The 57,671-nt window shown below is 36.7% G+C and carries 60 protein-coding genes (1 of these 60 cut by a window edge); all 60 read right to left on the bottom strand.

Going from position 1 to position 57,671, the window contains the following annotated elements:
- A protein-coding gene (gene truB / locus AC6CHV_RS09840) for a tRNA pseudouridine(55) synthase TruB (RefSeq protein ID WP_498078795.1) crosses the window boundary here: on the bottom strand, window positions 1–731 show its 5' portion. The gene continues 196 nt to the left of window position 1, outside the view; only the first 731 of its 927 coding nucleotides appear in the window; it begins with the start codon at window positions 729–731; the stop codon falls past the left edge of the window.
- A gap of 100 nt (window positions 732–831) precedes the next feature.
- A complete protein-coding gene (gene rbfA, locus AC6CHV_RS09835; RefSeq protein WP_077617859.1) occupies window positions 832–1,197 on the bottom strand; it encodes a 30S ribosome-binding factor RbfA in 366 nt (121 codons plus the stop codon).
- A gap of 15 nt (window positions 1,198–1,212) precedes the next feature.
- Window positions 1,213–1,491, bottom strand: coding sequence for a DUF503 domain-containing protein (locus AC6CHV_RS09830; protein ID WP_099362979.1), 279 nt, complete (start codon window positions 1,489–1,491; stop codon window positions 1,213–1,215).
- A complete protein-coding gene (infB, locus tag AC6CHV_RS09825; protein ID WP_498078794.1) occupies window positions 1,488–3,668 on the bottom strand; it encodes a translation initiation factor IF-2 in 2,181 nt (726 codons plus the stop codon). Before infB ends, AC6CHV_RS09830 begins: the two co-directional genes overlap by 4 nt.
- Window positions 3,669–3,687: 19 nt before the next feature.
- Complete coding sequence (locus AC6CHV_RS09820) at window positions 3,688–3,990, bottom strand: YlxQ family RNA-binding protein (RefSeq protein ID WP_099352458.1); 303 nt, start codon at window positions 3,988–3,990, stop codon at window positions 3,688–3,690.
- A complete protein-coding gene (gene rnpM, locus AC6CHV_RS09815; RefSeq protein ID WP_121446611.1) occupies window positions 3,991–4,269 on the bottom strand; it encodes an RNase P modulator RnpM in 279 nt (92 codons plus the stop codon).
- An 11-nt stretch (window positions 4,270–4,280) separates the two neighbouring features.
- Window positions 4,281–5,417: a transcription termination factor NusA gene (gene nusA / locus AC6CHV_RS09810; RefSeq protein ID WP_498078793.1), complete on the bottom strand. Its 1,137-nt coding sequence runs from the start codon at window positions 5,415–5,417 to the stop codon at window positions 4,281–4,283.
- A gap of 35 nt (window positions 5,418–5,452) precedes the next feature.
- Window positions 5,453–5,926: a ribosome maturation factor RimP gene (gene rimP / locus AC6CHV_RS09805; protein WP_121446609.1), complete on the bottom strand. Its 474-nt coding sequence runs from the start codon at window positions 5,924–5,926 to the stop codon at window positions 5,453–5,455.
- Between the two features lie 663 nt (window positions 5,927–6,589).
- Window positions 6,590–10,903 carry a PolC-type DNA polymerase III gene (locus tag AC6CHV_RS09800; protein WP_341331867.1) on the bottom strand — a complete coding sequence of 1,438 codons (4,314 nt, stop codon included), beginning with the start codon at window positions 10,901–10,903 and terminating at the stop codon, window positions 6,590–6,592.
- Window positions 10,904–11,098: 195 nt separating this feature from the next.
- Window positions 11,099–12,802, bottom strand: a complete 1,704-nt coding sequence (locus AC6CHV_RS09795; protein WP_498078792.1) for a proline--tRNA ligase — start codon at window positions 12,800–12,802, stop codon at window positions 11,099–11,101.
- Between the two features lie 233 nt (window positions 12,803–13,035).
- Window positions 13,036–14,295: an RIP metalloprotease RseP gene (gene rseP / locus AC6CHV_RS09790; RefSeq protein WP_341331869.1), complete on the bottom strand. Its 1,260-nt coding sequence runs from the start codon at window positions 14,293–14,295 to the stop codon at window positions 13,036–13,038.
- A gap of 50 nt (window positions 14,296–14,345) precedes the next feature.
- Window positions 14,346–15,503 (bottom strand): 1-deoxy-D-xylulose-5-phosphate reductoisomerase, encoded by a 1,158-nt coding sequence (locus AC6CHV_RS09785; RefSeq protein WP_498078791.1) that lies wholly within the window; start codon window positions 15,501–15,503, stop codon window positions 14,346–14,348.
- Window positions 15,504–15,527: 24 nt separating this feature from the next.
- Window positions 15,528–16,322, bottom strand: coding sequence for a phosphatidate cytidylyltransferase (locus AC6CHV_RS09780; protein WP_341331871.1), 795 nt, complete (start codon window positions 16,320–16,322; stop codon window positions 15,528–15,530).
- Between the two features lie 36 nt (window positions 16,323–16,358).
- Window positions 16,359–17,120: an undecaprenyl pyrophosphate synthase gene (gene uppS / locus AC6CHV_RS09775; RefSeq protein WP_498078790.1), complete on the bottom strand. Its 762-nt coding sequence runs from the start codon at window positions 17,118–17,120 to the stop codon at window positions 16,359–16,361.
- A 150-nt stretch (window positions 17,121–17,270) separates the two neighbouring features.
- A complete protein-coding gene (gene frr / locus AC6CHV_RS09770) occupies window positions 17,271–17,828 on the bottom strand; it encodes a ribosome recycling factor (protein ID WP_121446602.1) in 558 nt (185 codons plus the stop codon).
- A gap of 4 nt (window positions 17,829–17,832) precedes the next feature.
- A complete protein-coding gene (pyrH, locus tag AC6CHV_RS09765) occupies window positions 17,833–18,555 on the bottom strand; it encodes a UMP kinase (RefSeq protein WP_341331873.1) in 723 nt (240 codons plus the stop codon).
- Between the two features lie 111 nt (window positions 18,556–18,666).
- Complete coding sequence (gene tsf / locus AC6CHV_RS09760; RefSeq protein ID WP_341331874.1) at window positions 18,667–19,548, bottom strand: translation elongation factor Ts; 882 nt, start codon at window positions 19,546–19,548, stop codon at window positions 18,667–18,669.
- A gap of 155 nt (window positions 19,549–19,703) precedes the next feature.
- The gene (rpsB, locus tag AC6CHV_RS09755) at window positions 19,704–20,402 is read right to left on the bottom strand and encodes a 30S ribosomal protein S2 (protein WP_099352445.1); all 699 of its coding nucleotides are present in this window, start codon (window positions 20,400–20,402) and stop codon (window positions 19,704–19,706) included.
- A gap of 148 nt (window positions 20,403–20,550) precedes the next feature.
- Window positions 20,551–21,084 carry a hypothetical protein gene (locus tag AC6CHV_RS09750; protein WP_498078789.1) on the bottom strand — a complete coding sequence of 178 codons (534 nt, stop codon included), beginning with the start codon at window positions 21,082–21,084 and terminating at the stop codon, window positions 20,551–20,553.
- A gap of 11 nt (window positions 21,085–21,095) precedes the next feature.
- Complete coding sequence (locus tag AC6CHV_RS09745; protein WP_341331876.1) at window positions 21,096–21,410, bottom strand: hypothetical protein; 315 nt, start codon at window positions 21,408–21,410, stop codon at window positions 21,096–21,098.
- Window positions 21,411–21,489: 79 nt separating this feature from the next.
- Complete coding sequence (locus tag AC6CHV_RS09740; RefSeq protein WP_498078788.1) at window positions 21,490–22,257, bottom strand: FliA/WhiG family RNA polymerase sigma factor; 768 nt, start codon at window positions 22,255–22,257, stop codon at window positions 21,490–21,492.
- A gap of 45 nt (window positions 22,258–22,302) precedes the next feature.
- Window positions 22,303–22,800, bottom strand: coding sequence for a chemotaxis protein CheD (locus AC6CHV_RS09735; RefSeq protein ID WP_341331878.1), 498 nt, complete (start codon window positions 22,798–22,800; stop codon window positions 22,303–22,305).
- Window positions 22,793–23,431 (bottom strand): chemotaxis protein CheC, encoded by a 639-nt coding sequence (locus AC6CHV_RS09730; protein WP_341331879.1) that lies wholly within the window; start codon window positions 23,429–23,431, stop codon window positions 22,793–22,795. Before AC6CHV_RS09730 ends, AC6CHV_RS09735 begins: the two co-directional genes overlap by 8 nt.
- Window positions 23,432–23,442: 11 nt before the next feature.
- Window positions 23,443–23,898: a chemotaxis protein CheW gene (locus tag AC6CHV_RS09725; RefSeq protein WP_440273228.1), complete on the bottom strand. Its 456-nt coding sequence runs from the start codon at window positions 23,896–23,898 to the stop codon at window positions 23,443–23,445.
- Between the two features lie 35 nt (window positions 23,899–23,933).
- Window positions 23,934–25,973 carry a chemotaxis protein CheW gene (locus tag AC6CHV_RS09720; RefSeq protein ID WP_498078787.1) on the bottom strand — a complete coding sequence of 680 codons (2,040 nt, stop codon included), beginning with the start codon at window positions 25,971–25,973 and terminating at the stop codon, window positions 23,934–23,936.
- 18 nt (window positions 25,974–25,991) lie between these two features.
- Window positions 25,992–27,056 carry a protein-glutamate methylesterase/protein-glutamine glutaminase gene (locus AC6CHV_RS09715; RefSeq protein WP_440273226.1) on the bottom strand — a complete coding sequence of 355 codons (1,065 nt, stop codon included), beginning with the start codon at window positions 27,054–27,056 and terminating at the stop codon, window positions 25,992–25,994.
- Window positions 27,057–27,066: 10 nt separating this feature from the next.
- Window positions 27,067–27,936, bottom strand: a complete 870-nt coding sequence (locus tag AC6CHV_RS09710; RefSeq protein ID WP_498078786.1) for an AAA family ATPase — start codon at window positions 27,934–27,936, stop codon at window positions 27,067–27,069.
- Complete coding sequence (gene flhF / locus AC6CHV_RS09705; protein WP_440273224.1) at window positions 27,933–29,111, bottom strand: flagellar biosynthesis GTPase FlhF; 1,179 nt, start codon at window positions 29,109–29,111, stop codon at window positions 27,933–27,935. Before flhF ends, AC6CHV_RS09710 begins: the two co-directional genes overlap by 4 nt.
- Window positions 29,108–31,144: a flagellar biosynthesis protein FlhA gene (flhA, locus tag AC6CHV_RS09700; protein WP_498078785.1), complete on the bottom strand. Its 2,037-nt coding sequence runs from the start codon at window positions 31,142–31,144 to the stop codon at window positions 29,108–29,110. The genes flhF and flhA overlap by 4 nt, the downstream gene beginning before the upstream one ends.
- Window positions 31,145–31,213: 69 nt before the next feature.
- A complete protein-coding gene (gene flhB, locus AC6CHV_RS09695) occupies window positions 31,214–32,296 on the bottom strand; it encodes a flagellar biosynthesis protein FlhB (RefSeq protein ID WP_498078784.1) in 1,083 nt (360 codons plus the stop codon).
- The gene (gene fliR, locus AC6CHV_RS09690) at window positions 32,297–33,073 is read right to left on the bottom strand and encodes a flagellar biosynthetic protein FliR (RefSeq protein ID WP_440273221.1); all 777 of its coding nucleotides are present in this window, start codon (window positions 33,071–33,073) and stop codon (window positions 32,297–32,299) included.
- A 3-nt stretch (window positions 33,074–33,076) separates the two neighbouring features.
- Window positions 33,077–33,346, bottom strand: coding sequence for a flagellar biosynthesis protein FliQ (fliQ, locus tag AC6CHV_RS09685; protein ID WP_341331888.1), 270 nt, complete (start codon window positions 33,344–33,346; stop codon window positions 33,077–33,079).
- Between the two features lie 15 nt (window positions 33,347–33,361).
- Entirely contained in the window at window positions 33,362–34,027 is a 666-nt protein-coding gene (gene fliP / locus AC6CHV_RS09680; RefSeq protein ID WP_121446586.1) for a flagellar type III secretion system pore protein FliP, read from the bottom strand.
- Entirely contained in the window at window positions 34,024–34,671 is a 648-nt protein-coding gene (gene fliO / locus AC6CHV_RS09675; protein WP_440273220.1) for a flagellar biosynthetic protein FliO, read from the bottom strand. Before fliO ends, fliP begins: the two co-directional genes overlap by 4 nt.
- A 74-nt stretch (window positions 34,672–34,745) precedes the next feature.
- A complete protein-coding gene (cheY, locus tag AC6CHV_RS09670) occupies window positions 34,746–35,108 on the bottom strand; it encodes a chemotaxis protein CheY (protein WP_341331890.1) in 363 nt (120 codons plus the stop codon).
- 18 nt (window positions 35,109–35,126) lie between these two features.
- Window positions 35,127–36,341 (bottom strand): flagellar motor switch phosphatase FliY, encoded by a 1,215-nt coding sequence (fliY, locus tag AC6CHV_RS09665; protein ID WP_341331891.1) that lies wholly within the window; start codon window positions 36,339–36,341, stop codon window positions 35,127–35,129.
- Window positions 36,334–37,335 carry a flagellar motor switch protein FliM gene (gene fliM / locus AC6CHV_RS09660; RefSeq protein WP_341331892.1) on the bottom strand — a complete coding sequence of 334 codons (1,002 nt, stop codon included), beginning with the start codon at window positions 37,333–37,335 and terminating at the stop codon, window positions 36,334–36,336. The genes fliY and fliM overlap by 8 nt, the downstream gene beginning before the upstream one ends.
- 39 nt (window positions 37,336–37,374) lie before the next feature.
- On the bottom strand, window positions 37,375–37,800 hold the full coding sequence (gene fliL, locus AC6CHV_RS09655; protein ID WP_341331893.1) for a flagellar basal body-associated protein FliL: 426 nt from the start codon (window positions 37,798–37,800) through the stop codon (window positions 37,375–37,377).
- 22 nt (window positions 37,801–37,822) lie between these two features.
- Window positions 37,823–38,017 carry a flagellar FlbD family protein gene (locus AC6CHV_RS09650; RefSeq protein ID WP_099352425.1) on the bottom strand — a complete coding sequence of 65 codons (195 nt, stop codon included), beginning with the start codon at window positions 38,015–38,017 and terminating at the stop codon, window positions 37,823–37,825.
- Window positions 38,018–38,059: 42 nt separating this feature from the next.
- Window positions 38,060–38,839: a flagellar basal body rod protein FlgG gene (gene flgG, locus AC6CHV_RS09645; protein WP_341331894.1), complete on the bottom strand. Its 780-nt coding sequence runs from the start codon at window positions 38,837–38,839 to the stop codon at window positions 38,060–38,062.
- A gap of 81 nt (window positions 38,840–38,920) precedes the next feature.
- Window positions 38,921–39,292: a TIGR02530 family flagellar biosynthesis protein gene (locus tag AC6CHV_RS09640; RefSeq protein ID WP_341331895.1), complete on the bottom strand. Its 372-nt coding sequence runs from the start codon at window positions 39,290–39,292 to the stop codon at window positions 38,921–38,923.
- A gap of 11 nt (window positions 39,293–39,303) precedes the next feature.
- The gene (flgD, locus tag AC6CHV_RS09635) at window positions 39,304–39,771 is read right to left on the bottom strand and encodes a flagellar hook assembly protein FlgD (protein ID WP_440273218.1); all 468 of its coding nucleotides are present in this window, start codon (window positions 39,769–39,771) and stop codon (window positions 39,304–39,306) included.
- Between the two features lie 6 nt (window positions 39,772–39,777).
- A complete protein-coding gene (locus tag AC6CHV_RS09630) occupies window positions 39,778–41,076 on the bottom strand; it encodes a flagellar hook-length control protein FliK (protein WP_498078797.1) in 1,299 nt (432 codons plus the stop codon).
- Between the two features lie 40 nt (window positions 41,077–41,116).
- Window positions 41,117–41,689: a magnesium transporter MgtE N-terminal domain-containing protein gene (locus tag AC6CHV_RS09625; RefSeq protein ID WP_498078783.1), complete on the bottom strand. Its 573-nt coding sequence runs from the start codon at window positions 41,687–41,689 to the stop codon at window positions 41,117–41,119.
- A gap of 8 nt (window positions 41,690–41,697) precedes the next feature.
- Window positions 41,698–42,141: a flagellar export protein FliJ gene (gene fliJ / locus AC6CHV_RS09620; RefSeq protein WP_341331898.1), complete on the bottom strand. Its 444-nt coding sequence runs from the start codon at window positions 42,139–42,141 to the stop codon at window positions 41,698–41,700.
- A gap of 5 nt (window positions 42,142–42,146) precedes the next feature.
- Window positions 42,147–43,463: a flagellar protein export ATPase FliI gene (fliI, locus tag AC6CHV_RS09615; RefSeq protein ID WP_341331899.1), complete on the bottom strand. Its 1,317-nt coding sequence runs from the start codon at window positions 43,461–43,463 to the stop codon at window positions 42,147–42,149.
- Between the two features lie 3 nt (window positions 43,464–43,466).
- Window positions 43,467–44,228: a flagellar assembly protein FliH gene (gene fliH / locus AC6CHV_RS09610; RefSeq protein ID WP_498078782.1), complete on the bottom strand. Its 762-nt coding sequence runs from the start codon at window positions 44,226–44,228 to the stop codon at window positions 43,467–43,469.
- On the bottom strand, window positions 44,221–45,240 hold the full coding sequence (gene fliG, locus AC6CHV_RS09605) for a flagellar motor switch protein FliG (protein ID WP_498078781.1): 1,020 nt from the start codon (window positions 45,238–45,240) through the stop codon (window positions 44,221–44,223). Before fliG ends, fliH begins: the two co-directional genes overlap by 8 nt.
- A gap of 11 nt (window positions 45,241–45,251) precedes the next feature.
- Window positions 45,252–46,847: a flagellar basal-body MS-ring/collar protein FliF gene (gene fliF / locus AC6CHV_RS09600; protein WP_498078780.1), complete on the bottom strand. Its 1,596-nt coding sequence runs from the start codon at window positions 46,845–46,847 to the stop codon at window positions 45,252–45,254.
- 35 nt (window positions 46,848–46,882) lie between these two features.
- Window positions 46,883–47,182, bottom strand: a complete 300-nt coding sequence (gene fliE, locus AC6CHV_RS09595) for a flagellar hook-basal body complex protein FliE (protein WP_341331903.1) — start codon at window positions 47,180–47,182, stop codon at window positions 46,883–46,885.
- A 10-nt stretch (window positions 47,183–47,192) separates the two neighbouring features.
- Window positions 47,193–47,636, bottom strand: a complete 444-nt coding sequence (flgC, locus tag AC6CHV_RS09590) for a flagellar basal body rod protein FlgC (protein ID WP_121446706.1) — start codon at window positions 47,634–47,636, stop codon at window positions 47,193–47,195.
- 8 nt (window positions 47,637–47,644) lie between these two features.
- On the bottom strand, window positions 47,645–48,040 hold the full coding sequence (gene flgB / locus AC6CHV_RS09585) for a flagellar basal body rod protein FlgB (protein ID WP_341331904.1): 396 nt from the start codon (window positions 48,038–48,040) through the stop codon (window positions 47,645–47,647).
- Window positions 48,041–48,363: 323 nt separating this feature from the next.
- Window positions 48,364–49,143: a GTP-sensing pleiotropic transcriptional regulator CodY gene (gene codY, locus AC6CHV_RS09580; RefSeq protein ID WP_099352412.1), complete on the bottom strand. Its 780-nt coding sequence runs from the start codon at window positions 49,141–49,143 to the stop codon at window positions 48,364–48,366.
- Window positions 49,144–49,166: 23 nt separating this feature from the next.
- Window positions 49,167–50,564, bottom strand: a complete 1,398-nt coding sequence (hslU, locus tag AC6CHV_RS09575; protein ID WP_207899871.1) for an ATP-dependent protease ATPase subunit HslU — start codon at window positions 50,562–50,564, stop codon at window positions 49,167–49,169.
- Between the two features lie 13 nt (window positions 50,565–50,577).
- Window positions 50,578–51,120 (bottom strand): ATP-dependent protease subunit HslV, encoded by a 543-nt coding sequence (gene hslV / locus AC6CHV_RS09570; RefSeq protein ID WP_498078779.1) that lies wholly within the window; start codon window positions 51,118–51,120, stop codon window positions 50,578–50,580.
- A gap of 16 nt (window positions 51,121–51,136) precedes the next feature.
- Complete coding sequence (gene xerC / locus AC6CHV_RS09565; protein WP_498078778.1) at window positions 51,137–52,039, bottom strand: tyrosine recombinase XerC; 903 nt, start codon at window positions 52,037–52,039, stop codon at window positions 51,137–51,139.
- Window positions 52,040–52,198: 159 nt separating this feature from the next.
- Entirely contained in the window at window positions 52,199–54,331 is a 2,133-nt protein-coding gene (topA, locus tag AC6CHV_RS09560; protein WP_498078777.1) for a type I DNA topoisomerase, read from the bottom strand.
- Window positions 54,332–54,479: 148 nt separating this feature from the next.
- Window positions 54,480–55,361 carry a DNA-processing protein DprA gene (gene dprA / locus AC6CHV_RS09555; protein WP_341331909.1) on the bottom strand — a complete coding sequence of 294 codons (882 nt, stop codon included), beginning with the start codon at window positions 55,359–55,361 and terminating at the stop codon, window positions 54,480–54,482.
- 67 nt (window positions 55,362–55,428) lie between these two features.
- Complete coding sequence (gene sucD / locus AC6CHV_RS09550) at window positions 55,429–56,331, bottom strand: succinate--CoA ligase subunit alpha (RefSeq protein WP_099352406.1); 903 nt, start codon at window positions 56,329–56,331, stop codon at window positions 55,429–55,431.
- Window positions 56,332–56,348: 17 nt separating this feature from the next.
- On the bottom strand, window positions 56,349–57,509 hold the full coding sequence (sucC, locus tag AC6CHV_RS09545; RefSeq protein ID WP_341331910.1) for an ADP-forming succinate--CoA ligase subunit beta: 1,161 nt from the start codon (window positions 57,507–57,509) through the stop codon (window positions 56,349–56,351).
- Between the last annotated feature and the right edge of the window lie 162 nt (window positions 57,510–57,671).

The following is a 57,671-nucleotide window of genomic DNA, read 5'->3' as shown; positions in this document are numbered from 1 at the left end:
ATTATTAATTTGGGCAAATGGGAAAGCGCATCTTCAATTGATAGGAGATGTTCCTGAATGCGTCCATCTTTCACCAAGTATTCTAGTTCTTCAAGTGTCATACATTGTTGAAGCTTAAATTCACCAGAAGAGACTCTTATCAAATCGGACATATGAGATGGATACCCTAGCTTTTCACCAATCTGTACAGCGAGCGTTCTCACATACGTACCCTTGCTACAGGTGACACGGAAACGAAATGATACTGTATGATTGGTATGGACTATATCACTAAGTAGCTCCAGCTTATGTATGGTAATTTTACGGGATGGTCTTTCGATTACCATTCCTTGTCTAGCATACTCATAAAGTCGTTTTCCATTGACTTTAACAGCAGAATACATTGGAGGGGTTTGAATGATTTCACCCGTTAACGAATGAAGTACATTCAATACTTCATCTTTGGTTATATCACGGTCTACTCTCTTATCATCTACCACTTCACCTGAGGCATCTTCTGTAGTAGTTGAGAACCCTAATTTCACTTCACCTTCATAGGTCTTATTAGCCGCAGTTACATACTCTACGATTTTAGTCGCTCTTCCTAAACATATTGGCAGAACACCTGATACGTCTGGATCTAATGTTCCTGTATGTCCTACTTTTTTCATTTTCACTAACTTCCGTACCTTGAATACACAATCATGGGAAGTCATCCCTTTTGGTTTATTAAGCAGTAAAATTCCATCCACTTAGAGCCACTCCCCTAAACCTTTAGATAGGTGTTTTTTAAACAATTTTCTTAAAAATTGAAAAAAGGGATAGACTTTATATTAAAGCCTATCCTCTACTTTATTCTCGGTTTGATTCTTGATTTGAATCTTTATTTATTTCATGTAGGATCGTTTCAATTCGATTCCCATAATCAATTGATTCGTCAAATTCAAAAAGAATCTCAGGTGTTTTCCGTAAACGAATACGTTGACCGATTTCTGACCGGATAAAACCTTTCGCTTTGGCAAGACCTTTTAATGTGTTTTGCCTTTGCTCTTCATCACCTAAAACCGAAATAAAAACTTTCGCTTGCTGAAGGTCTCCAGTAACTTGAACGTCGGTAACAGTTACAAATCCAATGCGTGGATCTTTTATCTTCCGTCCAATTATGTCACTCAATTCCTTTTTCATTTGTTCTCCAACACGATTTGGTCGTAAACTCATCTTTATATCACCTCGTTATAACCACTCAAAATCGGTTACTGTTCGATCTAATTCCGGAAACGAATCAATAAACTTTAGAGCATTGTTTAATTCGAGTTCAGAGTGCTTTCGACTTGAAGATACAGTAACAATGGCTAATTTAGTGCGTTGCCATGTATCTTGATGGTCTACCTCCGCAACTGAAATATTAAACTTTTGTTTGAGTCGAGTAATGACACTTTGTAAAACGGCACGTTTTGCTTTTAAAGAATTCGCATCATAAATGACGCATTCACACTCTACATAGCCGATCAATGTCGATCAACTTCTTGCATCACAAATGCTTCAATGATATCTCCTTCTTTAATATCGTTGAATTTCGCAATTGTTATACCACACTCATAGTTTTGCGCAACTTCCTTCACATCATCCTTGAAACGTTTTAATGTATCAATTTCTCCTTCAAAGATAACAACTCCATCACGAATTAGGCGAACACCGCTGTCACGAGTGATTTTACCATCTGTCACGTAAGAACCAGCAATTGTACCGATCTTCGATACCTTGAAGGTTGTACGTACTTCTGCTTGCCCAATTACTTTCTCTTCAAATTCAGGGTCAAGCATACCCTTCATTGCAGATTCAATTTCTTCAATTACTTTATAGATAATGCGGTGAAGACGGATATCGACCTCTTCTGCTTCTGCAGTTCGTTTTGCATTCACATCAGGTCGTACATTAAAGCCGATTACAATTGCATTTGAAGCTGATGCAAGTGTAATATCAGATTCATTAATCGCACCGACACCGGTATGGATAATCTTAACTTTAACACCTTCTACATCAATTTTTTGAAGAGAAGCTGCCAAAGCCTCAACAGAACCTTGAACGTCAGCTTTTACGATTAAGTTAATTTCCTTCATTTCACCTTGTTTAATATGCTCAAATAAATCTTCTAGACTTACTTTCACTTTGTCACCACGTTGCTCAACTAATTGCTTCTGAGCTCTAGCTTCTCCAACTTGTCGTGCTTTCTTTTCATCTTCAAAAACAACGAATTGATCACCGGCTTGTGGGACATCACTTAGTCCAGTAATTTCAACTGGAGTAGAAGGTCCTGCCTCTTTAACACGACGGCCTAAATCATTAACCATTGCACGGACACGACCAAATGTGTTTCCAACTACGATTGGGTCACCAATGCGTAACGTTCCGTTTTGGACTAGTAGTGTAGCAACTGAACCTCTTCCTTTATCGAGCTTTGCTTCAATTACAGTACCTGTTGCTCTTCTCTTAGGGTTTGCCTTATATTCTTCAACTTCACTCACTAGAAGAATCATTTCAAGCAAGTTGTCGATCCCTTCTCCTGTTAACGCCGAGATTGGAACGAAGATTGTGTCTCCTCCCCAAGCCTCAGGAACTAAACCATGTTCAGTTAATTCCTGCATTACACGATCAGGATTTGCTGTTGGTTTATCCATTTTATTCACTGCTACGATAATTGGCACCTCAGCAGCCTTTGCATGGTTAATTGCTTCAACTGTTTGCGGCATTACACCATCATCTGCTGCGACTACTAAAACAGTAATATCAGTAACCTGAGCACCTCTCGCACGCATAGTGGTAAAAGCTGCGTGTCCTGGTGTGTCTAAGAAAGTTATTTTCTTTCCGTTATCAACAACTTGATAAGCACCAATATGCTGTGTAATCCCACCAGCTTCCCCAGCTGTAACCTTTGTATTTCGGATGGAATCAAGAGTAGTAGTTTTACCATGGTCTACATGTCCCATGATTGTAACAATCGAAGGTCTTTCAATTAGGTCCTCTTCATTATCTTCCTCGACATACTGTTCGAATTCGGTAACGTCAAAGACAATTTCCTCTTCGACCTCAACACCATATTCAGAAGCAATTAATTCGATGGAATCTTTATCAAGCTCTTGGTTAATTGTCGCCATAACACCTAACATGAATAACTTTTTAATAATCTCAGAAGGCTCTTTACCTAATTTTTTTGCTAACTCTCCAACGGTTAATGAACCAATGAAAGTAATTTTTTCAGGTAATTTTTTTTCAGGCTTTGGTTGAATCGGTTGTTGTTGATGATTTGGACGGTTATTACCTTTTTGTCTGTTGTTTTTATTTCTTCTGTTATTATTGTTATGATTTGACTGAAAACCCTTTTTCTGTCCTTGATTTTCACGGTTTTTAGGAGTTGCAGGCTTATTCTTAACTTCTTTTTTGTCAACCACTTTAGTTGTAGCATTATTATTAACAGGTGGTTTTGAGTTATTATTTTTATTTTGCTCGCTTGTAGCCTTAGCAGTTTCTGTTTTTTTACCAAATGTTTGATCCAATTTTTTCAAAATATCTCCTTCAATTGTTGCCATATGATTTTTAACCTCTATGTCCATCTCTTTAAGCTTTGTAATAACTTCTTTACTTGAGATATTTTGTTGTTTTGCATATTCGTATACACGCATTCTACTCATATGTTCACCCCCAAATATGTTAATCGAGCAAGTGACTAATTTTTTTTGCAAACCCACTCTCCGTTATCGCGACAACTACTCGGGCATCCTTACCAATCGCATGTCCTAGTGTATACCGATCGCTTACAGTACGAAGTTGAACCTGATAATACGTGCTTTTATCCGTAATTTTTTTTGTAGTGTTTGCTGATGCATCTTCAGATAAGAGAACAAGTTTTGCGTTTCCATTGCGAATTTCTTTCACGACGAGTTCTTCACCTGAAATGACCTTTCTTGCTCGATTGGCAAGACCTAATAATGAAAACCATTCCTTATTTTCCATTTATGAAGGCTTCTCCTTATCTACTAGTTGGAGTAATTCTTCATAAATTGAATCATCAATTGTGGCTTTCAGCTGACCAGCAAGAATGTTCTTTTTCTTCGCTAGTAAGATACATTCTTTATCTTTACTTAGGTATGCACCGCGGCCAGACTTTTTCCCAGTAAGGTCAATGGAAACTTCACCCTCTTTGGAACGTACAATTCGTACAAGTTCCTTTTTCGGCTTCATTTCACCACTGGCAATACATTTACGTAATGGTATTTTTTTATTTCCTACCAATTTTCTTCACCTCACTCGATTTCTTCAGACTGCAAATCGAATGCTTCTTCCTCATGTTCATCTTCGTGATCGTCGTCAAATAAACCAAAGCCTTCTCTAGGGTAAATCCCCGCTTGCTCTGCATCTGTTTGACTCTTAATATCAATTTTCCAACCAGTTAATTTTGCTGCTAAACGAGCGTTTTGCCCACGCTTACCGATTGCTAATGATAATTGATAGTCAGGAACAACAACTGTTGTTGCTTTTTCTTCTTCATTCACAATAACGTCAAGTACTTTAGATGGGCTTAGAGCGTTTGCTACAAAAACAACTGGATCATCTGACCATTTTACAATATCGATTTTTTCACCTTTAAGTTCATTCACAATCGCTTGAACGCGTTGACCCTTAGGACCAACACAAGAACCTACTGGATCTACTTCTAGATTATCAGAGTGAACAGAAATCTTCGAACGATCTCCTGCTTCTCTGGCAACTGATTTAATTTCAACAGTTCCGTCATAGATTTCAGGAACCTCGATTTCGAAAAGACGTTTTAATAATCCAGGATGTGTTCTAGAAACAAAGATTTGTGGACCTTTTGTCGTTCTTTCAACCTTTGTTATGTAGACTTTTATTCTGTCATGAGGCTTATATTGTTCATTAGGCATTTGTTCATTTAATGGAAGCAATGCCTCAATTTTCCCTAAGCCAACATAGATAAACTTAGAATCTAGACGCTGTACAATCCCTGTCATGATGTCTTCTTCACGGTCAATGAATTCTGAGTAAATAACTCCTCTTTCTGCTTCACGTACACGTTGAGTAACAACTTGCTTAGCAGTTTGAGCAGCAATTCTTCCGAAGTCTTTTGGTGTTACTTCAATTTCGACAACGTCCTCGACTTGGTAATTAGGGTTGATGGTTCTTGCCTCTTCAATGGAAATTTCTAGTCTAGGGTCAAACACTTCATCTACTACATCTTTTCTAGCAAACACACGCATAGAACCGTTTGCTAAGTTCAAATCTACTCTAACATTCTGAGCCTGGTTAAAATTCCGCTTATATGCAGAAATAAGTGCTGCCTCAATTGCCTCGATAATAATATCTTTGCTAATGCCTTTTTCTTTCTCGAGCAATGTTAAGGCATCTAATAATTCACTACTCATTAGTTTCCTAATCCCCCTTTATTATCTCAAACCTATTAATGAAAAGTAACAGCAAGTCTTGCATTTGCAATTTTTTCATACGGAATTTCTACAGATTTTTTGCGTGTTTTGACCATTACATTGATTGTTACTAGCTTTCCATCGAATGAAGTAAGCTCTCCTTCAAAAATCTTTTCACCGTCGATTGGTTCGTATGTTTTCACATACACTTGTTTTCCGATTGCCTTTTCAAAGTCACTGTCCTTTTTCAACGGGCGTTCAGCACCAGGGCTAGAAACTTCTAGAAAATAGTTATACGGAATGGGATCTACTTCATCAAGCTTTTCACTTAATTTTTCACTAACTAATCCACAATCTTCAATATCTACCCCTTTTTCGGAGTCGATAAAGACACGTAGAAACCAGTCTTTCCCTTCCTTTACATACTCAACATCAACAAGTTCCATCTGTAAATCAGTTACAATAGGTATCACTAATTCTTCCACTATTTGTGTTACCTTTTTACTCATGTTTTTCCTCCTAAGCTGAAAATACATGTTCAAAAACGAGGATGAAAAGGACCGCGTCGACAAAACGCCACGTCCTGTGGCATTGTCGACACTAGCACATCCTGTGCGTCGTAAGTTTCGAAGCGGCGCAGCTTAGAGTACCGGAACGTATGCAATTAATACGTGAGGAACGGATAAGCAAGCCAACGAGCTTCCACATGATGTGGTGACTTCGACGTTCGACACAGGACGTGTCGGTAGTTAGTCGAAGTTCCTGAATTGCGTCATTTTCACCAGACTTTTTGAACTTCCAATAAGGAATTCCTTTGTTTTATTCATAGTATTTCCTAAGTAGTGTAAAAACACCCTGCTATAATAGCAGGGAGGCAGTTGGAAAATATAGTGAAGTTCCATCTAAATAAACGTTGTTACACAATTTTTAGCCTCAGCCAAAGAATAAAGAGTGGGAAGCCCCACTCTTTTACCAGTAATATACATAGCATTTCCATAAAAACTATAACATAATCGCTATTTATATGCAAATAAAAGTGCATAGAAAGGCGAAAGGCGCTCTGCTTTAGGCGACAAGCATAAGACGAGCGCTGGCAGAAGGTGCTCTTTACCTTCAGAAGCGATTGACTTATGACCTCGAGCCGATGGCGTCTTGAGCTAGACATCTAACAATTAGAACAAGGATAATTGATTTTGTTCTGGCATATCTTCAAGGCAACCATGGTTTTCAAGATATTCCATAATTGTTTTAGATACTTTACCACGCTTCTGTAAGTCTTCTTTTGATAAAAATTCACCTTGTTCTCTTGCTTTAACAATATTGATTGCAGCGTTTGTTCCTAGTCCAGGAATCGAATTGAACGGTGGAATCAAGGCATCTCCATCTATTATAAATTCTGATGCACTTGAACGGTATAAATCAATCTTATTAAAAGCAAATCCGCGCTCACACATTTCTAGAGCTAACTCTAAAACTGTTAATAAGTTCTTTTCTTTTGTTGAAGCTTCTAACCCTTTGGCATTGATTTCCTCCATTTTTGCACGAATTGTACTAGAACCGCGAACCATTGCTTCTATATCAAAATCATCTGCACGAACTGTAAAATATGCTGCATAGTAAAGCAAAGGTAAATGAACCTTAAAATATGCAATCCTTACAGCCATTAAAACATATGCGGCGGCGTGGGCCTTTGGGAACATGTATTTAATTTTTAAACATGAGTCAATATACCAATCAGGAACATCATTCTTTTTCATTTCTTCAATAAATTCGTCCGTTAACCCTTTACCCTTACGAACAGATTCCATAATTTTAAACGCTAGGGAAGGATCTAGTCCCTTATATATGAGATAAACCATTATATCGTCACGACAACCTATAACTTCACTTAATGTACAAATATTATTATGGATAAGCTCCTGTGCATTACCCAACCATACATCTGTACCATGTGAAAGTCCTGAAATCTGAACTAATTCTGAGAAAGTAGTCGGCTTTGTATCCTCAAGCATTTGACGAACAAAGCGTGTCCCAAATTCTGGAATTCCAAGAGTACCCGTTTTACACATAATTTGCTCTTCGGTTACGCCTAGAGACTCAGTACCACTGAAAATTTTCATTACCTCAGGATCATCGGTTGGAATGGTTTTTGGATCAATTCCGCTCAAGTCTTGAAGCATACGAATGACTGTCGGATCATCGTGTCCGAGTATATCAAGTTTTAGTACATTGTCATGGATAGAGTGGAAATCAAAATGTGTGGTTTTCCACTCAGAACTTGTATCATCAGCCGGAAATTGAATAGGTGAAAAGTCAAAGATATCCATGTAGTCCGGGACAACGATAATACCTCCTGGATGCTGACCCGTTGTTCGTTTAACACCTGTACACCCTGCTACCAAACGGTCGGTTTCTGCACCACGCATTGTCAAATTATGATCATTTGCATAACCTTTAACATAGCCATAGGCCGTTTTTTCAGCAACTGTACCGATTGTTCCAGCACGATATACATATTCTTCACCAAATAGTACTTTTGTATAGTTATGTGCACGAGGCTGATATTCACCAGAGAAGTTTAAGTCGATATCTGGAACCTTATCTCCCTTAAACCCAAGGAACGTTTCAAACGGGATATCATGTCCATCCTTTTTATACTTTGCCCCGCAATTTGGGCACTCTTTGTCTGGAAGGTCAAATCCAGAACCAACTGAACCGTCATTAAAGAACTCTGAATGCTTACAGTCTGGGCATACATAATGTGGCGGTAGTGGGTTTACCTCTGTAATTTCAGTCATCGTTGCAACTAATGATGAACCAACCGACCCACGAGAACCTACGAGATATCCATCATCAAGTGATTTTTTAACAAGTTTATGAGAAATGAGGTAGATTACTGCGAATCCATGCCCAATAATACTTTTCAGTTCTTTTTCTAATCTTTTTTCTACAATCTCAGGTAATTCTTCACCATAGATGCTTCTTGCCATACTATAACTCATATTCCTAATTTCATCTTCCGCACCTTCAATTTTAGGTGTATATAGATCATCCTTAATTGGTTTCACTTCACCAATCATGTCTGCGACTTTTTGTGTATTCGTTACGACAATTTCCTTCGCCTTCTCTTTATCGAGGAAAGAAAAGCAGTCCAGCATTTCATTAGTTGTGCGGAAATGAACCTCAGGCAATGAATGTCGATTTAATGGATTAGCTCCACCTTGGGACCGAACTAAAATTTTGCGATAAATATGGTCTTCAGGATTTAAATAGTGCACGTTCCCAGTAGCAACAACTGGTAAATTCAATTTCTCCCCAAGGTTAACAATGTTTTTTAGGATGTCTTTTAGTTCACGCTCATTTTGGATTAAATCCAATTCGACTAAATGTTTATAATTTGATGGCGGCTGCACCTCTAGATAGTCATAAAATTGAGCGATAGACTCAACTTCCTCTGGTGACTTCTGCATCATACCCTCAAATACTTCCCCTTTGTCACAGGCAGAGCCGACTAAAATACCTTCTCGATATTTTTGCAACTGAGATCGTGGAATCCTTGGTACACGGTAATAATAATTAATATGTGAAATTGAAATTAATTTAAATAAGTTTTTTAGTCCTATATCATTTTGTGCTAACAAAGTCGCATGATAAGGTCTTGAACGTTGGTACGCTTTACCTTGACCCATATAATCATTTAACTGATCATGATATTGAATCTCTTTCTCTGCTGCATCCTTTAATAATTTCATGACTAAATAGCCAGTTGCTTCTGCATCATAGATTGCGCGGTGATGCTGGGTTAATTCAATATCAAACTTCTTACATAATGTATTTAAACGGTGATTTTTTAATTCTGGATACAAAAATCTGGCGAGTTCCAGTGTATCAATTACTGGATTTGTTGCTTGTTCAAGCCCAGCCTTTTTATAGCCAACATTTAAAAAGCCCATATCAAAGCTGGCATTGTGGGCAACGAATATTGCATCCCCGGACCAGTCCTTGAATTTAACCAAGACTTCACTTACTTCTGGAGCCGTTCTTACCATATCATCTGTAATTCCGGTTAAGTCAATAGTTGTTGCACTTAATCGGTGATGAGGATTTGCAAATGATTCAAATCGATCAATGATTTCACCATTTTTTACTTTAACAGCAGCCAACTCAATAATTGTATTATAAACTGCAGATAAACCTGTCGTTTCTACGTCAAATACGACATACGTATCCTCTTCTAAATTACGATGCTGTGAATTATATGCAATTGGGACACCATCATCTACTAAATTTGCTTCGACACCGTAAATCATCTTTATCCCGTTTTTCTTTGCTGCAGAATAAGCTTCTGGGAATGATTGAGCTACCGCATGGTCTGTCAATGCAATGGCTGTATGACCCCATTTTTTTGCTTGGCCAACTAATTGACTAATAGAAGTTACAGCATCCATTTGGCTCATTGGAGAGTGTGCATGCAACTCGACACGTTTTTCTCCTTCTGGTGCAGTGTCTTTTCTTTCGTTCATCGGCTGTATCTCATTAATATCATTTGCCAGCATCACTAAATCTCTAACAAATGTATCATTTTGAATACTTCCACGACAGCGGACCCACATCCCTTTTTTAATACCTTGTAGAAGATGAACATCTTCTTTATCACGTGAAAATACTTTTACTAGTATTGAATCCGTATAGTCTGTAATTTTAAAGGTCAGAAGAGTTCTTCCACTTCGCAATTCCTTTGTTTCTGCAAAGAAAATATATCCTTGGATCGCAATTCTACGTTCTTCATCAAGAATTGAACTGATTTCTTTAAAATCTTCTTCATCTTTGATTGTATATCCGATTGTAATCGGTCCAGAAACAGCATTATTCTGATCCTTTTCCTTCTCTTTCTTTTGCATATCAGCAACAGCTAATAGTGCTCTTTCCTGATCTTCCTGTTGTTTTTTCTCTAAAAACTGTTCGTACTCTTGATTTGAAGCCTCAATCTCTGTTTCAAGTGTGAACATAGGAAAACCGTAGGATTGATAGACATTTCCTAACAATTGACCGTATTTTTTCTTAATCGCAATTGATTCCGTGTCATTTCTTGTCTTGATATGAAGCTTGAGACCATGTTGTGTTGGAAGTTGATTATGCAATAAAGATAGAATAGGCGGTGCGATTCCATCTAATTCTTGTAAGCAAAGCGGCCAATAGGCTTGTACCATTTCTTCAGTCACATGTTGTGATCGTACATGTAATGAGAAAGTCACTGAAGCTATATGTGTGAATTTTGTTCGAAGTTGAGTAGAAAATATCCTCATGACATCTGCTGGAATTACTTTTTCAAAAGAAAATAAGAAATGCCATGCCTTCTTCTCTTTATCAATCATAAGTTTTTCAATACCTGCATTTGCAAAGTGTGCAACTATTGCATCATCGGTTAATTCAAGCTGTTGCAGCAAGACCATAAACCGTTCTTTTTGCTGTGGCGTTAATTCCATCCTCGTTCCCCCTCTTCAGACAGAATGTCTAGTTTCAGCGACTAGAAACTCGAGAATCTTCAACTCCTCCTTCAGAAGCAAAAGAACGCTTCTTTGTCGGAGTATCCAGATTTCTCGTTTCAAGGCAAGTCGCTGCCACATTTCAAATATTTAGGGTACCCCATACTACCCGGGTACCCTTTTCTTTTGTACTATTTATTTTACTACATATTTGTTAATTGTCTCGATAAGATTTTCAATATTTATTTCCAATGTTTCCCCTGTCTTACGAACCTTCACTTCGACAATTCCCTCGCCCGCACGTTTTCCAACTGTGATACGTAGTGGCAGACCAATTAAATCAGAATCTGCAAACTTCACACCTGGGCGTTCGGCACGGTCATCAAATAATACATCATAGCCGCTTTCCTTAAGCGTTACATATAAAGATTCGGAAATTGCTTTCTGTTCTTCGTTCTTCATATTGACAGGGATTAAGTGTAGATCAAATGGTGCAAGATTTGCTGGCCAAATGAGACCATTTTCATCATTTGATTGCTCTGCTACTGCAGATAATGTCCGGGAAATCCCAATACCATAGCAACCCATAATCATTGATTGTGATCTTCCATTTTCATCAAGGAAGGTTGCATTCATTGCCTCACTATAACGTGTTCCAAGCTTAAAGATATGACCTACCTCAATGCCTTCAGCAAATACTATTTTTCCTTGACCATCTGGAGATGGGTCCCCTTCTTGGATAAAGCGAAGGTCTGCATATTGAATACCTGAAAAATCTCGGTCAGGGTTTACATTTATATAATGATAATTCTCTTCATTTGCACCACAAACACCATTCACAACTGAGGCTACAGCATGGTCTGCAATTACTGTGATGTCTTCCGATACTTGAATCGGACCTAATGAACCAACTGTGCAGCCCATAATACGATTGGTGTCCTCTGGATTTGCTAACTCGACAGTTGTAGCCTCAAGTAAGTTCTTCACTTTAATATCGTTTACTTCATGGTCCCCACGTGCTAATACAAGAACAAATTTTTCATCAACTTGGAAAAGTAGTGATTTGATGCATTTTTCCTTTGTAACATTTAGGAAAGCAGCAACCTCTTCAATCGTTTTCTTCTCAACCGTTTCTACTTTTTCTAATTCTTTTACTGACTCGTTGCTTTTTGAATATTCCATAACAACAGGTGCCATTTCAATATTAGCTGCAAATGAAGATGTATCAGAATAAGCGATTGTATCCTCACCAATTTCTGAAAGCACCATGAATTCATGGGTATCCTTTCCACCCATAGCACCGGAATCGGCGATCACGGCACGGAAGTTCAGGCCACAACGAGAGAATATATTAGAGTATGCAGTATACATTTTTTCATATATATCGTGAAGGCTTTCTTGATCAGCATGGAATGAATATGCATCCTTCATGATAAATTCTCGACCACGTAATAATCCGAATCGTGGTCTTTTTTCGTCGCGGAACTTTGTTTGTATTTGATAAAGGGTGATTGGGAGTCTCTTATAGGATTTAATTTCATCGCGAACGAGACTCGTAATAACTTCTTCATGGGTTGGTCCTAATACGAAGTCACGCTCATGACGATCGTGTAGGCGCATTAGTTCTGGACCATAAGAATACCAACGTCCTGATTCCTGCCATAACTCTGCAGGCGTTAATGCAGGCATTAATAGCTCCGCGGCACCTGCACGCTCCATTTCCTCACGGACGATTGTTTCAATTTTTTGTAAAACACGCTTGGCTAATGGAAGGTAACTATAGACCCCACTCGCATTTTGTCTAATAAAACCTGCTCGAATTAAAAGCTGGTGGCTCTTGACTTCGGCATCTGCTGGTACTTCTCGTAGTGTAGGTATAAGCATCATACTTTGTTTCATATCTTGCACCTCATTATAATTTCAGCTTATTTTAATAAATGTTCAAAAGGAGGGTGAATGTGACCACATCGGCTAAGACTCCACTTCCTGTGGCAAAGCCGACACTAACACATCCTGTGCGTCGAAGTTCAAGGCGGTGAAGCTTTGTGTACCGGAACGTATTCAGGTACGAAAAAAGCAAACCAACCTAAAAATTCCGAGCGTCAATTTCATCCGATTTTTTGAACCTTATTTTATAGAAAGAATCTTTGAATATCGTTCCACGTTACAACCAACATTAAAAGCATTAATAAAGCAAAGCCAATAAAATGAACCATTCCTTCTTTTTGCTTATCAATTGGTTTTCCACGAACGGCTTCTAACGCAAAGAACACTAGTCTCCCTCCATCAAGGGCAGGTAATGGTAATAGGTTCACGATTCCAAGGTTAATACTTAGAATTGCGGCCCATTTCATTACATAATAGATTCCAGATTGAACAACTGTATCGGTTGATACATATATTCCAACTGGTCCAGAAAGCATATCAATCGAGAACTGACCAGTAATAAGCTTTCCAAGTCCAAGTAAAATCTCCTTTGTCCACATGAAGGTTTCCATAACCCCATATTTCAAGGAAGGCAGTACTGATTTTTCAACTGGCCCATAAACACCTATGATACCAATAGTTTGGTCCTCAATTTTTTGAGCTTTCGGAGTTACAGGTATATCCAGTAATTCTCCATCACGTTCAACTACAAATCCAATTTCTTCTTCCGGATTTGCGCGAATAATATTTACAATGTCATTCCAGGTAGAAACTTGTTCATTATCAATCTCACGAACAATATCACCTTCATGGAGACCTGCTTGAAGTGCTGCCCCATCCTCAGTTAGCTTTCCGAGAATTGGCTTATCAATAGGCGTACCCTGTAATAAACCAATTGCAATTAAAATGATAAAGGCAAGGACAAAATTCATTGCCGGACCCGCAGCAATTGCCAGTGTCCGTTGCAATAGCGTCTTGGAAGCGAATTGACGATTATATGGAGCAATTTGAGTTTCTAGTCCGTCGACCACATAAAACGCAGTCTCACTAACTTCAAATCTTTTTAAGACCTCGTCCTCTCCATCCTCATAACCCGCAATAAATAGATTATGCTCTAAATCTGCTTCCTCAACCTCAATTACTCTTAAATCTGGATACTTATCCTTATTATTTAAAATAATTTTCTCTACTTTTCCAGCATTATCAAATAACAACCCGATATTATGGCCGGGTTTAATTTCAATCATTTCCGGGTCTTCGCCAGCCATTCTAACATATCCGCCAATAGGAAGGAGACGAATCGTATACAATGTTTCATTTCTTTTAAAGGTAAATACCTTTGGCCCCATCCCTATTGCAAATTCACGACAGAGGATTCCTGCTCGCTTTGCTAAAACGAGATGTCCCAACTCATGAAAAAATACGAGTGCACCAAATATAATGATAAAGGCTATCACAGTCTCCACATATTTAACCACCTTTTGTTAGATTGACTATAAAAAGTGTATCTACATCTTTATTTATTCTCGATTAATCCACGAACATAAGCCCGTGTTTGTTGATCTACCTCTTGGATGATTTCTAAGCTTGGGTGCTGTACAGTATCATGCTTCTCAATTGCTCCCTCAATGATGTCTTCGATTTGTAAAAAAGAGACTTTTCCATTTAAAAACCCTGAAACTGCCTCTTCATTTGCGGCATTTAATACAGTAGGTAAAGTGCCACCTGTTTTTCCGGCATGAAATGCAAATCCAAGACATCTGAATCGATCAAAATCCGGCTTTGAAAAATGTAGTTTACCTATCTCCCAAAGTCGCAGTCTCTCTTTAAATGCAGCCATTGGGAAACGGTCTGGATATGAAAAGGCATATTGAATGGGTACTCTCATATCTGGTGTCCCAAGTTGTGCAATGACACTACTATCATGAAACTCGACCATTGAATGAATGATGCTTTCTTTATGAAGAAGGACCTCAATTTGTTCATATGGAAGATTGAACAACCAATGAGCTTCAATTACTTCTAAACCTTTATTCATCATTGTCGCAGAATCTATTGTAATTTTAGCACCCATTGACCAATTTGGATGATTTAATGCATCTTCAATTGATACATTCTTAAGTTCCTCACGTGTTTGGTCACGGAAACTTCCACCTGAAGCGGTAAGAATGATTTTCTCGATATTTTTTTCTTTTTCGCCTTGAAGACACTGAAAAATAGCCGAATGTTCACTGTCTACTGGTAAAATTGGAACCCCATTCTGTTGTGCTGCATCCATCACTAGATGTCCTGCAGTAACTAATGTTTCCTTATTAGCAAGGGCTATCGTCTTCTTTGCTTCAATTGCTTTTAATGTAGGTAAAAGCCCTACACTTCCTACTACAGAATTTAGGACTATGGTTGCTTCATCGTAAGTAGCCACCTCTATTAATCCTTCATCCCCGTATACAAATCGGATATTACTTGAAAATTCACTTTTCAATGATTCACATGTTTCTTTAGACTTTACAGATACAAGCTTTGGTGAAAACTTTTTAATAATCTTTCGACCAAGAGCAACATTTTCTCCAATTGACATTGCTACAAGCTGTAGTTTTTCAGGATGATTTTCAATTACATCCAATGTTTGCTGCCCAATTGAGCCTGTAGCCCCTAATAAACTTACTTTTTTCACAAACTCACTCCCAATAAACAACCACTACTGAATAATTGCACTTAAGAAATAAAGGATTGGCAGAATGAATATCATACTGTCAAATCTATCTAATATTCCACCATGTCCAGGTAGTAATGTTCCAGAATCTTTCACATTATAATGTCTTTTAAGTGCAGATTCTACTAGATCCCCAATTTGTCCAAAAACAGACACAAACAATGTCACGATAATTAGTGATAAGATGGAATCAAATAAATCTGTAATCATGTTAAAAATGAATGCAAATACAATAGCAGTCACAATACCGCCGACAAAGCCCTCAATGGTCTTATTAGGACTAATTTCCGGCCACAACTTATTTTTACCAAGTTTTCTCCCTACAAAATAGGCCCCTGAATCGGTTGTCCAAATAACAACGAATGCATAAAATATATATGCTAATCCCATCGCTCTTATTTCAATCATATAATAAAAACCAAATCCTATGTACAGAGCTGACAGAATCACAAGGCCAGCATCATCAAAACTGAAGCTATTTTTTGAAATAACAGTATAGGTTAAAATAAATAAAACAATTAGAAGAACTATTTCGATCTTCGTAATTTGAAGGGTCTCAAAAATGTCATTATATTGACTTGGAACTAAAATAACCCATAACAATATAATAGAGATTACACCAGGGATTGATGCAATATTAATTTGCTTCATCCGTAAAAGTTCAAATATAGCAATTGCTCCCATCAAATAGACTAAAATAGTAAACGGGACTCCACCAAAAATAACTATCGGTAGAAAGACTGCTGCTGCAATTATTGCCGTTATTATTCTTTGTTTCATTGTATCATTCCTTTTATTACGGTTTGGTCGTAATGATTATATACCACCAAATCGTCTACCTCTCTTTTGAAATGCATGAATAGCCTCTAATAAATGATGTTCCTTAAAATCAGGCCATAATACATCGGTGAACCAAAATTCAGTGTATGCAAGTTGCCAGAGCATAAAATTACTTAAGCGAATTTCCCCGCTTGTACGAATTAATAAGTCTGGATCTTCTAAACCAGCACTCATTAAATATTGATTAAAAAGATCTTCATCAATCTTTTGGAGGGGGTCTTTCTCACGATAGTCTGAAAGAATTTGATTGACCGCATCCAGGATATCGGCACGGCCACCGTAGTTAAGTGCAAAATTTAATACTAAGCCTGTATTATTCTTCGTCTCATTCACAGCTTTATCGACCGCTTTTTGAGTATGTGCAGGTATCGCATCTTTATTCCCCATGATTCGAACCTGTACATTTTCTTTAATAAGCTCTGGTAGGAATGTGCCCATAAATTCTTGGGGAAGTTTTAATAAATAATTAACCTCATCCTCTGGACGCTTCCAGTTCTCTGTTGAAAATGCGTAGACTGTTAAAGTCTTCACCCCAAGTCTACTTGCAAGCTTAGTTACTCTCTTTACTACTTTCATTCCTTCATGGTGACCAGCAGTGCGTGGCAATGACCGTTTTTTTGCCCATCTCCCATTTCCGTCCATGATAATTGCTATATGGTTAGGTATTGGCCCTTTGACTATTTCTTCTTCAGAAATAGTAACTGGCTCCTTTTTTGTCTTTTTAAATTTTCCAAACATGAACAAGTCCTCCAACACCCGTCTCAATTGAGTTTCACTCATTTTACCAATTGTTTAGTTCGAGGTAACTAATTAGTAGACAGTATTAACAAAAAAACCCCCTGTAAACGTAAGAGGGTCTTTTTACAATATATTGTACATTGAAATGGATTAGACTTCCATGATTTCTTTTTCTTTTTCTTTTGCAACTGAATCAATTTTGTTAATAGATTCATCTGTCAATTTTTGAATATCATCTGTAAGACTACGTAATTCATCCTCAGTGATCTCACCATTCTTTTCAAGCTTTTTCAAATCATCATTACCATCACGACGAACATTTCGAACCGCAACTTTTGACTCTTCTGCATACTTCTTAACAAGCTTGACCAAATCACGACGTCTTTCTTCAGTTAATGGCGGAATTGAAATGCGAATTATCGAGCCATCATTTGTTGGGTTTAAGCCTAAATCAGCCTTTTGAATCGCTTTTTCCATATCTCCTAATACTGATTTGTCATATGGTTGAATAACAAGCATTCTAGCTTCAGGTACATTGATTGAAGCCAGCTGATTAAGAGGTGTTGGTGCACCATAGTAATCAACTGTAACTTTATCAAGTATTGCTGGATTCGCTCTACCAGCTCTTACAGTTGCTAGTTCACGAGACAATGCTTGGACTGCTTTAGACATTTTATCTTTTACTTGATTTAATGTGTTATTTGCCATAAAGTTATTTCCCCCTTACAATTGTTCCGATATTTTCTCCTAGTACGGCACGTTTAATATTTCCTTCTTCCATAATTGAAAAGACAATTAACGGAATATCATTGTCCATGCAAAGTGAAGAGGCAGTGGAATCCATCACAGCTAACCCTTCTTTAATAACATCAAGATAGGTTAATGATTCATATTTCACGGCTGTTTTATCTATAGATGGATCAGCGTTATACACACCATCAACATTATTTTTAGCCATCAAAATAACCTCTGCTTCAATTTCCGCAGCACGTAAAGCAGCAGTTGTATCTGTTGAGAAATAAGGATTTCCTGTGCCCGCGGCAAAAATGACAACTCGCTTCTTCTCAAGATGACGAATCGCTTTTCTTCTTATGTATGGTTCTGCAACTTGTCGCATTTCAATTGATGTTTGGACACGAGTTTGGATTCCTTGATTCTCCAGGCTATCTTGTAACGCTAAGGAATTCATCACTGTTGCAAGCATTCCCATGTAATCAGCATTTGCACGGTCCATTCCCATTTCACTACCAATTTTACCTCTCCAGATGTTTCCGCCACCTACTACTACAGCAACTTCTACTCCAAGTTCAGCAATTTCTTTTACTTGTTTTGCAACAGACTGGATAACAGATGGATTTATACCAAATCCCTGTTCACCCGCTAATGCTTCCCCACTTAATTTTAACACTACACGTCTATATTTGGCACCGCTCATCGAATAAAAAACCTCCATCTTTTAAAGAAAAGTACTAGCGTTTAAATAAAGCCACGCTAAAACTAGACATTTCAAAAAGAGGGAACACATAATGTGTTCCCTGTTATCTTTTTACTTCTTCACTTGGCTCATTACTTCTTCAGCGAAGTTATCTTGACGCTTCTCGATACCTTCTCCAACTTCGTAACGAACGAAGCTCTTCACTGTAGCACCTTTAGACTCGACAAATTTACGAACTTTTTGATCTGGGTCTTTAACAAAACTTTGATCAAGAAGACAAATGTCTTCGAAGAACTTACCAAGACGTCCTTCTACCATTTTAGCTACGATATTTTCAGGCTTACCTTCATTTAATGCTTGTTGTGTTAGCACTTCACGCTCACGCTCAACTTCTTCAGCAGAAACTTGATCACGAGTTACATATTTAGGATTTACAGCAGCAACATGCATTGCAACATCCTTTGCAACATCGCTATCTGAAGTACCACCAAGGACAGTTAGAACACCGATACGTCCACCCATGTGAAGGTACGCACCAAATACATCACCATCTTCTTTTGTTACAACTTCAAAACGACGAAGTGATAGCTTTTCTCCAATTTTTGCGATTGCAGCATTTACATGTTCAGAAACTGATGCACCGTTGTCCATCTTTTGTTCTAGTGCTTCTTCAACGTTTGCTGGCTTTTTCGCTAATAGATGAGCAGCTAATTCTTTTACTAAAGTTTGGAAACCTTCATTTTTTGCAACGAAGTCTGTTTCAGAGTTAACTTCTAAGATAACTGCTTCATTACCTTGAACTTCAATAGAAGTTAAACCTTCTGCAGCGATGCGGTCGCCTTTTTTCGCAGCTTTCGCAATTCCTTTTTCACGAAGGTAATCAATTGCTTTTTCCATATCACCATCAGTTTCTGTAAGAGCCTTCTTACAGTCCATCATTCCTGCTCCTGTTTTTTCACGGAGCTCTTTTACCATTTGTGCAGTAACTGCCATTATGTTTTCCTCCTTAATTGACACTATGTACTATTTGATTTTTACGATTTACACATCGTGTAGACAATCTGTTTCTATTATGACTTAATTCGCTAAAATATATAATTCTTAAAAAAGGTGATAAAAGGCATAACCCTCTTATCACCTTTCGCTCATTAAGCAGATGTTTCTTCACCTTGTTTAGCTTCTAGGATAGCGTCTGCCATTTTTCCTGTTAAAAGCTTAACCGCGCGAATTGCATCATCGTTTGCTGGAATTACATAATCAATTTCATCTGGATCACAGTTCGTATCAACGATACCAACGATTGGGATGTTTAATTTATGTGCTTCTGCAACAGCAATACGCTCTTTACGAGGGTCGATGATGAATAAAGCATCTGGTAATTGCTTCATATCTTTAATTCCGCCTAAGAATTTCTCAAGACGTTCTAATTCTTTCTTAAGACCTACAACTTCTTTCTTAGGTAAAACGTCAAAAGTACCGTCTTCTTGCATTCTTTCGATGTCTTTTAGACGCTTGATACGCTTTTGAATTGTTTCAAAGTTTGTTAATGTACCACCTAACCAGCGTTGGTTAACAAAGTACATTCCAGAACGTTCAGCTTCTTCTTTTACAGAATCTTGAGCTTGCTTTTTTGTACCAACAAAAAGCATTGTTCCACCGTTTCCAGCTAATTCCTTAACGAAATTATAAGCTTCTTCTACCTTCTTAACAGTTTTTTGAAGGTCGATGATGTAGATTCCGTTACGCTCTGTAAAGATGTAACGCTTCATTTTTGGGTTCCAACGGCGAGTTTGGTGACCGAAGTGAACACCAGCTTCAAGCAATTGCTTCATAGAAATTACTGACATGAATAAATCCTCCTAATGGTTTTTTGTCCTCCGTTCACATCATCTTTAAGCAAAACTGTTTGAACAGCACCAATGCTTAAATCTATGAACGTGTGTGATAACACCAAAAATTAATATATCATAATAAAAACTTGCTGGTCAAGAAAAATTAGTAGTTTTGACGAAATTTGTGTAAAAGTTCAATTTCAGTTTGACCTTTATTTAATTTTTTTGCAATATCTTCATATGTGAGTCCAAGTTTGATGAGATGGTCAATGTCTTTAACAAGCAAATCTTCATTCATTTCAATATTGCCTCTTTGTTGGGGTTTAGATTGACTTTCTAATATAGTATTTTTTTCGGTTTCGTTTTGACCTGCATAAGCAGGTAGAAGATCTTGAATTTCCTCAGTTGTTAAATCTGTTTCTTTTATTTGTATCGATTGTGTACTTTTTCCCTCTCGTTCAGAGATATCTTGCTTGTTCGGTGTTTGTTGAACTTGTTGAATTCTATTTAAAAACACTTCATTGTCCTCTTTGATTTCCATTACATACGAAGTGATCACATTTTCAAATTCATTCAGTAAGCGTTCTTGTTTGATTTCAATATCTTTTAATTGAGTCGTTTTTAAATATAAAAGAATAATTAAAAAAAAAGCTAATGCAAGTAAAGCAAAGCAGGTTACGAATAAAATGGTTGTCATTCTAATTCCCTCTATCCCACGAAATCAATGAAATTCCCCTTGTATGGATGTTGTTCTTTTTCTTTTTTTTCAGGGTTTTGAGTCTTATGTGGTGGTTCCGTTGAAAATGTATTTGATGATGAATCCTTATGTATTTGTGCATTTTCTGACTTGTTGTTCTCGTTTACTATAGTACGGTTCCTTTTCTCAATTTTTTCGGTTTCTGCAGAAATGTGGCCTTGCATGTGCTGACCACGCATCATTAGTTGTTCATGAATTTTTCCCACATCTTGTGTCTTAGGGATTGCAACTTGTAATTCAATTAATTTTAGACTCAATTGATTCACTTCTTCCGTTCCCTATTTTTAAGAAATGCGTTGATGGAAATCTCCTTTTTGCTGTACTTAAACTACTAAATACGTAATCTTAATGGATATGTTTTTGTAATATATCCTTCAGTTTAAAAAGAGCTTTTGAGTGAATTTGAGAAATCCTAGAAGTCGATAACCCCATTACCTGTCCAATTTCAGTTAATGTTAGTTCTTCTTTATAAAACAAACTAATAATTAGCTGCTCTTTTTCATTCAATTGTTGAATTACACTAATTAGTTGATTGATCACTTCTTTTTTTACAACGTGTTCTTCTGGTGTTAAAGTAGTATGATCCTTAATTGAGAATGCTGACTTTTCACTGCTCTCGTCATCATGTTGGTAATCGTCCATAGAAAGAACATTTGCAAAGAAGCCTTCATTAATCGTTTGATAAACTTCATCCTCGCTCATTCCAACCTCTTCTGCGATTTCAGGAATTGTAGCATTTCTCATTAAATTTTGTTCTAGCTTTTCAATAGCAGTTTCTACTTTCTTTGTTTTTTCTCTTGAACTTCTTGGTAACCAATCTTCTTTTCTAAGTCCGTCAAGTATTGCACCTCTAATCCGAAAGGAAGCATATGTATCAAATTTCAAATCACGAGAAGGATCGAATTTTTCCAGTGCATCATATAAACCAATCATCCCAAGACTTCTTATATCATCTTTATTTACACTCTTCGGGAGTGTGACAGAGATTCGTTGTACATGATATGAAACGAGTGGCATATATTTCCTGACAAGGGCGTCCCCTGCATCAGTGTCTCGTGAGTCGGTCCATTTCTGCCAATATTCTTGATGATCTGCGGATGATAATCTGGACATTCTACTCCTCCTTTTGTTTATTTGAATGTATTTTATCTTTACCTTCTATATTTCCTTAATACCATGATTGACAGTCCGAATCTTGAGGATGGCTGTTTCAGGGTCAAATTCAATCGTTCGTCCATTATTTCCACCTATATCTGATGCAATAATCGTAATGTTAAAGCGTTTTAGCTCTGCTTTAACTGCTTCAACGTTACGAGGACCAATCCGCATAATGTCACTTGTAGATTGAAATTGGAACATTTGTGCACCGCCTGCGATTTTGGCTTTCAAACTCTGTTCTCGACCGCCAATTTCAATGACTTTTTTTATTAGCTCCTCAATTGCAGTATCGGCATATTTGGCAATATTCATGTTCCCGGCTTTTGTTGAACCAGAACTTGGTAACATGATATGCGCAAGTCCTGCTACCTTTCTTGGTTGATCATAAATCACTACACCTACACAGGAACCCAATCCAGATGTTCGGATTAAGTTTGGTGTAGATATGACATTCATATCAGCTATCCCAACCTTTATAATCTGATTAAGTTCATTCATTTGTTTGAACTCCTAATGCAGTAAATATTTTTCCAAAAGAATCGGGATCTGGCAATAATAGAAAATGCCCATTAATATTATTTTGTTCATGTTTTTCATTCTCACTAATAGCCGTTTCGATAACGATTGCATAATCACTTACTTGAGAAAGTTCGATTAATCCATATCCAATGATCGCACCAACCATATCAATTGAAAAGCCTGGAATTGAAGGATATAAATTTAATTGGGTAAAATCGGATAAAGATGTAAGATAAGAGCCGAACAAGATATTTCCGACTTCTTGTAAAGCAGATATCCCCATGTCACTTTGTTTACTTTCAAATGAGTAGCTCTCGTCGCCTAAGAGATCTTGGATTAGTTTTGTAGCTTGTGGGAGCTGTAAAATAAAAAACATATTTCCCGTTATATCTCCTTCAATTCGAAAAAAGATACCCGCAACAACATTTTCTGCCCCACCGGCAAAATCCATCATTTCATCAAAAGTAACAATTTTTACATTCGGTACCTGCATATCAATTTTTCGATTTAAAAGCTTTGAAAGAGCAGTGGCAGAATGCCCTACTCCGATATTTCCAATCTCTTTTAAAATATCTAAATGAGTAGAATTAATACGTTGAAAAAATGACATACGATTGCCCCTTACTCTTTTCCCTTACGAATATCGGGGGTAAGAACCTTTTCTAAATTTAATAGGATCAATAATCTTTTATCAAGCTTGGCTACACCTTCTAGGTATTCGACCTCTACACTGCCAACAATCTCAGGAGGTGGTTCAATCGAATCAACTGGGATATCCATTACATCATTTGCCGAATCAACAATTAATCCTACTTCAACATCATCTGTAGCAACTATTATTATTCTTGTGCTATTCAAATACTCGGTTTCATCTATACCAAAACGAGTTCTTAAATCAATAATCGGAGTAACAACCCCTCTTAGATTAATCACACCTTTTACAAATGGCTCTGTTCTAGGAACCCGTGTTATATGTTGCAGTTTTTCTATTGAACGTACCTGTGAAACTGGGATTGCATATTCTTCATCCTCGAGTGAAAAAACAATTACCTTTAACACAGTAGCTTGTACAGACATTTTTTTCCTCCTTAAATACTAAAATCAATGCATTTCTATTTGATTAAAGCATTACAATCAATAATGAGGGCAACTTGACCATCACCGAGTATTGTTGCCCCTGAAATTGCAAATACATTTGTTAAATAGTTTCCTAATGATTTTAATACAATCTCTTGTTGTCCTACAAATGTATCAACGATGAGACCAGCTGATTTCTCACCCTTTTTCACAATTAGAATAGAAACGTCTTCATCATCTTCAGTAATTGTTGGAACCTCAAAAATATCTTTCAAGTTTACCAATGGGACAACTTTACCTCTATAATCAATTACCCTCTGATTGTGCGCATAAAGAATTTCACTTTTCTTAATGATGGCTGTTTCAATAATAGAAGAAAGTGGGATTGCATACTTTTCATTCTGAATCGTAACGAGCATTACAGAGATGATCGATAAAGTGAGTGGTAACTGTATAGAAAATGTTGAACCTCTACTAATTTCAGAATGAATAGTGATTGACCCACCTAATGACTCAATCGTATTTTTCACAACATCTAGACCAACGCCGCGACCTGAGACGTCTGAAATTTGTTCAGCAGTTGAAAAACCAGAAGAAAAAATAAAATCAAATACTTGACTATCAGTTAGAGATTCAACCGTTTTTTCTTCAATCAGTCCTTTGTTAACTGCCTTTTGGATAATTTTTTCTCTACTAATTCCAGCACCGTCGTCTTCTATTTCGATAAATACATGATTTCCGCTATGGTAAGCACGTAAAATGACAGTACCCTCTTCTGTTTTTCCATTTTGCATTCTAATTTCTGGTGTTTCAATACCATGATCAAGTGCATTTCGTAATAGATGCACCAGTGGATCACCAATCTCATCAATTACAGTACGATCTAGTTCCGTTTCTGCACCAATAATTTGAAGATTAATTTTCTTATGTAAGTCCTTCGCTAATTGACGAACCATACGAGGAAAACGGTTAAAAACAGTCTCGACTGGAACCATTCTCATTGTCAAAATAATATTTTGTAAATCTCCAGATATTCTTGACATTCTCTCAACAGTTTCGTTTAACTCTGAATGTTTCAATTCATGAGAGAGCTGTTCTAAGCGCCCTCTATCAATGACTAGCTCTTCAAATAAGTTCATTAGAGTATCAAGTTTTTCAATATTTACTCTGATTGTTTTTTGATTCCCAACATACTTGCTGGTCGATTTTGAAGATAGATTTTCCTCTTTATCGTTCATTTGTTTCTGTTGGGGAGCAAGTGTTGAAGCAACTTCAGCCTGTGCCTGTATTTGTTCATGTACTTGAGTCTTATTTGAATCATTGTAAAAATTATTAACAATTACCTTGTTTATTTCAGATACTTTGTTTATTTGTTTTTCGATATTTTCGGATGTTTCCATGGAAACTACCGTTACATGAAATTCACTATCAAATTGTTCTTCCTCCAGCTGGCCGACTGATGGAAATGACTTAATGATTTCACCGACTTGTTCAAGAACCTCAAACACCATGAAAACTCGTGCAGCTTTTAATAAACAGTCATCACGAAGTTGAATCGTTATTTCATAACAATTAAAACCTTGTTCTTTTGATTGTTGGATAACCGTCAGTTCAAAATCATCATAGTTAGTTATAGATGCAGTAGGTTCATCAACATTATTTTGTTCACCAGTAGTTTCTTCTGCAGCTGTTTTATATCCACTTTCTACATTTTTAAGTGATAAAACAACATCTGTAACATCCTTTTTTCCATCACCACCCTCAGCAATGGAAAAAATCATTTCCTCTAGATAATCAACTGACTTAAAAACAACATCCAAGAGAGATGGGGTTACTTTTATTTTCAAATTACGAATACCATCTAGAACATTTTCCATCTGATGCGTAAGACTCGCCAGATCTTCATATCCCATGGTAGCTGACATCCCCTTCAATGTATGGGCAGAACGGAAAATTTCGTTGACAATCGCAATATTTTCAGGCTCTTTTTCCAACTTTAGTAAATTTTCATTACATGCCTGGAGATGCTCTTTACTTTCTTCAATAAATACCTCTAAATATTGATCCATTTCCATTTATCAAAACCCCTTTACTTATGAAAGGCTAAGTACCGTCCTCGCTATATCCTCTAAATTTTCAACTTTATCAACTAAATTTGTTTCAATAGCAGCCTTTGGCATCCCGAACACAATTGAAGTTTCCTTCGATTCTGCTATCGAAACAACTTGTCCAGTCTGTTTTAGTTTTATCAATCCACTTGAACCGTCCGTTCCCATTCCTGTCATGATAATAGAAATTGTTTGAATCCCCTTAATTTCACTAATTGATTCAAATAGGACATCAACAGATGGTCTGTGTCCATTCCGTATTTCACTCTCATCAATATTTACAGCCAGCATTGTGCCAATCTTTTTTATTTTCATATGATAACCACCAGGTGCAATATAAGCTGTCCCAGCCTTTAACATTTCCCCATCTTCAGCTTCCTTAACGGTAATATTACATAAACCGTTGAGCCTATTGGCTAAAGATTTAGTAAAACCCGCTGGCATGTGCTGAACAATAACAATTGGTGCTGAATAATTTTTCGGAAACTGTGGGAGCACCTGTTGCAAAGCCCGAGGTCCCCCTGTTGAAGCACCTATGCAAACAATTTTATTCATATTTTTATTTGGTTCTAGGTCTATTTTACTACATTCTACTATTCTAGTATTTGACTTTTCTTGTATTTTTATTGGACTTTTAAGTAAGGTTACGTTCACTTTTCCAGCATTTAGTACTTTTGTAACAATCTCATTTTTTATCAGGTGGAGATTAATAGAAATAGGTCCTGATGGTTTTTGAATAAAATCAACAGCCCCATTTTGTATTGCAAGTAATGTTTTGTCTGTTCCTTCTATTGTTGTGCTTGAAAGCATTACAACAGGACGGGGATGTTTATTCATAATCCGTTGTAATGCTTCAATTCCGTTCATTTCAGGCATTTCAACATCCATAGTTATAACATCTGGGTTGAGTATTTCAATTTTGTTTAGGGCATCGATTCCATTTCTCGCTGTTCCGATAACGTTAATTCTTGAATCTTCTTGAAGGAAATTTGAAATAAGCTTCCTCATAAATGCTGAATCGTCTACAATAAGAACATTAATCTTTGTCATCGCTAAACTCCTATCTACCACGTACGAAAAAACGTTGTAACTTTGATATAAAGGAGGTATGTTGATTTTTCTCCTGACTTTTTTCAGTACCAAGATAACTTTTGCAAATATCAAGTAAATTTTTGCTAATTATTGCATTAGGGGCATATAGTAAAAATGGTTCCTGGTGACTGACTGCCTTTTGGACGGTTTTGTCATCAAGTAATACTCCTAGTAGTTTAATTTCTTTTATTAAAAATTGTAGAACAGCTTGTTTTAATCTTTTTAAGGTTTGCATTCCTTCAGATTCATTATCAGCTCGATTCACAATCAAATACATAGGAATCGACTGATCAAATAAACAGATATATTTAATGACTGAGTATGCATCTGTAATAGAGGTTGGCTCAGGTGTGGTAATGACAAATATTTCGTCCATTGCCATAAGAAATTTAACACTTTCCTCGGACATACCAGCGCCCATATCAAAAATAATGTAGTCATAATCATGTAGTACGGATTGCAATTGGTTTATTAAATACTGAGATTTGCTTTCATCCAGCTTAAAAAGCGAAGGTAAGCCATTGCCTCCCGCAATATAGTCAATGCCTTCCGGACCTTTAATAAGCAGATCTGTTATTGATAGATTTTTTTCAAATAAGTCTACAATCGTATGGTGGGCTGTTATCCCCATCAAGATATCAATATTCCCCATTCCAATATCCATATCAAACAACAAAGCCTTCTTGCCAAATTGTGATAGGGCAATGGAAAAATTTAATGAAAAATTGGATTTACCAACTCCACCTTTTCCACTGATTATAGCTATTGTCTTCGGTTGGTCTTGTTCGTTATTCATCGATCCTAGTTTGTTACGAAGAGCTGTAGCTTGGTCTATCATGATTCATCAACTCCAAGGATAGTATTAGTTATTAGAGTTGGCGTAGCCACGACAATGTCATCTGGCACATTTTGACCATTCGTTAGATATGCGACACCGATACCAGAATCAGCAATTAAATTCACCATCGCTCCATAGTTTGCCGTTTCATCCATTTTTGTAAATATAAATTTGGATATTGCAATTTTGGAAAACTGTTCATAAATTACTTTCATGTCACTCATTTTGGATGTTAGTGAAAGCACTAAAAATGTTTCCATATCATTTGAAAAATGGATTAAATTATTTAAATCATCAATATATTTTTCATTACGAAAGTTCCTGCCTGCAGTATCAATGAATATAACATCATAATCCTTAAAGGCTTCCTTTGCTTTTTTAAAATCATCAAAAGAATAACAAACCTCAACAGGAGCACTAAGGATTTTTGCATATGTTTTTAGTTGCTCAATCGCAGCAATTCGAAATGTATCCGTTGTAATGAAGGCAATTTTCTTTTTGTCCTTCAACATGCTGTCCGCTGCAATTTTAGCAATGGTCGTTGTTTTTCCAACACCTGTTGGACCAACAACATTAATATATTTTTTTTGAAAGGTTAAGCCACCGTATTCAACTCCGGAAATGATGGAAGCCAAACATTCCTTCGTCCATCCCTTGACTTCTCCAAATGATGCATTTTCTGTTTTCAAATACCACTTCTCCATTAAAGTAGACATAACTTTTTTTCGAATGGATGGATTTATTTCTTGATGAGCCAGCAATTGATTTATTTCCTGTAAGGGGGCTGGATAAGGACTACTATCAACAGATATTGCTTTTATCGCGACCCTTAGTTCTTTCATTTCTTTTACAAGATCTGGTGTCGACTCTGATCGATCCTTTACCTGTTGTGTATTTACAGGTTTGGCAACCTCTTGTTTAATTGGGATTGGTTCAGATTTTATATCAATAACCGTTGGTTTTTTATTCTTTTCTTTCGGTTTCATTGTTTGAGTCTTAGGGACTTGAGAATCAATAGCTGCTATCACTTCAAAATTCTTTTTTCGAAAAAGGCCGAAAACCCCCTTCGTTTGAACAACCTTTGAGTTTAAGATGACCGCATCACTACCTAATTCAGCACGAATCATTTTCATTGCTTCTGGCATAGAAGTAGCAATATATTTTTTTACCTTCAATCTATATTCACCACCCCAACACTTTGAACTTCAACATTTGCCTCAAGCTCGTTATAAGAAAGTACAGGAACTTGTGGAAAATATCGTTCAATTAATTGTCTCACATACATTCTGACCGCAGGAGAACATAGTAAAATCGGAGATTGTTCTTGTATACTAACACTTTCGATTTGTTTTGCTATCGCTTCAATAATGGATTGTGACACATTTGGATCAATTGACAGATAGTTTCCATGTTCTGTTTGTTGAACACCATCAGCGACAAACTTTTCAACTCTTCCTGATAAAGTTACAACTTTCATTGTTTCACCTTGAACAATGTGTTGATTTGTTATTTGTCTGGCTAGTGATTGTCTCACGTATTCCGTTAATAAATCCGTATCAGTTGTCATTCGTCCAAAATCTGCGAGTGTTTCAAAGATGATAGGCAGATTTCGAATTGACACATTTTCTTTAAGTAACTTAGCTAATACCTTTTGAACATCTCCTACTGCTAGTGGATTTGGCGTGACCTCTTCTACTAAAATTGGGTATGATTCTTTTAGATGATCAATCAGTTGCTTTGTCTCTTGTCTTCCCAGTAACTCATGGGCATTCCTTCGAATTACTTCGGTGATATGTGTTGACACAACAGATGGAGGATCAACGACCGTATAACCTAGCATTTCTGCCTGGTCTTTCATATCCTCAGCTATCCATTTTGCCGGTAATCCAAAAGAGGGCTCAATTGTATCGATTCCCTCAATCGAATCATCCTCATAACCTGGGCTCATCGCTAAGAAATGATCAAGTAAAAGTTCCCCTCTTGCCATTTCACTACCTTTTATTTTCAGACGATATTCGTTTGGCTGTAATTGAATATTATCCCTTATTCTAACGACTGGGATGACTAACCCCAACTCAATCGCCAATTGTCTACGGATCATCACGATTCTGTCCAATATATCTCCACCTTGGTTTGTATCAGCCAATGGTATCAATCCATAACCGAACTCAAACTCAATGGGGTCTACATTTAACAGACTCACGACGCTTTCTGGACTTTTTAAGTCCTCTACTTGTACTTCTTCTTCGGTGTCAGGCTCTAATTGAGTCTCCTGATCCTTACTTTTAGAAATCATATAGGCGCCAATCGCTAAACAACTTGAGATTGAAATTGTTAAAAAATCATGGATTGGAGTAAACAATCCTAAAAGGAAAATCGTTCCTGCAGTCACATATAGCATCTTTGGAAAAGCAAATAATTGCTTTGTAATATCTGTCCCTAAATTTCCTTCAGACGCAGCACGAGTAACCACAATCCCTGTCGCTGTTGAAATTAATAATGCAGGAATCTGGCTGACAATTCCGTCCCCTACAGTTAACAGGGTAAATTTAGAAAGCGCCTCTTGGAAACCCAAGCCATGTTGTGTCATCCCGATGATAAATCCAAAAATTAAGTTGATAAGAACAATAATAATACCAGCTATTGCATCTCCCTTTACGAACTTACTTGCCCCGTCCATTGCCCCGTAAAAATCAGCTTCTCTACTTACTTTATCACGGCGCTCGCGGGCCTCAGTATCAGAAATCATACCAGCATTTAAATCAGCATCTATACTCATTTGTTTCCCTGGCATTGCATCTAATGTAAAGCGCGCAGCAACCTCAGAAACACGTTCAGAACCTTTTGTAATTACAACAAATTGAATAATAACAAGGATTAAAAAGACAACAAATCCGACAACCACATTCCCACCAACTACAAAGGTACCAAAGGTGTGCACTACCCCACCAGCATCCCCTTTAGCGAGTATTGATCTAGTTGTAGAAACGTTTAACCCTAATCTAAATAAGGTCAAAAGAAGTAATAAAGAAGGGAAAATTGAAAATTGAAGTGGTTCCTGCATATTCATTGAAGTTAAAAGAACTAACAATGCAAGAGAAATATTAACAATAATTAAAATGCTTAGCATCCAAGATGGAAATGGAATAATTAGCATCGCAACTATTAAGATTACACTTAATAAAACTGATAAATCTCTTGCTCGCATTGTTTTCTCTCCTTTAAGTCAAAAAACACATAAGTGATGAGGAATTAGTAAAAATCTCTTAAAAATCGTTTATATCTTTTCTTTCAATCGGTATACATAGGCAAGAATTTCCGCTACCGCTTTAAAATACTCTTCTGGTATCGCATCCCCAATATTTGTCCCTGCATATAGGGCTCTTGCGAGAGGACGGTTTTCGATGGTCGTGATTTCATGCTCGTTTGCAATTTCCTTAATTCGCCCCGCAACAAAATCTACACCCTTTGCAACTACAAAGGGAGCATCCATTTTTGATTCATCATATTTTAAAGCAATTGCATAATGAGTTGGGTTTGTAATAATGACATCTGCCTTTGGCACTTCTTGCATCATTCGACTCATTGCCATTTCACGTTGTTTTTGCTTTATTTTTGATTTAATCAGAGGGTCTCCTTCTGTCTTCTTATATTCATCTTTAATATCCTGCTTAGACATCCTTATGTTTTTTTCATAATCAAAACGTTGATAAAGATAGTCTAAGAACGATAAGAATAAAAGTGCTCCTCCCGCAAATAACCCCATCTGGACTGTTAGTTTGGCAAGAACAACTAGAGCTGCTCCAACGGTTTTCTGTGACAAGGACAAAATATCTTCCAAACGGAACCAAAGAATCGAAATCGTAACGCCACCTACGATCACGATTTTTAAAATTGATTTAAGCATCTCAACAAGCGCACGTATCGAATAAATTCGTTTAAATCCTTGAATCGGATCAAGCTTATTTAACTTCGTTTGAATCGCTTCTGTTGAAAATAAAAAACCAACCTGCATAAGGTTCGCTGCAATTCCAACGATAAGGGCAATTATCATAATCGGTGCTAATATAATTGCAGCCTCTAAAGATAGTTCAATAAAAATTTCCTGAACACTTTGTTCAGTCGGTGAAATCAATAAATAATGGCTAAAAGAATGATTTAAAAAGGTTAATATTCGATCTAAAATGAATCCACCAAAAACAAGCAGTGTAAAAAAGATCGAAATTAGTAGTAGTGCGGTATTAATATCTGCACTCTTTGCAACCTGACCCTTTTTTCTTGTTTCTTGACGTTTTTTAGGAGTGGCTTTTTCTGTTTTTTCACCTGCAAAAAATTGCAGATCAAGACGAACAAAATACATCTAGCTTCCTCCTAATAGTTCCATTAAACCTCGCATCGTAAATACCATATTGTCTACCAGGTTTCCAACGAGCATAAAAATCATCGTCATCGCGATAAATAATACAACAAAACTAACCCCAATTTTTAATGGAAGACCTACAACAAATACATTTAATTGTGGGACTGTTCTCGCCACTATACCTAGAGCAATATCTACTAAAAATAAGGCACCAACGACTGGCATTGACATTTGAAATGCTATTATAAACATTGTTCCAAAAGCTTTAATAACAAATTCGACTATATTTTCATCACCAAATGGGAGAGTTGATTGTTCCATTGGGATAAATTCATAGCTATAAAAAATTCCATCCAACAATAAATGATGGCCATTAATTGCCAATAAAAAGAGGAGTGCAAACGTATATAAATATTGTCCCATCAATGGACTTTGCGCCCCTGTATGTGGATCAATAACATTGGCGATGGCAAACCCCATCTGAAAATCGATAAAGCCCCCTGCAATTTGAATCGCAGCGAAAATCATATAAGCTGTTAACCCAATTAAGAGACCCACCATAGCCTCTTTGAGAATTAACATGATAAAATAGCCATCAATCTGGAGAATTGGTTTTTCCATAGATAGGAACATAACCCATGCAATAAAGAAAGCAATTCCGATTCGATGTAATGCCGGCAAAGTCCGATATGAAAACAAAGGCATCGTTACAAAAAAACTCGTTACCCTCACTAATACAAGTAAAAAGGCAGGAAAATAGGTATATATCTCTGTCATTTTTTAACCTACAAATCTTGTTAAATTACTAAAAATATCATGCGTATATGCGAGCATCTTTGAAAGCATCCACGGTCCAAAAAATACCAACCCGACTAGCACGGCTATAATTTTAGGGATAAATGCCAGGGTTTGCTCCTGAATTTGTGTTGTGGCCTGGAACACACTAACAATCAACCCAACAACTAAAGCCACTAATAAAAGTGGACCACAAATCATTAAGGTCGTATATACACCTTTTTCTGCTAATGAAATAACTGCTTCAGGACTCAAACTGTTCACCCACTCTTAGAAGGTCTGTAATAAGGATTTAACAATTAAATACCATCCGTCCACGAGGACAAATAATAGTATTTTAAACGGCAAAGAAATCATTACTGGCGGTAGCATCATCATCCCCATAGACATAAGGATACTTGCAACAACCATATCGATCACAAGGAACGGAATAAAAATCATAAAACCAATTTGAAACGCTGTTTTAAGCTCACTTATCGCAAAAGCCGGTACCAAAGCAGTTAAGGGAATATCCTCAATCGTTTCCGGCCTATCAGCTCCTGAGTAATTTAAAAATAACTCCAAATCCTTTTGCCGGGTATGTACACTCATAAATTCCTTGAACGGTAACGAGGCACGATTATAGGCTTCCTCTAAATTAATGTCCTCATTAAACAGAGGGGTTAAGGCTTGTTCATTGACCTCACTTAATGTCGGCGCCATCACAAAGAAAGTTAAAAACAATGCCAGACCAATCAGTACCTGATTTGGAGGCATTTGTTGTGTCCCAAGTGAAGTTCGAACAAATGACAACACAACAATTATCCTCGTGAAACTCGTCATTAAGATCAAAATACTAGGACCTAGTGAAAGAACAGTCAATAGAAGTAAAAGTTTAACTGATGTCGACACATTTTCGGGGGCACTAGTATTAAAAAACTCCATAAATTCATTCATTCTTTACTAGACTCCTTATTTTCAAGTTGCTCGACAATTTTCTTTCTCCCTTGTTTTAATTCTGATAGTTGCTTTTGTAACAACGAGGAAAAATGACCTTGGTCCCCATCTTTGACTTCTTTTCTTTTTTGAATCATCCGGTTAAGGAGATCTCTAGGCTGAATCATGGAATCCAATGATGCATTATGCTGTTCCAAAATTTCATTAATTTCATCCGTGTCTTCGATCTCTTTAAGAAGCTGAACGGTATCTCCAACCCCCACTACTAGAATCCGCTCCCCAACCTTCACAATCTGAATGGATCGGTTTGTACCTAAACTTGTTCCACCTAGATTTTCAATGAACCTATGCTGATTAAACATGCGATTTCTTTTATTGACAAATTTTAATAATAAGTAAATGAGTGCAATGACAAATAACGTTGTAAAGATCATTTTAATAAAATCGCCTGCTGTTAGTTCACTGACAGGTTCTGCGGTTTCAATAGCGTCCGTTTCCTGCTCTTTATCTACTTGTTTTTCTTGATTTTCAAGTACATCACTTACACTTCTATCAATATGACCTTCTTCAGCTTGAACAGGAAAAGTGACAAGCAAGGCATGAAAGAAGATAAGTGCAAGAATAACTTTTTTAATATATTTCAATTTTGTTGCCACTCTCCTGAATAAATAGAATTACAAGTCTCGATTTAGGTGCTACATTATTCGGTTAGTTATTGCTAACTTAGCGTTTTGCTGATAGCTTCAATCACACGGTCTGCTTGAAATGGCTTTACAATAAAATCCTTCGCACCCGCTTGAATGGCATCAATAACCATGGCTTGTTGACCCATAGCCGAACACATAATAACTTTTGCATTTGGATTTATTTTTTTAATTTCTTTAAGTGCTGTAATTCCATCCATTTCTGGCATAGTTATATCCATTGTTACTAGGTCTGGTTGGGTTTCTTTATACTTTTCAACAGCTTGTGCCCCATCAGCTGCTTCTGCTACGACTTCGTATCCATTTTTAGTTAGGATGTCCTTAATCATCATTCTCATAAATGCTGCATCATCTACAATAAGAATTCTGTTTGCCATTAGAATAGCCCCCTACTATTAATTCAATTTTTTTATTCGATCACTTTGGCTAATAATATCGGTGATCCTAACACCAAAGTTTTCTTCAATAACAACAACTTCACCTTGAGCGATAAGTTTTCCATTTACTAAAACATCTACCGGCTCTCCTGCGAGCTTATCCAACTCAATTATAGAACCAGCAGACAATTCAAGAATTTCTTTTATAGACCGTTTGGTCCTACCTAATTCGACCGTAACTTGAAGTGGAATATCGAGTAACATGTTTAGGTTTCTAGATTCAGATTCTTGTAAATGGATCGATTCAAATTCAGAGAAAACCGCAGGTTGGATTTCAGGTTGTTTCGCCTGGAATCCTCCTAGATGTTGCGGGCCACTGTTTGAAATAGGCTGGTTATATTCAGATTGTTGAACCTGCTGAGTCGGTTGATATGATGTATTTTGTACCGCACGGTGATTAGTAATATTTTGATTCTGCATTAACATCTCTTCGTCAACATGGGAAGACGATTGTTCAATTGTTGGGGCTACCAACTCTGCCTGTGGGGAGAGAAGTTCACCAACAAGGTCTTTTCCAAATTGAACTGGCACAAGCTGCATGATTGTGGAATCAATTAGTTCACCAATTTTTAATCGAAATGATATTTTCACTAAGATATCATCAAGTCGAAGATTTTCTACACCATTGCTATTACTCATGTCAAGCATATCAATACTAGGTGGAGAAATATCAATTTTCTTACTAAATACAGTTGACATTGAAGTCGCAGCAGAACCCATCATTTGATTCATCGCCTCTTGAACAGCACTTAATTGAAGTTCTCCTAGGTTTGTTGGTGCTGCAAGTCCGCTTCCACCAAGCATCAAATCAGCAATAATTGATGCATCACTTTGTTTAATGACTAATAGATTTGTTCCTGTAAAACCAGCTGTATAGTTTACATAGACCGTTACACATGGGTGTGGAAACTCATCCGCGAGTTGAGAACTTTGAATAAGCGTTACATTTGGAGTAGTAATTTCAACCTTTTGATTGAGTAGTGTAGAAAGAGCCGTTGCCGAACTCCCGAAAGATATGTTCCCAATTTCCCCGAGTGCGTCCTGTTCAATTAAAGATAAAAAATCCTCGATAAGGGGTTTATTTTTGTCTGCTACCGGTTCATTGTCTAAGTCAGCTGTACCTTTAAGTAATGCATCAATTTCATCTTGAGATAGCATATTACCATTATTCATCTTCACTGCCCCCCTCTTTTATTTCCATTAGGATTTGAATGGCTTGTTTCTTATTTACCTTACCAACCTGCGCATGAAATTTCGGGATACCTTCAATTTTTACATCAATTGGGTGTTCAATCATATTGTCAAGCTGGATTGTATCGCCAACGTCTAATAATAAAAACTCCTGGATCGCAATATTGGCTGTACCTAATTCTGCTATAATTGGTAGTTTAGTGTCTTTCAGATTGCTTTTTATTGTGGCCAGTTCCTCTGTATTCCGTTCTTTTCTAGGAGCCGTTTGCATCCAGTAATGCGCTGATAGTTTAGGAATAATTGGCTCAAGAATCACATGGGGAATACAAATATTTATCATCCCACTAGTCTCACCAATTTGAGTATTAAGTGAGATAACAACAACCGTTTCATTTGGAGAAACCATTTGAAGGAACTGTGGATTTACTTCAAAATCAGTTAAAAATGGGTCAACTTCTACTAAATTAGCCCATGCTTCCCTAGCTTGTTCAAATGCTTTTTCGAACATATTGCTCATAATTTTTGTTTCTATTTCAGTTAGACTGTCGATCTTATTTAGTCCTGTTCCTTTACCTCCAAGTACTCGATCGAGCATGGCATATGCAATATTAGGGTTTACTTCTAGTAATACTCGCCCTTCGAGTGGAGGCATTTCAAACACATTTAATATGGTCATTTTTGGAATCGAACGTATGAATTCTTCATATGGTACCTGATCTGCTGTTCCTACTGTGATTTGTACATACGTTCGAAGTTGAGCTGAAAAATAGGTTGTTAATAATCGTGCAAAATTTTCATGTATTCGGGTGATACTTCGAATCTGATCCTTTGAGAATCGAAGTGCCCTCTTAAAATCATATACTCTAACTCGGCGCTCACTTTCTTCTTTCTTTAGTTCTTCCGGATTCATTTCACCAGTTGACAGGGCTGAAAGTAAAGCATCTATTTCACTTTGAGATAATATTTCACCAGGCAAGGTTCCACCTCCGCTCATTAGGTCATTTAATTAAATTGGTTACTGCGGAAGAAAGGATGTCGCATAGACTTTAACGACAGTACCATCTTGCATTAATTCATTTATTCGGTCCTTTAATCTATTTTCAAGATTCACGATTCCTTCTTCACCCTTAAATTCTTCAGAAGTCATATTGGAAAGTTCCTTAATAATGATGTTGCTTACTTGGAACTCTCGTTTCTCCAATTCTTCTTTGCCTTTTTTTCCATCTGTTTGAATATTAAAGGATATACGGATATAATCATCACTTAATAGTTTTGTTGTGATTTCTGGAATTTCTACAGTCGCTTTAAGTACCTGATCAATCGATGGTTCCTTTTCACCTTCACCCGCTGCAACCTTCGTTAGAATGACAAATGCAGTGGTACCGACTAATGTTATCGTACTTAATATGATGACCATTACTACAAGAAGTTTATTTTTCATAGCACCCTATCCTCCCCAAGCATTAACGAAGGCCAAGTACATTTATTTTTTGATAAAATTCATGAACCTTCACATGTACATCTTCTTCTGTTTCTTTGACAACAAACTTTTTACCATTTGTTAAGGTAATGGTTGTATCAGGAAAGGATTCAACCTGTTCAATATATAATGCATTTAATGTAAACTTTTTATCATTTAATTTCGTTAAAGTAATCACTTTTCATCGGGGTTTTAGTGTTGTCTAAAACCCCTTACCCCCTTAACGTTTTAGGTTTACAAGCTCTTGAAGGATTTCATCGGATGTGGTGATGATACGAGTGTTCGCTTGGAATCCACGTTGTGCAACAATCATTTCTGTAAATTCTTCAGAAAGGTCAACATTTGACATCTCAAGAGCACCAGCCATTAATTTTCCACTTCCCCCATTTCCAGCTGTTACTGCTGTAGGTGTTCCCGAGTTTAGTGTTTCAATAAACAGGTTATCCCCAAACTTTTCGAGACCATCAGGATTCGCAAAAATGCTAATTTCTAATGTTCCTGCTGTTTGTAAACTACCGGTATTGTCTACGTAACTTACTACACCAGCTGAATCAATACTAAAACTTTGGGCATCCGAAGGTATTGTAATATCTGGCACAACATTTAGTCCGCTGCCATTTACTAATTTACCAGTTTCGTCTAAATAGAAATTACCTGCTCTAGTATAGAAGTCATTTGTACCATCAGATACAGTAAAATAACCAGATCCGGAAATAGCTAAATCAAGTGGTCGGTTAGTAGATTGGATACTTCCTTGTGTAGAAATAGTATCAATTGTAGATAATGTAGAACCTAAACCAACCTGCTTTGGATTCACACCACCTCTTACACCGTCATTTGCTTTTGCACCTTGAATCGTTTGACTCATCATATCGGAAAAAACTGCTCTTCCCTTCTTGAATCCGTAAGTATTGACGTTAGCGATGTTATTACCAATTACATCTAGTTTAGTTTGAAAGTTTTTCATACCGCTGATTCCTGAATACATTGAACGTAACATTTTATTTTCCCCTTTCAATTAAGGTGGCGTCTATCGGTCGGCACACCCCGGCTTCCTGTTAAGGTCCAGCCTGATAAATGATTAATCTAAAATAATGGTTCCATTAATATTGGTAAATATCTGAGAATTTGCTTCATCACGATTCATTGCAGTGATAACTGTATTATTTGGGACATTTACAATTAATGCTGCATTTTTAGTCACGACCAAAGAATCTTGAATTCCCTTTGTTTTTGCTTCTAAGATTTTTGTTTGGATTTCTTTCCATTTAGAATCTTGAATGTTAATGTTTCTTTCATCCAATCTTTTTTGTGCGTGTTTACTTATTACTAGTTCTGACTCTTTTGCGAGAGTATCTTTAAAAGAAATGGAAGGCTGCTTTCTATGCTGCACTTTATTCCGTGTTGTTAATGACAAGGGATGATTTTGTATTTGCAGAATACGATGATCCATCTTAACACCTCCTATTCTTCCTCGTTAGAAGGTTCCTTCACTTTTAAAATTTCATCACTATAAATCTTAGTTCCGTCCTTTAACTCTAGCTCAATATACCCTGATTTTTGTGATACAGATGTTACAATTCCTTGCCCTTTATTGATGATTTCATTTCCATTCTCATCCTCAGTTTTAAAACTGTATTCAACTTCTTTCCCAATCATAGAGCTATATTTTAAAAGCTGTTCACCCTTCTGGCTAGTCACGAATTTCTCTAAAGTACTATTCATATTTGTCATTTGTTCAAGCGAGGTAAAGGTCGCCATTTGAGCAATAAAATCCTTATCTTCCATTGGATTCATTGGATCTTGGTTTTGAAGCTGTGTCATTAATATCTTTAAGAAATCATCTTTTCCTAAAATATCATTACCCGTTTTTCTTTCTTGCTTTAAATTTGAAAGGTAAAGACTCGAATCTATTTTTGTAGTCACATTCATCACCACCTAAATTTTAATATTGACAAGCTCATCCAATAGAGCAGTTGTAAAGGAAGAAACATCCTCATTTTGTTCTTGATTATTTTGTTCCTTCTGTTGTCTTCCTGATTGCTGACCATGTTGTTCATTTTCTCTTTGCAGATTTCTTTCAGTTTGATACTGAAGCTGTGTTGAAACTTCAATTTTTTCGACTGAAATGTTTTGTGCTAAGAAAGAGTGTTTTAGGTTTGTTAACTGTGACTCTACTAATTCCTTTGCTTGACTCGTTGAAGCCAAAATTTTTGCAATCATACCTGCTTCACTTTGAAGAATTTCAATTCGTAGTGAACCAAGATGTTCAGGATATAAGTTAATTAATAATTTTTGTTGCCCGCCACTATTCAAAAAGTTGCTTCTTGCTAGGATATTCTGAAACTGCTTTATGAATTGTTGCTGATTCGGTAACGGTTTACTCGTTTGTTCAACGTTTATTGTAAATTGCTCAGCCCTAGAAATATGATTGGAGCTCAAATCAGCTACAGAAATGGCTTCTCTTGAATTTCCTATAACTTGGTGTGTACTTGCTTGTTGTATAGACTTACCAGCCGTATCAGCCTGTGTCGTTTCAATCCCTTTTGGTGCCGAAAAATATCTCGAATGTACAGTTTGCAGGTAGTGAAGACGGGACTGAGATTCTGTCCTTGGCTTCTCGACTAAAGAAGTCTTGTTTTCTAGCGACTGCATCAACTCTTGGATAAGCTTAATTGCCTTTAAATCGGTTAAGTCCTTCGAAACTTGAGGACTTGTAGTCAATTCCTCGTTAGAAGCTATCTTCATTTGCTTTAGAAGGTTTATTAGTACAGCCTGATCAATTACTGGATTTTCTTCAACTAAACGTGTAGCCACTAACAGCAATGCAGATTGTTCAGCTTCTCCATACGCTTGTCCAACTCCCAGCTCGATTTCACCATTTTGAATTCCAGTGATAAATACTTTTATTTGGTCTACCAAATCAGGTGGAAGTGTCAGAAATACATCTTCTAAACCAGATAAATCGAATTCTTCTTTTACAAAAGACTGGAATTCAGATAATGCTTGATTGGTTGTAGCCATATATGTGGAATCCTCTTCTTTTCCTGCATTAAAATTAGGAGTAAGCTTTAATTTAGGATCTCCGAAAAGTTTTGGGTCGTTCTCTAAAATTGCATCTAATTTCTCCCGAAAGGACAATTCAAAAGTATTATTACCTTGGATTAAGCCATTGCCCAGACTTGAATCAACAGCCTTTCTGAATGCTCCAGATGATGGTTCCAAATTTACTACCATATTCACATTACTTCACCTCCCTTCAAGTTTAGTAGGATCATTATTGTGTAATCAATTGAGTAAATTTCGCTGCGTCCTCAGGCGCCATTTTTTCAAAGATAGCGGCTAGTTTTTCTGTATCAATACTTGAAAGAATCTCCCTTGCCTCTTCTTCTTGTAAATTCGGAATTATTTTTGCCGCATTTTTGGGAGACATCAGCTCATACATTTTAGTTAATTCATTTAATGATTTGCTTTTAGCTAAACGTTCTTTCTGGAGTTTTACAAGTTCATCTGAAAGGTTATTAATTTCATTTTCTAATGCTTCAATTTCATCGCTCTTTTTTACCAATTCGTTTTCCAATTGCGTAATTTTCGTTTCCTTTTCCTGTATCTCAGACTCTAAATCAGCAATTTCTATTTCATCCTCTTCCGGATTCTGCTCCTTTTTTTCATCACTAAAAAGAGAACTAACTGCTGGTATTTTAGCAACGACATCTTTCATTACTCCAAGTGGCTTAAAACCAGCAACAGATAGAAGTACAAATACTACTAATAAAGTAAAGATAGACGGTATAAGAATGACAAACAGGAACCATTGAAATCTACTGTATTCTTTTTCGTTTGTCTCCATTTGATCACCTATCTTCCTTTTGACATATATTGTTGGATTGAAATTTCATCCATCATTTGACTTTCTTGTATTTTTAATAGTCCCTCATAAATAGCAAAATCTTTTTCATGCATGATTTCGTATTTCTTAACCTCGATATTTTTTTCGGTTAGCAATGATTGTAGCTGTTGCATTTTGTTTCTTGCTTTTATAACAAGATTTTGGTAATACATAATTGTTCTTTCTAAGCTAGTAATAAAAGACTGTTGTTGTCTAATACTTTGAATGGATAAGCCGCTTTGTAGCTGCTGTCTTTGATTTTCTTCAAGTATTTCCTTCTTTTTTAAAGAATCGTATAAAGCTTCTGCAGCCTCTTCGAATTCTTTGACAGATGTTTTATAATCTGAAAGAACTTGATTCTTCTCATTTTCTTTTAGCGACATCACTTTTTGAAATTTGAACGTATAACTCATTTGTTTTATTCACCTTTTTCGGCCAATTGTGCTAATAAGTGTACACTTTCTTCAAACGTGAATTTTTCATCGGTTTGTTGTTTTAAGAAAGAAATAATCTTAGGATAATATCTGATTGCTTCATCAACCTCAATTGAAGAACCCCTTTTATAAGCCCCTATATTGATTAAGTCTTCTGAATTAAGGTAAGTGGCCAATATCCCTCTAATTTTTTCTGCATAAGCTTTATGTTCGCTTGATGTAATTTGGTTCATTACACGGCTAATCGATTTTAATACATTAATTGCAGGATACTGTCCTTTGTTAGCTAGACTTCGATCAAGAACAAAATGCCCATCAAGTATACCTCGAACTGTGTCGGCAATCGGTTCATTCATATCATCACCGTCTACCAGTACTGTGTAAAAAGCAGTTATTGAGCCTAAATGATTGGTACCAGTTCTCTCCAATAGTCTGGGAAGTGTGGTAAACACACTCGGTGTATATCCTTTCGTTGTTGGTGGTTCCCCAATCGCTAAGCCAATTTCCCTGCTTGCCATTGCAACGCGGGTAACAGAGTCCATCATTAACATGACATCTAAACCTTTATCTCTGAAATACTCTGCAATCGCAGTAGCAGTCATCGCTGCCTTGATTCTAAGAAGTGCCGGCTGATCTGAAGTCGCCACCACAAGAATCGATCTTTTAAGGCCCGCTTCACCCAAATCCTTTTCTATAAACTCTCTTACCTCTCGTCCACGCTCTCCAACAAGTGCAATTACATTAATGTCAGCAGTTGTATTTCGAGCAACCATTCCTAATAATGTACTTTTACCAACACCACTTCCTGCAAAAATTCCAACACGTTGTCCTTTACCAACCGTTAAGAGGGTATCAATCATTTTGACACCAACCTCAATTGGCTCTTCTATTGGAGGGCGAGATAGTGGGTTAGGAGGATCCTGTTCAGTAGGAGCCGACGACAATCCTCTAGGAAGTCCGCTTTCATCAAGGGGATGTCCTAATGGGTCTAATACCTTTCCAAGTAAACCTTCCCCGACTTTTATATCAAGTGGCTTGCCAGTAGCTTCCACGATGCTGCCTGGTGAAATATCCTTTACATTTGAGAAAGGCATTAAGATTACATGCTCTTCACGGAAACCGACTACTTCGGCTTGAATACATCTTTTATGTGTTAATCCCACATAAATAAGACATAAATCGCCTATCGAACATTCCGGTCCACGAGATTCAATCATCAAGCCAACAACTCTTGTCACCTTACCGTACCGCTTATATGAATCAATTGTATGGATTTGATCTAGCAGCTCGATTGCCTTCACGACCTATTCCTCCAATAGCAAAGAAAGCAGTTTTTCTTTTATCTCTGTAAGTTGAGTATCTACACTTGCATTAATCTTTCCGAAGGATGATTCAATCACACAATCTGTTTCTTTGAAATCTTCATTCGGATAGATAAAAAGATCAGTTTCTCGATTAAGGATGGCAATTAACTCCTCTTTTCGCTCCATCACATATTGAAAATAATGTGGGCTGACTTGAATCATAATATTAGAATGTTCCTTTACTTCTTTAGTCGCCTTTCTAACGAGAAAAACAAAATCCTCTGGTTTCTCAGAAAGATGAGAGCCAATGATTTTTTCTGCTACTGTTAAGCCAAGCTTAACAATGACTTCTTCAGAAGAATCAAGATATCGATCATAATCTTGCTTTGATAGATCAATAATTTTACGAGCCTCAGCAAGTAAATCTCTATATTCTTGATAGCCCTGTTCTCTACCTTCAACCAATCCAGCTTGAAAGCCATCTTCTGATGTTTTATTAATTAACAGTTGTTTTTCTTCTTCCCACTCACGTTTTTCCACTAATATTTGTTGCCTATGTGAGTTTGAATAGGAAATCGCATCTTTCACAATTTTATCCGCTTGTTCTCTAGCCTCTTCTACTATTTTTTGAGAGACTAAAAGTGAATTTGGCTGTGGTTCGACATTATTCGTTTCTTTTGTTTGTAGAACTTTAAGTCCGATGACTCTCTTAGGAGAATCGTTTGTCGTCTGCAAGGAACCTGACTTAATAACGTTAGACAATAATATCATCTCCTCCGCCACGAGCGATGACAATTTCCCCTGCTTCTTCTAGTCTACGGATGACTGTTACAATACGAGTTTGAGCTTCTTCAACATCACGCAATCGAACCGGTCCCATATATTCCATTTCTTCTTTAAATGTGTCGACCATTCGCTTCGACATGTTTTTAAAGACAATTTCCTTGACTTCCTCGCTTGCAACACGAAGGGAAAGCATAAGATCTTCATTCTCCACATCTCGAATTACACGTTGGATTGCACGATTATCGAGTGTCACAATATCCTCAAATACCAACATCCTCTTCTTAATTTCTTCAGCAAGTTCTGGATCTTGTATTTCGAGTGCATCTAATATTGTTCTTTCAGTTGAGCGATCGACACCATTTAATACCTCGACAACTGCCTCAATACCACCTGTTTGAGTATAATCATGTGTCACCGTAGCAGAGAGTTTACGCTCTAATATTTGTTCAACTTCATTTATTATCTCGGGTGAAGTTCGATCCATAATGGCGATTCTTCTAGCTATATCTGCTTGAACCTCTTGTGGCAACTCAGATAATATTTGTGCAGCCTGCCTTGAATCCAAGTACGATAAAATCAAAGCAATTGTCTGTGGATGCTCATTTTGAATAAAATTCAAAATTTGGCCTGGATCTGCTTTCCTTGCAAAATCAAACGGTTTAACCTGCAATGAAGATGTTAGTCGATTAATGATAATTCCTGCTTGCTCTTCACCAAGAGCTTTTTCGAGTACCGTTTTTGCATATCCAATTCCGCCCTGGCTGATATAATCCTGAGCCATTGCAATCTGATGGAACTCTTCCATAATTTGTTCCTTTGTATTTGCTTCCACCTTACGAACCCCTGATATTTCTAAAGTTAGTTTCTCAATCTCTTCCTCTGAAAGATGCTTATACACTGAAGCCGAAACATCCGGGCCAAGTGAAATGAGGAGAATGGCCGCTTTTTGTTTTCCGGTGAGTCCGTTTTGCATATCTCGTTTTGCCATTTCTCCACCTCCTACTCGTCTGCTAACCATGAACGTAATAATTTTGCAAAGTCTTCAGGCTTATCTTTCGCAAGCTTCTCCAATTGCTTTCTTCTAACCGTTGTTTCCGATTCTTTTTCTTCATTAAGATCTGGAATTTGATTAAAGAATACAGGTTCTGGTTGAGGGATTATCTCTTCAATCTCTGTTTCTTTCTTTTTACGTAAAAAGAAAAATAATAGAATGATTAGGCCAAGTACTAAAATACCCCCTACAATATACACCCATAAAGGAATTGCTTTAATGATTGGTGATTCAGGAACAGTATTCGTTTTTCCACTAAATTCTTGAACTGAAACGACAATTTTATCCTGTATCTCTTCTTGTGATAACTCAGTATTTTCATCTTGATTAATACTAGTCCTTACGATAGTGCTCAATATTCTCTCGATATCGTCGACACTTTCCTGTGGCATTGATGTAGGATTTTTCGGGTCTGGAGCTTCAACCATTACCTGGATTCCTAAATCTCTAATTTTATATGGTGCTTCAACAATATTTTTTGTAATTCGATTCACATCTTTATTCACACGTTCTTCGATTCGTTCATAGTCCCCATTACCAGCTTGTCCATCAGTGTTATAGGATGGGACATCTGATTCTCCAGTACCAACAACTCCACCAGCCTGGGCTCCTTCACCTGTATAGGTTTCAGTAATACGTTCGACACTAATTTCGATTCCATCCATATTTTCAGGGTCAACGGGTGTGACTAAATTTTCTTGACGGTTTTCTTGAGTGAAATCAATATCCGTAGTTACAGATACAAAAACCTTCTCTGGTCCCATCATCGTCCCTAGCATTTGCTGAACCTGTCTTTGAATATCTCTTTCAATCTCACGTTTCAAATCAAGCTGTGAGGCTACATTTCCTATAACTGATACATTTCCTTCATTTTCTAAGTCAAAATACTCAAAGTTTTGATTCGTTATGACGATATTATCAGTAGGTAAGTTAGGAATACTTTTGGAAACCAAGTGATATAAAGATTTTATCTGCTGCCCGTCTAATTTATATCCGGGTTTCGTGTTAAGTACGATTGATGCGGAGGCCTCTGCTTGGCTATCTTTTACAAAAATTCCTTCGTTCGGCATACTGATCATAACGTTCGCATCGTTTATCCCATCGATGCTCTTGATCATATTTGCTAATTCTGTTTGTGTGGATTCAAGTTTTAACATATTAAATTCATTATCGGTCATCCCAAATCCAGCATTTTGGCCAAAGAATGAATAATCAATGTTACCACTATCTGGTATTCCTTCTGCCGCAAGTTCTACCATTAAGGGTTCTACCAGTTCCTCTGGCACCTTAATGGTCGATCCATTATCCGCTATTTCAGATTGAATTCCTCTTGAATCTAACGTCGCTTTTATTTGTCCTGTTTCCTGTGGAGATAGATTGCTATACATAGGAACTAGGTTTGTTTTTGTTGTAAAAAACACAGTAAGCGAAATAATAAAAATGAAAAGCAATGGCAAACCAATAATTGTAGCTTTTTGAAAGCCAGATTGTTTATTCCAAAACTCGCCTATTTTTGTCTTATATAATAGTAGTTTCTCTTTCATGACATACCCCTAAGTAGAATATTTAAAATCCCGGACTAAACCTGCATCCTCATGATTTCTTGGTATGCTTCCACAACTTTATTTCGAATTTGAAGTGTCGTTTGCAATGACACACTTGCTTTTTCAGAAGCAATCATTACTTGGTGTAAATCTACATTTTCACCCTTAACAAGCTTTTCGGTCATTTTATCTGAAGTCTGTTGAGTTTCATTTACATTATTTAAGGCATCTTTTAAAAAGCTGCTAAATTCCTTTTGAACTGCACTTGCAGTCTTTGGCTGTGTAACAGGTTTCGACAAAACCTGTGATGTAGTAATATTTACCTTATCTATCATGCTTTATCACCTATTTCCCTATTTCTAGAGCTTTCATTAACATTCCTTTTGACGCATTAAAAACTGTTACATTCGCTTCGTAGGATCTAGTGGCACTCATCAGGTCGACCATTTCCTTTAGAGGGTCTACATTCGGAAGAGCCACATACCCGTCTGCATTAGCTTCAGGATGATCTGGGTTATATACAAGCTGAAATGGGGTTTGATCTTCAACAATACCTGTAACCTTAACACCATTTCCTGTTTTTGATTGATTCATCGCTTTTGATAAGTGGGAAGAAAAGCTATTGCCTAGAGGCTGCTGAACAACCATTTTCCTTCTATACGGCTGCCACTGTCCATCTACAAGTTTCCCTCTTGTTGTATCCACATTTGCCATATTAGAAGAAATAACGTCCATTCTAAGTCGTCCCGCAGTTAGGGCTGAGCTGCTTGTATTGAGGCTTTGAAATATTGACACCTTTAGTTTCCTCCTTTTACGACTGTTTTTAATGTATTGAATTTCCCGCTTATTCTTTGTGTGATGGCATTATAGTAAATTTGATTTTCTGCTAAAAGTGCCATTTCCTTATCGATATCGACATTGTTACCGTTATGGTTATATGCAGTATCGTTCTTCGCAATGAGCGGATTGTTCGAACGTTTACTGCTTGTAAATTCGATATGTTTTTCATTTGTTCGATTAGCTCTCATTTGGCTTTCCGTCTCATTAGCAAGAAGATTTTTAAAGCTCACATCTTGTGCTTTATAATTTGGTGTATCCACATTTGCTATATTATTTGAAATGACCTTCTGTCTTAAAGCTGAATAATCCAAAGCTTTTTCAAGTGAATGTATTGTATTAGAAAAAAGTTTCATATAAACCCCTCACAAAAAAGTACTATCATTCGAATAAATATAACGAATCGTATTAACTCCTTTTTCATTGTAATGAAATTAATTCTATCTGTCTATGAAGCTTGTGATAAAAAGTGATAATTTTCGACAATTTAGGACTTTCTACTCATAGTTTCCGTTTATCATTATAGATTTTCACAGGAGTAGTTTCACGTGTTTTTTACAAAAATCGTCAAGTACATATTTCCACTTCAAAAACTCGACAAATTATGTTACGAACACTTTTATAATAATTATGAAACAAAAAAAACGAAGATGTGAATTACATCTTCGTTTTTTATTAATTAATGTGATTTTAGTTTTTCTAATTCAAGTAAGAATTTATCATTTAGTACTTTAATGTAAGTACCTTTCATTCCTAGTGAACGAGATTCAATTACACCAGCACTTTCAAGCTTTCTTAATGCATTAACGATAACTGATCTTGTAATTCCTACGCGGTCAGCAATTTTACTTGCAACTAATAATCCTTCGTTGCCATTTAGCTCTTCAAAGATATGTTCAATAGCTTCAAATTCACTATAAGATAATGAACTGATTGCCATCTGAACAACAGCTTTGCTTCTAGCTTCTTCTTCAATTTCTTCAGCTTTTTCACGCAGAATTTCCATACCAACAACTGTTGCACCATATTCAGCTAAGATAAGGTCATCATCTTCAAATCTTTCATCTAGTCTTGAAAGAATGAGTGTTCCTAATCGTTCTCCACCACCGATTATCGGAACAATCGTTGTTAGTCCATTCTTAAACAATTCCTTGTTCTCGATTGGAAAAGCAGTATAATCACTTTCAATATCGAGATTAGATGATGTTTCCTGAATGTTGAATAAGCTTTGTGTGTACTCTTCAGGGAAATGACGATCCTCAATCATTTTCTTAATTCTTTCATTTTCAATCGTTTGCTTGATGGCAAAACCAAGAAGTTTCCCACGACGACTTAATAAGAAAGTATTCGCACCGATTACATCGGTTAATGTTTCTGACATTTCCTTAAAGTTAACTGGTTTACCTGCTGCATTTTGCAGCATTGCATTAATTTTTCTAGTTCTTTCTAATAATGGCATTTTTCTTGTTCCTCCTGATAAACTTACAAAATAAACTGACTTAAATCTTTGTTTTTTACAATTGTACTTAATTTCTCATCGACATATTGTGGAGTAATTGTGATTTTTTCCATCGTAATGTCCGGCGCTTCAAATGATAAATCCTCTAATAGTCTTTCCATAATTGTATGTAGACGACGAGCACCAATATTATCTGTATCCTGGTTCACTTGAAAGGCAACTTCAGCTATCTTACGAATAGCATCGTCAGAAAATTCCAGTTGTATACCTTCTGTTTCTAATAATGCTGAATATTGTTTCAATAATGCATTATCTGGCTCAACTAAGATACGGTAGAAATCATCTACTGTCAACTTAGTTAGCTCTACACGAATCGGAAAACGACCTTGTAATTCAGGGATTAAATCTGAAGGCTTTGACATGTGAAAAGCCCCAGCTGCAATAAAGAGCATATGATCTGTTTTAACAGAACCATATTTGGTGACAACTGTCGAACCTTCTACAATTGGTAAAATATCACGTTGGACTCCTTCCCTTGAAACATCTGCAGAAGAAGAATTATGACTTTTACCTGCAACCTTGTCAATCTCATCGATAAAAATAATACCCGACTGTTCTGCTCGGTTTACAGCTTCCTGTGTTACCTCATCCATATCAATTAGTTTAGCAGCTTCTTCATTTGTTAAGACTTTACGAGCTTCTTTAACTGTTAATTTACGCTTTTTACGCTTTTTCGGCATGAGGTTACTTAATGCATCCTGCATATTCATTCCCATATTTTCCATACCAGAGCCTTGTAGTAGGTCGAACATAGATGCCTGTTGCTCCTCTACTTCGACAGTTACATAATAATCCTCGAGTTCACCAAGTGCAAGCTTATGCGCCATTCGCTTTCTTCTTTCACTCAAGCTTTCATCTTCATTCGTTTTCTCTACTTCGGGTTCAGTGTTATTGCCTCCAAAAAGCATCTCAAGTGGATTTTTATAAGATGTTTGCTTTTTAGAACTTGGGACAAGTAGTTCAACTATTCGTTTATTTGCATTTTCCTCAGCACGTTCGGATACTTGAACCATTTTATCCTCTTTTACAAGGCGAACTGACGTTTCAACTAAGTCCCGAACCATCGATTCAACATCACGTCCGACATATCCAACTTCAGTAAATTTCGTTGCTTCTACTTTAATAAAAGGTGCACCAACTAGTTTTGCTAATCGTCTAGCTATTTCAGTTTTACCTACTCCGGTTGGCCCGATCATCAATATATTCTTGGGTACAATTTCATCTCTTAGCTTTTCGTTAAGCAAGTTGCGACGATATCGATTTCTTAATGCTACTGACACAGCTCTTTTTGCTTCATTTTGGCCAATGATGTATTGATCTAATTTTTCTACAATCTGTCTTGGGGTTAGATTCGTCTTCAAAGGTATCCCCTCCTTATAGTTCTTCAACTATAATATTTTCATTTGTATACACACAAATTTCACTTGCAATTTCTAATGAAGCTTTTGCAATTTCCCTTGCAGTTAAATAATCACCTGAATATTTTTTTAATGCACGTCCTGCAGAGAGCGCGTAATTCCCACCAGAGCCAATTGCCAAAATTCCATCATCTGGCTCAATTACTTCGCCTGTTCCAGAAATAAGTAGCAAATCCTTCTCATCCATCACAATAAGCATTGCCTCTAATTTACGAAGAACTTTGTCACTTCTCCATTCTTTTGCAAGTTCAACTGCTGCCCTTTGCAAATTTCCATTAAACTCTTCTAGGCGTCCTTCAAACATTTCAAATAGGGTAAACGCATCAGCGACCGACCCCGCAAAACCAGCAATAACCCTTCCTTGAAATAGTTTTCGTACCTTTCTTGCTGTATGTTTCATAACAACGGCATTTCCAAAGGTAACTTGACCATCACCAGCCATTGCTGATTTTCCTTTATGTTTTACAGCGAATATTGTTGTTGCATGAAAATTAGACATTTCTCAAACAACCTCCTTATGCACGTGGATGTGAGGACTTATAGATATTTCGCAAATGATCCTTTGTAACATGTGTATACACCTGTGTTGATGACAAACTTTCATGGCCCAGCAGTTCTTGTACAGACCTCATATCAGCGCCCTCGTTTAAAAGATGTGTAGCAAAAGTATGTCTTAATACGTGTGGACTAATATGAATAGTAGAAGACGTCTTCTTAATCATATTATTTAAGATTACCCTGACTCCTCTTGTTGTTAGTGGTCCACCCCGGAAATTAAGAAATAAATGGTTTGTATGTACTGAAGCTTTTTCAAGTAAATCCTTGCGACCTTTGGATATATAGTTTGTTAGTGCTTGTTCAGCATAGCTTCCAAAAGGGACATATCGCTGTTTGTTTCCCTTTCCGTGAACAAACACTGTTCCTGTTGAAAAGTCCAAGTCCTTGAGAGTGAGCTTACAACATTCACTCACACGGATTCCAGTCGCATATAATAACTCAAGTAAAGCTTGATCCCGTTGCCCTAAGCAAGTTGAAACATCTGAAACTCTAAATAGCTTTTCCAATTCTTCTTCATATAAAAAATGGGGAAGTCTTTGTTCCCTTTTTGGTAATGACACCAGTATAAAGGGATTTTGAGAAATAAGCTTCTCCCTTAAAAGGAAATTAAAAAAACTGCGCAATGTTGATATTTTTTTTGCAACAGTACGTCTTGCATATTGTTTCTTATAAAGCTCAGTTAGATACAAACGCACATCGGAATATGTTACGTCAGTAAGATTTAAGATTGTTTCTCGGTTCATAAATAAGAAAAAGTCTTCAATTGACTGTTCATAATGCACAATAGTATATTCTGAATAATTTTTCTCAATTTGTAAATATTCTTTGAATAACTGTAACGATTTGTTCACATCTTCCAATTTATCCACCTCACAAGGGCTACTAAATATTATCACAATTTAGTAGCCCTTGCAAATAAAAACTCTGATTTTTTTACAAAATTCTGAATTGCGTAAGAAATCCGCTTTTTCCGATAGAAAATGGAAAGTGGTGAGCTGTACGCTGCTCACCACCACATGTTACTTCTGAGTTTCTTCTTTATAATCACACTGTGCACATTGTACCTGAATTCCTTTTTTGAGTTTTTTCTCAACTAATAGGTTTTCACACTTTGGACATTTCCGAGCTAGTGGTTTATCCCAAGATAGAAAATCACATTCTGGGTATTGATCGCAACCATAAAAAATTCTTTTCTTCTTGCTTTTTCTCTCAACAATATTTCCTTTTTCACATTTCGGACAAGGAACCCCGATTTCTTTTACAATCGGTTTTGTATTGCGACAATCTGGAAAATTGGAACAGGCCATGAATTTGCCGTAGCGACCCATTTTGTAAACCATAGGATGACCACAGTTTTCACAATCTACACCCGCAGGTTCATCCTTAATTTCTACTTCCTTCATTTCTGATTCTGCAATTTCTAATCTCTTTTCAAAGTCCTGATAAAATTCATCAATAATTTTAATCCACTCAGTTTTACCTTCTTCAATTTCATCAAGGTCATGCTCCATTTTTGCAGTAAATTCTACATCTAAAATTCTCGGGAAGAATTCAAGCATTAACTCATCTACGATTTCCCCTAATTCGGTAGGAACAAAACGTTTATTATCTAAGGAAACATAGCCTCTTTTCTGGATAGTATCCAAAGTTGGTGCATAAGTTGAAGGTCTTCCTATTCCAAGTTCCTCCATCGTTTTAACAAGTCGAGCTTCCGTATATCTTGGAGGTGGCTGAGTAAAGTGTTGCTTCGGATCAATATCTGTAGCAAATACTCGGTCACCCTCTTTTAAATCAGGTAGCATCTTCTCTTTTTCTTCAACATTGTCATCATTACCCTCAACATAAACCTTCATAAATCCAGGGAATTTAACTTTTGATCCAGTGGCTCTGAACACAACGTCTCCATAATTTAGGTCAACACTCATTGTATCCAAGATTGCAGAAGCCATTTGACTAGCAACAAATCGCTCCCAAATCAATTTATATAATCTTAGTTGATCTCTGCTTAAATATTGTTTCACACTATTTGGTTCTCTGAAGACTGAAGTCGGGCGAATCCCTTCGTGAGCATCCTGTGTATTCGCACCTTTTTTCTCTTTCCTTTTTGTATCTGTTAAAAATTGTTTTCCAAATGTCTGTTCAATATATTGGGAACTTTCCTGAACGGCTGTCTCTGAAATTCGAGTTGAATCTGTACGCATATATGTGATTAAACCAACTGTTCCTTCCTTACCTAGGTCAATTCCTTCATATAATTGTTGAGCAAGCATCATTGTTTTCTTCGCACGGAAATTTAATTTACGCGCAGCTTCCTGTTGTAGGGAAGATGTAATAAATGGTGGTGCCGGATTTCTTTTACGTTCTTTTTTTGTGACAGATGTAATGGTAAATGATTTCGCTTTTTTAGAAATCACCGCTGTTAACTCATCATCGCTCCCAGAGAATTCAGCTTCAATTTGAGAAAGGATATCTTCTACCTCGGTTTTATTTGTTAACTCTATTTTATTTCCATTTACACCGTAAAATTGTCCCTCAAATTGTACTTTTTCATTTTCTTTTAAAAAGTTCGCTTTAATTGACCAATATTCTTCCGGTTCAAAATTTTGAATCTCTTTTTCTCTATCAATAATTAATCTAACAGCAACTGATTGAACTCGTCCCGCACTTAAACCTTTTTTTACTTTCTTCCAAAGCAACGGGCTAATATTATAGCCTACTAATCTGTCAAGAACACGTCTTGCTTGTTGAGCATCTACTAGTGCCTGATTAATTGGACGTGGATGTTTAAAGGATTCTTTAATGGCATCCTTTGTAATTTCGTTAAATACAACTCGACAATCAGAAGTAATATCAAGATCTAACGAGTGTGCCAAATGCCAAGCGATTGCTTCTCCTTCGCGGTCGGGGTCGGCTGCTAGAAAGACTTTCTTTGCTTTCTTTGCTGCAGTTTTTAATTCCTTTAACACTGGTCCTTTTCCACGAATAGTAATATATTTTACTTCAAAATCATTTTTTGCATCTACACCCATTTGACTTCTTGGTAGATCTCGTACATGGCCCATTGAAGCCTTTACTTTATATTTCTTACCCAAATATCTCTCAATTGTTTTTGCCTTTGCTGGTGATTCAACTATGACTAAATAGTCCGACATGTATCGCTTCCTCCTTAGAGGTTAAATTAATTTTCCATTTATAATAAATATTGCCTAATTTAATAATAAATCCTCCATATTATTAAATATTCATGTACCGTTTGTCAAACTGTTAAATTTATTTTTATACATTTTAACTAGTTATTCTTTATTCAAAAGTATGAAATTCTGATAAAATATCCTCGCTTGTAAGGACTAATTTTGCTCCGGATTGGATTAACTTATTCGTTCCTACACATGAAGGTTCTAATATCGAACCTGGTATCGCAAAGACCTCTCTGCCTTGGTTTAGAGCTTGATCAGCAGTAATTAATGAACCGCTTTTTTCTTTTGCTTCAACGACAAGAGTTCCTTGAGTTAAACCGCTAATAATTCGATTTCGCATCGGAAACTGCCATTTTTCAGGCTTTGTGGATGGGGGATATTCAGAAATAAGTATATGATTCTGAGTGATGGTAGTTGCTAACTCTTTATTCTCGTGAGGATAAATATGATGAAGACCGCCAGCGATGACTGCAATTGTTTTTCCATTATTTCGGATTGCTAATTGGTGTCCCATTGTATCAATACCACGCGCTAAACCACTAACCAATACCCAATTTTGCTTAATCAAAGGTTCTAAAACTTTTTTCATACTCTGTAAACTAGTTGATGATGGTGTACGTGAACCAACAACACTTAATAATTTCTTACTATTTAGCAAGGATTTGTCTCCAAGCGTATAAATGACCCATGGTGGATCATAAATTTGTTTCAATAGTCTAGGATACTCTTGATCAAATATGGTAATTATCCCCACATTATTATCGCTATATTGTTTTAGCATACTTTGGATTGATAAAGAATGCAAATCTTTTAGAAAAATAGTTAGTTGATTTTTAGACAATGAAAGGATTTTTTCATAAAGGGAAGGGGGGTATTTATAAATTTGGGAGAGGGATGAATCATGCTGTAGTATTTTATAAATCGATTTCCAACCTATTCCTCGACAGTGGTGAAGATGTATTAAGTTTTCTCGAAATTTGTCCATAAATTCTCCTTTTTTTCATCAGAAAAAGACAGTTCTCTAGACAAGAACTGCCTCTTTCGTGTATATATTAGTGAGTTTTACACTTTTCGTATAAACCTTTTTCCTTAAGAACAGAAATTAATGTCTCGCCCATAACTGATGGTGTTTCAGCGACCTTAATTCCACATTCATTCATTGTTTTGATCTTTTCAGCAGCAGTACCTTTACCACCAGAAATAATCGCACCAGCATGGCCCATACGCTTTCCTGGAGGCGCAGTTTGTCCACCGATAAATCCAACAACTGGTTTAGTCATGTTTGCTTTAACCCATTCAGCAGCTTCTTCTTCAGCTGTTCCACCGATTTCACCAATCATGATAACCGCATATGTTTCTTCATCTTCGTTAAATGCTTTTAATACATCGATGAAGTTCGTTCCGTTTACTGGGTCTCCACCAATACCAACTGCAGTTGTTTGACCAATTCCAGCTTGTGTTAATTGGTGTACAGCCTCATAAGTTAATGTACCAGAACGTGATACAACACCTACATGTCCCTTTTTATGGATATATCCAGGCATGATTCCGATTTTACATTCATCAGCAGTGATAACACCAGGACAGTTAGGACCTACTAAACGAGTCTTCTTACCTTCCATATAGCGTTTCACTTTCACCATGTCTAATACTGGTATATGCTCAGTAATACAGATTGCTAAATCTAATTCAGCATCAACTGCTTCGATAATTGCGTCTGCTGCAAATGGAGCAGGAACATAAATTACTGAAGCTGTTGCACCTGTTTGTTCTACTGCTTCTTTTACAGTATTAAATACAGGAACTCCTTCTACTTCAGTTCCACCCTTACCAGGTGAAGTACCACCAACAATTTTAGTACCATATTCAAGCATTTGTTTTGTATGGAATAATGCAGTTGCACCTGTTATCCCTTGAACAATTACTTTTGTATCTTTATTAACAAAAACACCCATGTTTGTCCCCTGCCTTTCTATCCTACTAGTGATACGATTTTTTGTGCACCATCTGCCATTGATTCAGCAGCTGTAATGTTCAGACCAGATTCTTGTAAGATCTTTTTACCTAAATCTACGTTTGTTCCTTCAAGACGTACTACTAGAGGAATTTCCAAGCCTACTTCTTTCGTTGCAGTTACAACACCTTCTGCGATTACATCACACTTCATAATTCCACCAAAGATATTTACGAAAATACCTTTAACGTTTTCATCAGATAGAATGATTTTGAATGCTTCAGTAACTTTCTCTGCAGTTGCACCGCCTCCAACATCAAGGAAGTTCGCAGGATCGCCACCGTAGTGCTTAATAATGTCCATCGTAGACATAGCAAGACCTGCACCGTTAACCATACATCCGATGTTTCCATCTAGTGAAATATAGCTTAAATCATATTTAGATGCTTCAATTTCTTTTGCATCTTCTTCATCTAAATCACGGTATTCAAGCACGTCCTTTTGACGGTATAATGCGTTAGAATCAAAGTTTAATTTTGCATCAAGCGCCATAACTTTACCATCGCCTGTTACAACTAATGGGTTAATTTCAGCAATTGAGCAATCTTTTTCAACGAATGCAGTGTATAAAGCAGTCATGAATTTAACAGCTTGATTCACTAATTCTTTTGGAATGTTAATGTTGAAAGCAATACGACGAGCTTGGAATGGCAATAATCCAACTACTGGATCGATTACTTCTTTGAAAATCTTTTCAGGTGTTTTTTCAGCAACCTCTTCGATTTCTGTTCCACCTTCTTCAGATGCCATTAAAACCACACGAGAAGTAGCACGATCAAGTACTAGTCCAACATAGTACTCTTTTTTAATATCGCAGCCTTCTTCAATTAGAAGACGCTTTACTTCTTTACCTTCTGGTCCTGTTTGGTGTGTTACAAGCGTTTTACCTAGGATTTCATTAGCATATGTACGAACCTCATCTAGGTTTTTCGCTACTTTAACTCCACCCGCTTTACCACGACCCCCTGCGTGAATTTGTGCTTTAACAACACAAACTTGGGAACCAAGTTCTTTTGCAGCTTCAACAGCCTCATCAACCGTGAAAGCAACCTTACCATTTGGAACAGCTACCCCATATTTTCTGAGGATCTCTTTTCCTTGATACTCATGGATATTCATTTCCCATCCTCCATTCTTATGTATAAAAGCAAAGAATTTTTTTGTCAGTCCAAATGTTATTATACATTTTCTTTTTTAATCTTTCTATGACAATTATAATTTTTCCGAAAAATCTTATTTGCATAGAAATTTACATCATACTGAGATAGGATTTTTTCCTCA

This window comes from Ferdinandcohnia sp. GQ5 (genome assembly GCF_059759275.1).
Note: the sequence above shows the minus strand (reverse complement) of the source record. Positions and strands in the feature narration are given on the sequence as shown.

Bases quoted from the DNA above. Each gene is read 5' to 3' on its own strand.
- AC6CHV_RS09780 (WP_341331871.1), bottom strand. From the start codon at position 16,322: ATGAAACAAAGAATAATAACGGCAATAATTGCAGCAGCAGTCTTTCTA.
- sucD (WP_099352406.1), bottom strand. From the start codon at position 56,331: ATGGGTGTTTTTGTTAATAAAGATACAAAAGTAATTGTTCAAGGGATA.
- rimP (WP_121446609.1), bottom strand. From the start codon at position 5,926: ATGAGTAAAAAGGTAACACAAATAGTGGAAGAATTAGTGATACCTATT.
- AC6CHV_RS09750 (WP_498078789.1), bottom strand. From the start codon at position 21,084: ATGACAACCATTTTATTCGTAACCTGCTTTGCTTTACTTGCATTAGCT.
- sucC (WP_341331910.1), bottom strand. From the start codon at position 57,509: ATGAATATCCATGAGTATCAAGGAAAAGAGATCCTCAGAAAATATGGG.
- AC6CHV_RS09715 (WP_440273226.1), bottom strand. From the start codon at position 27,056: ATGACAAAGATTAATGTTCTTATTGTAGACGATTCAGCATTTATGAGG.
- pyrH (WP_341331873.1), bottom strand. From the start codon at position 18,555: ATGAGCGGTGCCAAATATAGACGTGTAGTGTTAAAATTAAGTGGGGAA.
- hslV (WP_498078779.1), bottom strand. From the start codon at position 51,120: ATGTCTAATTTTCATGCAACAACAATATTCGCTGTAAAACATAAAGGA.
- codY (WP_099352412.1), bottom strand. From the start codon at position 49,143: ATGCCATTATTAGAAAGAACTAGAAAAATTAATGCAATGCTGCAAAAT.
- flhA (WP_498078785.1), bottom strand. From the start codon at position 31,144: ATGCGAGCAAGAGATTTATCAGTTTTATTAAGTGTAATCTTAATAGTT.
- AC6CHV_RS09630 (WP_498078797.1), bottom strand. From the start codon at position 41,076: ATGGTAGTAAATTTGGAACCATCATCTGGAGCATTCAGAAAGGCTGTT.
- AC6CHV_RS09725 (WP_440273228.1), bottom strand. From the start codon at position 23,898: ATGTCTGTACAAGCTACTGTGTTAAAGGTAATTGTTTTTTCACTCGAG.
- cheY (WP_341331890.1), bottom strand. From the start codon at position 35,108: ATGGCAAACAGAATTCTTATTGTAGATGATGCAGCATTTATGAGAATG.
- tsf (WP_341331874.1), bottom strand. From the start codon at position 19,548: ATGGCAGTTACTGCACAAATGGTAAAAGAGCTCCGTGAAAAAACAGGA.
- fliP (WP_121446586.1), bottom strand. From the start codon at position 34,027: ATGAATGAATTTATGGAGTTTTTTAATACTAGTGCCCCCGAAAATGTG.
- AC6CHV_RS09735 (WP_341331878.1), bottom strand. From the start codon at position 22,800: ATGAATGAACTTAATCAGATTATAAAGGTTGGGATAGCTGATATGAAT.
- nusA (WP_498078793.1), bottom strand. From the start codon at position 5,417: ATGAGTAGTGAATTATTAGATGCCTTAACATTGCTCGAGAAAGAAAAA.
- flhB (WP_498078784.1), bottom strand. From the start codon at position 32,296: ATGTATTTTGTTCGTCTTGATCTGCAATTTTTTGCAGGTGAAAAAACA.
- fliJ (WP_341331898.1), bottom strand. From the start codon at position 42,141: ATGAGTTATACGTTCAAATTTCAAAAAGTGATGTCGCTAAAAGAAAAT.
- AC6CHV_RS09730 (WP_341331879.1), bottom strand. From the start codon at position 23,431: ATGTCATTTTTTCAACGTATTAATTCTACTCATTTAGATATTTTAAAA.
- rpsB (WP_099352445.1), bottom strand. From the start codon at position 20,402: ATGTCAGTAATTTCTATGAAGCAATTGCTTGAAGCTGGTGTTCACTTC.
- flgG (WP_341331894.1), bottom strand. From the start codon at position 38,839: ATGTTACGTTCAATGTATTCAGGAATCAGCGGTATGAAAAACTTTCAA.
- flgD (WP_440273218.1), bottom strand. From the start codon at position 39,771: ATGAATGTGACTACAAAAATAGATTCGAGTCTTTACCTTTCAAATTTA.
- fliE (WP_341331903.1), bottom strand. From the start codon at position 47,182: ATGATAGATAAGGTAAATATTACTACATCACAGGTTTTGTCGAAACCT.
- dprA (WP_341331909.1), bottom strand. From the start codon at position 55,361: ATGGACAAATTTCGAGAAAACTTAATACATCTTCACCACTGTCGAGGA.
- AC6CHV_RS09740 (WP_498078788.1), bottom strand. From the start codon at position 22,257: ATGTCCAGATTATCATCCGCAGATCATCAAGAATATTGGCAGAAATGG.
- rbfA (WP_077617859.1), bottom strand. From the start codon at position 1,197: ATGAGTTTACGACCAAATCGTGTTGGAGAACAAATGAAAAAGGAATTG.
- fliF (WP_498078780.1), bottom strand. From the start codon at position 46,847: ATGAAAGAGAAACTACTATTATATAAGACAAAAATAGGCGAGTTTTGG.
- AC6CHV_RS09720 (WP_498078787.1), bottom strand. From the start codon at position 25,973: ATGGAAATGGATCAATATTTAGAGGTATTTATTGAAGAAAGTAAAGAG.
- AC6CHV_RS09800 (WP_341331867.1), bottom strand. From the start codon at position 10,903: ATGGAATTAACGCCACAGCAAAAAGAACGGTTTATGGTCTTGCTGCAA.
- AC6CHV_RS09625 (WP_498078783.1), bottom strand. From the start codon at position 41,689: ATGGAGACAAACGAAAAAGAATACAGTAGATTTCAATGGTTCCTGTTT.
- fliY (WP_341331891.1), bottom strand. From the start codon at position 36,341: ATGAATAATGGTAATATGCTATCTCAAGATGAAATTGATGCATTACTT.
- frr (WP_121446602.1), bottom strand. From the start codon at position 17,828: ATGGCAAATAACACATTAAATCAAGTAAAAGATAAAATGTCTAAAGCA.
- AC6CHV_RS09640 (WP_341331895.1), bottom strand. From the start codon at position 39,292: ATGGATCATCGTATTCTGCAAATACAAAATCATCCCTTGTCATTAACA.
- AC6CHV_RS09820 (WP_099352458.1), bottom strand. From the start codon at position 3,990: ATGGAAAATAAGGAATGGTTTTCATTATTAGGTCTTGCCAATCGAGCA.
- flgB (WP_341331904.1), bottom strand. From the start codon at position 48,040: ATGAAACTTTTTTCTAATACAATACATTCACTTGAAAAAGCTTTGGAT.
- infB (WP_498078794.1), bottom strand. From the start codon at position 3,668: ATGAGTAGAATGCGTGTATACGAATATGCAAAACAACAAAATATCTCA.
- fliG (WP_498078781.1), bottom strand. From the start codon at position 45,240: ATGGCAAAACGAGATATGCAAAACGGACTCACCGGAAAACAAAAAGCG.
- fliR (WP_440273221.1), bottom strand. From the start codon at position 33,073: ATGACAGAGATATATACCTATTTTCCTGCCTTTTTACTTGTATTAGTG.
- AC6CHV_RS09795 (WP_498078792.1), bottom strand. From the start codon at position 12,802: ATGAAACAAAGTATGATGCTTATACCTACACTACGAGAAGTACCAGCA.
- uppS (WP_498078790.1), bottom strand. From the start codon at position 17,120: ATGTTTGGAAAATTTAAAAAGACAAAAAAGGAGCCAGTTACTATTTCT.
- fliL (WP_341331893.1), bottom strand. From the start codon at position 37,800: ATGAAAAATAAACTTCTTGTAGTAATGGTCATCATATTAAGTACGATA.
- AC6CHV_RS09710 (WP_498078786.1), bottom strand. From the start codon at position 27,936: ATGATAGACCAAGCTACAGCTCTTCGTAACAAACTAGGATCGATGAAT.
- topA (WP_498078777.1), bottom strand. From the start codon at position 54,331: ATGTCGGACTATTTAGTCATAGTTGAATCACCAGCAAAGGCAAAAACA.